The sequence below is a fragment of the Novosphingobium resinovorum genome (assembly GCF_001742225.1).
GTDB classification, from domain to species: Bacteria; Pseudomonadota; Alphaproteobacteria; order Sphingomonadales; family Sphingomonadaceae; genus Novosphingobium; species Novosphingobium resinovorum_A.
This window is the reverse complement of record NZ_CP017075.1, coordinates 57,672-115,342: the sequence shown is the minus strand read 5'-3', so window position 1 is coordinate 115,342 and position 57,671 is coordinate 57,672. Positions and strand designations below refer to the sequence as shown.

Below are 57,671 nucleotides of genomic sequence, written 5' to 3'. Positions count from 1 at the left end.
TTCGCCTCCAGATAGGCCCGCACCACCGCGCGGTTCTGCCGGTTGGCCTCGAACCGCGTGAGGTCCGCATCGTTGGCGAGGATCGCCGCGATGATCCGCCCGCGCCCCTCGCGCCATGCCGCGCCGTCGTCGTCGAAGACCTTGAGGTCGGGCGCGGTATGCGCGGTGGAATAATGCAGCGTCACCCGCGTCAGCATCTCGAACAGCGGGCGGCGGACCATGCGAAACAGCAGTTCCTGGAACTCCATCTCGAAGCGCCCGCTGTCCGCCATCGTCGTGCAGCCGGGAAGCGTCTCCGCCAGCGTCGCCAGCCGGGCCCGCAAGCCCGCGTCGGTGCAGCGCGCGGCGGCAGTCGCCAGTTCGTTGAACAGCAGCGAGGTCATGTCCAGCGCCTCCTCGTAGGACGCCGGGTTCATCCGCATGTAGGCATGCAAGCCCCGCTCCAGCGCCGCCGCATCGGGCCGCGCGCCGTAATAGCCGCCGCCCGGACCGCGCCGAACTTCGAGCAGCCCTTCATGCTCCAGCACTCGCGCGACCTGCTGCAGGGTAACGATCCCCACTTCCAGCGAACGCGCCAGTTCGTGCAGCGAACCGATCCGCTCCCCCTCGGGCACGGCGTAGATCTTCTCGCGCAGCACCCCGGTGGTACGGACGATCAGGCTGGCTTTCTTCCCTGACATGGCCTTCTCGATAATAGGCATATAATATAGAATTCATGCTGCTTATCTTGATATAATCGCACAATTCAAGTCAATTGACCGCTTATTTATACACCGATAGCCTCCACTCCATCAAACGGTGCGTAGTCGCCGATGGAGAGGAGAGCAAAGCCATGGGCTTCCGCCTGCCCGACGTATCCCTGCCCGAATTCGCGCACCTGATCGGCGACAGCGCCGAGGCCGCCGGCACCGGCGAGACGTTCGCCCACGTCTATCCCGCCAGCGGCGAAGTCACCCGCGAGATCCGCCTGGCGAGCGCCGACGACGTCGACCGCGCCGTCGGCGCCGCCCGCGCCGCGCAGCCCGCATGGCGCGCGATGCCGGGCGACAAGCGCCGCGACCTGATGCTGCGCCTCGCTTCGGTGATCGAGGCGCGCGCGGCGGAAATGTCCCCGCTGCTGAGCGCGGAAAACGGCTCGATCCTCCTCGCAGGCCCGCACATGAGTGCGGATGCTGCACAGAAGTTCCGCTACTTCGGCGGCTGGGCGGACAAGCTGGAAGGCCGCACCGTGCCGACATGGGGCGGCCCGGCGCATGACTACGTAGCCTATGAACCTTACGGCACCATCGGCGTGATCGTCCCCTGGAACGGCCCTCTGTTCGCGGCGACGATGGTGATGGCCCCCGCGCTGGCGGCCGGGAACTGCATTGTGCTGAAAGCGCCCGAAACCGCGCCGTGGTCGATCATGAAGCTGGTCGAACTGATCCGGCTGGCGGGCTTTCCGCCGGGCGTCGTCAACCTCGTCACCGGCGGCGCGGACGTGGGCGCGGCGATGGTCGAGCATCCCGGCATCGACAAGATCGAGTTCATCGGCAGCGGCGCAACGGCGAAGACAATCCTCGCCAGCGCCGCGCGATCGCTCAAGCCGGTAGGGCTGGAACTGGGCGGCAAGTCGGCGGTGCTGGTCTTCGCCGACGCGAACCTGCAAGCCGCCGCCAAGCGCGGACTTTCCGGCGCCGTCAGCGCCAATGGACAGGGCTGCGTCAACGGCACCCGCCTGCTGGTCGAGCGCGCGATCTACGAACCCTACGTCGAGATGCTCAAGGCCATGGCCGCCCATGTGAAAGTCGGCGATCCCTTCACCATGGACACGATCATGGGCCCGGTGATCTCCGAGGCCGCGCTGGACCGTATCCATGGCATGGTGACGCGCGGCACCGCAGAGGGCGCGCGCGTGGTCTGCGGCGGTGCGCGCATGGGCGGTGATCACGCGGGCGGCGCATTCTACCCGGTCACCGTGCTGGCCGATGTGGCACACGGCAGCGAGATCGCCCGCACCGAAGTGTTCGGCCCGGTCATCGTCGTCACGCCTTTCGACAGCGAGGAGGAGGCCATCACCCTCGCCAACGACACCGACTACGGCCTCGGCGCCTATGTCCACACCACCGACCTCGCCCGCGCGCACCGTGTCGCCGGGCAGATGATGGCCGGACAGGTGCAGGTCAACGGCTCGGGCGAGGCGATGACGCCCTGCGTGCCGTTCGGCGGCATGAAGCATTCCGGCCACGGCCGCCTCGGCGGGATCGAGGGCCTGCGCGAATTCCAGCAGGTGCGCAACGTGTGGATCAACCTCCAGTGACCCGGCTCGATCCCGCCGCGCGCAGCGCCGCCGGCCTCACCACGCAGGCCGAAGTGACCGGGCGCGAAGCCCCCGCCCCGACCACGCTGCTGGAGGAATCCTGGCGCGACTTCGTCTTCGCCGAGGTCTGGACCCGGCCCGGCCTGCCGCGCCGGGCCCGCTTCCTCGTCGCGATGGCCTCGGCCGCGACTTGCGGGCTGGCCGACGGGCAGGTCGAGGACTTCGTGCGCGGCGCGCTCGCCACCGGCGCGCTGACCCTCGCCGAACTGCGCGAGGCGGGGCTCCACCTCGCGGTCTATTCGGGCTGGGGCAATGGCGGCAGGCTCGACCGGGCCGTCACCCGCGTGGCCGAAGCGCTGGGCCTGCCGCCTGCCGACGTGCCGCCGATCCGCGCCGAACCCTGGGACGCGCAGGAACGTAACGATCAGGGCCACGCCGAATTCGCGAAAGTCATGACCTTCCCGCCCGGCCCGCCGAACTCACCCTATCTGGTCGGCATCAACACCTTCGTCTTCGGCGAGATGTGGCGACGACGCGGCCTCGACGAGCCCTCGCGGCGGTGGATCACGCTCGTCGGAGTCTGCGAATCCGGCGCCGACATCCCGATCCGCAGCCACATCCACGCGGCGATGGCGAGCGGCAACTGCCAGCCCGAGGAAATGCTGGAATTCGTCCTCCAGTACGGCACCCACGCGGGTTGGCCCAAGGCCTCGCGCATCAACGCCGTGGTGATCGAGATGATCGCCAAAGTGGAGAAAGGACTCCCCTGGAATGGCTGAAGTGGGTTTCATCGGCCTCGGCTCGCAAGGCGCGCCGATCGCCATGCGGATGATGACGGGCAATGCCCTGACCGTCTGGGCGCGGCGGCCCGAGGCGCTCGCCACGTTCGCCGAGAAGGGCGCGAAGGTTGCGGCATCGGTGGCAGACCTCGGCACGGCCTGCGATCATATCGGCGTCTGCGTGGTCAACGACGCGGACGTGGTCCAAGTCTGCGACCTGCTGCTGCCCGCCATGCGCCCCGGCAGCGTGCTGGCGATCCACTCGACGATCCTGCCGCAGACTTGCGAAGCGCTCGCCGCGCAAGCCGCGAAGCGCGGGGTACTGCTGCTCGATGCCCCCGTCAGCGGCGGCAGCCCGGCGGCCGAGGCAGGCCGCCTCACCGTGATGTGCGGCGGCAGCGAAGAGGCTTTCGCCAGGGCCCTCCCCGTGCTGCGGACGTTCGGCGCGAAGATCGTGCTGCTCGGCCCGGCCGGCGCAGGACAGCGGGCCAAGATCGTCAACAACGCGCTGCTCGCCGCCCACATGGGCCTCGCCCATAGCGCGCTCGCCATCGCCGAGGGGCTGGGCGTGGACCGCGCGGCGCTCGCCGACCTCATCCAGGCGTCGAGCGGGCGCAGCTTCGGCTTCGAGGTCTACGCCCGCCTGCCCGCCCCGCCCGCCTTCGCGCACGGCGGGAGCCTGCTGTTCAAGGACGTAAGCCTGCTCGGCGCCATCACGCATCCGGGCAACCCGCTCGCGCTGGCGGCGATGCCGTTCCTCGACGCTGCGGGCGTCACCGGAGAGACACCATGATTTTCGAGAACCTCAATCTGACCGGCAAAGTCGCGCTGGTGACCGGCGCCGCTTCCGGCCTCGGCCGCGCGACCGCGCTGAAACTGAGCGCGGAAGGTGCGAAGCTGTGGCTGGTCGACGTCGATGCCGTGGGCCTCGCCGAAACGGCCGCATCGTGCGGGGCCGAGGCGCGCAGCGAAGTCGCCGATCTTTCCGACCCCGCCGCCTGCCACGCCGCCGTCGCGAACGCGGTCGCGGCCTTCGGACGGCTCGACGCGCTGTGCAACGTCGCCGGGCTGATCTACCTCGCCAATACGCCCGAGATGCCGCGCGAGCGGTACGAGCGGACCATCGACGTCAACCTCAACGCGCCGTTCTTCCTCTCGCAGGCGGCGATCCCGCACTTGCTGGAAACGAAGGGCGCGATCGTCAACGTCGCCTCCTGCGCCTCCTATATCGGCGAGGCTTATGCTGCGGCTTATTGCGCGAGCAAGTGGGGCCTCGTCGGCATGACCAAGGCGCTGGCGATGGAGTTCCAGAAGCAGCCGATCCGCATCAACGCCCTCGCCCCCGGCGGCATGATGACCGGCATCGCGGCGAACTACGTGCCGCCGGAGGGCTGCGATTTCGAACTGCTCAAGCGCTTCTCGGGAATGCGCGGGCTCGTCGAGGTAGAGGACGTTGCGGACATGATCGTCCTCCTCGCCTCGGACGCCGGGCGCGGTTTCCATGGCGCGTGCCTCTCCATCGACGCGGGCATCACCGCAGGCTGAAGGACCATACGATGACATTTTCCCTCGATCAGTTCCGCCTGGACAGCAAAGTGGCGGTGGTCACCGGCGCGGGCGGACGCGGCAATTCCATCGGACGCGCCTATGCGCTCGGGCTGGCCGAGGCGGGCGCGGCGATTGTCGTGGCCGACCTCAACGGCGAAGGTGCCGAAGCCGTCGCGCAGGAGATCGTCGCGGCGGGCGGCCGGGCGGTCGGCGTGCGCGTGGACGTGGCGGACGAAGCCTCCACACTGGCGATGGGCGCGGCGGCGAGCGCGGCGTTCGGCGGGATCGACATCCTCGTCAACAATGCCGCGCTGATGGTCGATATCAGCTACGACAATTGCGAGACGGTCAGCCTGGAGGCGTGGAACCGCGCCTTCGCGGTGAACCTCAACGGCGCGTTGCTCTGCGCGCGGGCGGTGATCCCCTCGATGCGGGCGCGCGGCGGCGGGCGGATCGTCAACCAGACCAGCGGCGGGGCGTTTCCGGCGATCGGGCTCTACGGCATCTCCAAGCTGGCGCTGGTGGGGCTGACGACGACACTGGCCAAGCAACTCGGCAAGGACGGCATCACCTGCAACGCCATCGCGCCGGGCAACGTCAAGTCGGACGCGGGCAAGCTGCTGGTGCCGGACGATTCCCCGTTCATCCAGTTCCTCGACATGACCTGCGCGCTGCGTTCGCGCGGGGAGCCGGCCGAACTCGTGGGCACCGCGCTGCTGCTGTGCTCGGAGGCCGGGCGGTGGATCACCGGGCAGACGATCCACATCGACGGCGGCTGGGTGATGCGGCCTTAGACTCACCATTTCCGTCATTGCGAGCGAAGCGAAGCAATCCAGGGCGGTTTACGCTGCCCTGGATTGCTTCGCTTCGCTCGCAATGACGAAGCTGGCTAGCAGCACTTGCCCCCGCCCGCGCCGCCAAAGCGCGCCTGCTCCCGGTTGCGGAAGAACTCCACGCGGGTCATCGGCGTAGCGTCAGGATGCGCGCGTACCATGTGAGCGAGGTAAGCCTCGTAAGGCGGCTGCCCTACCATGAGGCGCAGCATCTGGCGCAGCATTCTCATTCCGCTGGGACCATCTGCACGGGGCTCTCGTTCACCGTCGGCCGATCCCCACGCAGGGCCGCCATGCACGTCCGCACGGTGAAGAACAGCAGCGACACCACCACCGCGAGGAACACCGCGCAAAGCCCCGCATCGACGCGGTCGTTGAAGACGATGGCCTGCATCTGCTCCATCGACTTGGCCGGAGCCAGCACCGTGCCAGCCTCTACAGCCGCGCCGAACTTCGCCGCGTGGGCGAGGAAACCGACTGTCGGATCGCTCGACAGCAGCTTGAGCGAACCGGCGCTGAGCGTGCAGATCAGCAGCCACACGGTCGGGACCACGGTGACCCAGGCATAACGCTGCTGCTTCATGCGGAACAGCACGGTCGTTGCCAGCATCAGCGCCACGGCGGCGAGCATCTGGTTGGAGATGCCGAACACCGGCCACAGCGTGTTCACCCCGCCCAGCGGGTCAGTGACGCCCTGATAGAGGAAGAAGCCCCAGCTCAGCACGCACAGCGCCGTCGCCACCACGCCCGGCAGCCACGAAGTCCCCGCCCGGAACGAGGGCACCGCAAGGCCGATCAGATCCTGCAGCATGAACCGCCCCGCACGGGTGCCCGCATCGACGGCGGTGAGGATGAACAGGGCCTCGAACAGGATCGCGAAGTGATACCAGAACGCCTTCATCGCCGTACCGCCCGCGACATGGCTGAAGATCTCCGCCATCGCCACCGCCAGCGTCGGCGCGCCGCCGGTGCGTGATACGATGGTGTGCTCGCCCACGTCGCGCGCGGTCTGGACCAGAAGGTCGGCGCTCACCGGGAAGCCCATCGCGGTCACCGCATGGGCGGCGCTGGCGGGGTCGGTGCCCAGCACGGCGGCGGGGCTGTTCATCGCGAAGTAGATGCCCGGATCGAGGATCGAGGCGCCGACGAGGGCCATGATCGCCACGAAGGCCTCCATCAGCATCGCGCCGTAGCCGATGAAGGGCGCGTCGGTCTCGCTGCCAATCAACTTGGGCGTGGTGCCGCTGGCGATGAGCGCGTGGAAGCCGGAAACCGCTCCGCAGGCGATGGTGATGAACAGGAACGGGAACAGCGCGCCGGACCATGCCGGACCGCCGCCACCGACGAACTGGGTCAGCGCGGGCATGCGCAGCGGGGGCGCCATGACGACGATGCCCACCGCCAGCGCCGTGATCGCGCCGATCTTGAGGAAGGTCGAAAGATAATCACGCGGCGCCAGCAGCAGCCACACCGGCAGCAGCGAGGCCAGCGCGCCGTAGCCGATCAGAATCCAGCACAAGGTCTGCGGGGTGAAGGTGAACAGCGGCCCCCAAATCTCGGAAGCCGCGACGTTCTGGCCGAACACGATCGCCGCGATCAGGCCGACGAAGCCCAGCACGGAGACTTCGCCGATGCGCCCCGGCCTGATCCAGCGGGTGTAGATGCCCATCGCCAGCGCCAGCGGGATCGTCGCGGCGACGGTGAACATGCCCCAGGGGCTCTCGGCCAGCGCGCGCACCACGATCAGCGCGAGCACCGCCAGGATGATGACCATGATGAGGAAGGCGCCGGCCAGCGCGATGGTCCCCGCAACCGCGCCCATCTCCATGCGCACGAGTTCGCCCAGCGACTTGCCGTCCCGCCGCATCGAGATGAACAGTACCATGAAGTCCTGCACGGCGCCTGCCAGCACGACGCCGAAGATGATCCACAAGGTGCCCGGCAGATAGCCCATCTGCGCCGCGAGCACCGGCCCCACCAGCGGCCCCGCCCCCGCGATCGCCGCGAAGTGGTGTCCGAACAGCACGCGCCGGTCGGTGGCGACGTAGTCCAGCCCGTCGGCGCGGGTGAGCGCCGGGGTCGCGCGGGCGGGGTCCAGCCGCATCACATGCTGCGCAATATACAGCGCATAGTAGCGATAGGCGACGAGGAAGCAGCTCACCGCCGCGACCACGATCCACAGCGCGTTGACCGCCTCTCCGCGCGACACCGCCAGCACGGCAAGGCAGACCGCTCCGACGATCGCGAGGATGATCCAGGGGATGTGCTTCAAGTCTGCCTCTCCGTTCGACCGCTGGCGGTTTGAACCGATGGGGCTTCGACAAGCTCAGCCTGAGCGGGATTTGAAGACCTGCTCTCAATCCCGCTCAGGCTGAGCTTGTCGAAGCCCCCTGCGCCAGAGGGCATAGCTAAAGACACCCAGCGGTCCCGGGTCAAGCCCGGGACGACGATCACCCCACCAGCTTGCGCGTGCGACCGTAGAGGAACGCCACCAGCGCGAAGAACAGCGCGGTGCCGCCAACCAAAGCGGGAACCTCGAAGCCGTCGCCAACAAGCGCAAGCGGCGCATCGCTGCCCGATGCGGCGACGATGCCAGCGAAGGCGACGCCCCACAGGCTCTCGCCCACGATCATGCCCGTGGCGGTCAGCACACCCATGCGCAGCGCGAATTCGGGATCGGCGCGCTTCTCCGCCCAGCCGTCGTAGACCTTGCCGATGACCGATCCGATCACGACCGGCAGGATCGCGCTCATCGGCAGGTAGATGCCGATGCCCACCGCGAGCGGCGGCAGGCGCAGGCGTCCGGCCTTGCCGAGCACTTCGTCGAGCACGATGAACGCCACGCCCGCAGCGGCGCCCCAGCCGATCATCGTCCAGTTGAGGTTGCCGCCCAGCACGCCCTTGGCCAGCGCCGAGATCAGCGCCGCCTGCGGTGCGGGCAAGGCGTTCGCCCCCGCGCCCGGCATCCCGGCGAACCCGAACGCGGTGTTGAGCAGATCGAGCACCGGCGGGATCACCAGCGATCCGAACACCACGCCGATCACCAGCGCGACCTGCTGCTTCCACGGCGTCGCACCGACCAGCTGGCCGGTCTTGAGGTCCTGCAGGTTGTCGTTGGAGATCGTCGCGACGCCGAAGACGATGCCGGTCACGATCAGCGCATAGGCGACCAGCGCCGACGACGTCTCTGCGCCGGAATCGCGCCCGAACAAGCCGACCAGCATCAGCGATGCAGCGACGACGGAGAGAATACCGATACCCGACACCGGCGAGTTCGACGCACCGATCAGGCCCGCCATGTAGCCGCAGACCGCCGCGATCAGCAGGCCGAAGACGACGACGAAGACGACCGCGCCCGCGATCAGCACCAGTTCGCTCCCGGCCAGCGGACCACCGGCGATGACGCTCCACAACAGCACCGCGATCGGCACCATCATTGCCAGCGCTCCGAGCGCGACGGCGGTGATGGGAAGGTCCTGCTCCTCGATGGCCAGCGCTTCACCGGCATGGCGCGCACGGCTCGCGGCCATCGCCGAGCGCACGCCGCCGATCACCGGCCCGGCGATCCGCAGCAAGGTCCACACCGCCGCCACGCCGATCACGCCCGCGCCGAAGAAGCGCACATCGCGCGAGAAGATCGCCCCCGCCCAGGCACCTACATCGCCCGCCATTGGGCTCTGCGCCGTCAGGATCGGCAGCAGCGCCCACCAGCCGATGACGAGGCCCAGGAACATCGCCATGCCGACCGACAGACCGACGAGGTGCCCCACGCCAAGCAACGCGAACGACAGGCCGCCGGAAATCCCCGTCGCGCCCGAACCGGTGCGGAACCATACCGCAGCCTCACCAACGATCAGCCGGGTCTGCGTCAGCACCGCGAAACCCACGGACGCGAGCGCATTCCAGACCAGCACGGAGAGGCCCTTCGCGCTTTCCTCCGCCCCCTCGCGCGACCCTGAGCCAACGCGCAATACTTCGGCGGCGGCATGGCCTTCGGGATAGGGAAGCGGGGTATCGACCACCAGCGCACGGCGCAACGGAACCGAGAACAGCACGCCGAGGATACCGCCCGTGCCGGTGATCGCGGCCGTCGTCCAGTACGGGAAGCCCTGCCACCAGCCGATCATGACGAGGCCGGGCAGCACGAAGATGATCGCTGCCAGCGTGCCCGCCGCGCTCGCCACGGTCTGGACGATGTTGTTCTCCCAGATCGTCGAGTCCTTGAACCCGCGCAGGATTGCCATGGAAATGACCGCCGCCGGGATCGAGGTGGCGAAGGTCAGCCCGACCTTCAGGCCGAGGTAGACGTTCGCGGCCGTGAACAGCAGCGTGATCGCCCCGCCCAGCAGGATGCCGCGCAGCGTCAGCTCCTTTGCCGAAGCCCTCGCCGCCGTCTGTTGCACCTCCATCGTGTCGTTCGCCATCGCGTCCCTGTCTGCCTGCATTTTCAAGCCACGCTTCTTGGCACGGTGGTCAAATGGAAGACAGTGCAAATCATGCCGGCGAAATCCCGCGGCAAATTCACGGGCTTTCAACGGCGAAGTTCACCGAGACGTCACATCGCTCGCGGATAAGGGCCGGCCATGGATACTCTGACGCACGCCGCGTCCGCCGCTCATGTGGCAGGGCAGAAATACGCCGGACCGCCGGTGCGCATGATCGTGCTCGCCGGTCGACACCCGCGCGAGACGGACGCTCTGGCCCGTCGCTTCGGGATGAGCCACAAGTGCCTCGTGCCGCTGGATGGTCGCCCTCTGGTCGCGCACGTACTGCAGACTGCCGCCATCCACCCGGCGGTCGAAAGCCTGGCCATATCCGTCGAGCGCGAGGCGTTCGAGGGACTGTTCGACGTTCTCTCTCAACTACCCGGCCGGGGCATCGCCAAGCTGGTCGAGGCGCGGGAGAACCTCGTCGACAGCGTGTTGGCGGCGGCGCAGGACTGGGACGGTCCGCTGCTGGTGACGACGGCCGACCATGCTCTCCTGACGCCTGCTTCCATCGATGTGATGATCGCCGCGCTCGATTCTTCCGACGCCGCCTTCGCCATGGCGCCGCGTGACGCGGTTCTCACCGCCCATCCGCAGCATGCGCACCCGTTCCTCGAGTTCGCGGATGGCGCCTATGCCAGTTGCAACCTCTACGCCGCCGCCGATCCCGAGGCGCTGCGCGCGGTGGAAGTGTTCCGCGGCGGCGGGCGTTTCGCGGGCAATGCGCTCGGCGTGCTGCGGGCGTTCGGCTTCGTCAACCTGATCATGCTGCGCCTGCGGGCCAGCAGCCTGAGCGATGCGACCGAGCGCGTTTCGCGCCGCATCGGGCAGCGCCTGAAGCCGGTGGTGATGCTCGACGGCTCGCAGGCGCTCGACGTGGATGACGATCACACCCACGCCGCAGCCGAGGCCCTGCTCACCCTGCGCTGCGAGCCGGCCCGCACCTCTTCGGGTCCGGACCGGCTGCATCGCGCGTTGGGTTGATAGTCAGAATTTCAGGCCGATCCGCGCATACCAGAACCCGCCGTTGAGGCCAAAGGGCGCAAAGCCGCCGTATTGCCCCGAACCATCCCAGGCGATCGCGCCGTTCTTGTCGGGGCGCACGTTGAACAGGTTGTTCGCGCCTACCGCCAGGTCGAGCGCCTCGGTGAACTGGTAGCCGACCTCCGCATCGGTCACCCACTTCGCCCCGAACGTCCGGTCCGATGCGGCGACGTTGCTGGACTCGGTGTACTGCCCGAAGCGCGTCGCGCGCAGCAGCGCCTTGACCGGGCCGGACGACCAGTTGCTCGTCAGCACCACTTTACTGCGCGGCAGTGCCACGACAAGGTCGCGCTGTGCCTGCCGCCCGAACAGCGTGACGTTGAGGCTGCTCAGCTCAGCCGGATTGTCGATGACGTGCAGGATCTTCGTGCGACTGTAGCTGTAGGCGGCACTCAGGCGAAACGTGCCGAGCGCGGCCGTGTCCAGCGTATACTCGCCCACCACGTCGATGCCGCGCGTGCGCGTATCGATCGCATTGGTAAAGAACTGCGCGCTGTCGACATCGTCCACGCCGTTCGCCTCCAGGATCGCCTTCACCGCCGAGCCGCCGTTGGAGGCCGTGGCGAGGAACTCGGTCTTCACGATGCGGTCGTCGATGCGGATCTGGTAGGCGTCCACCGTCAGGCGCAGCGGGCCGTTCTCGTAAGTCAGGCCGGCGGTGAAGTTCAGCGACTTCTCCGGCTTGAGCGGCTTGGCACCCAGCGCCTGTGCCGCGACGGAGTTGACCGGAAGGAACTTGGAGGTAGTCGAGACACGCTCATCGCCGATGACGGTGACGGTGTTCTGCGTCGTCGAGAACCCGGTCTGCGCCAGCGACGGCGCGCGGAAGCCGGTGTTGACGCCGCCGCGCACCGCCAGCCCCGGCGCCAGTTCGATACGGGTGCTGGCCTTGGCGCTGAAGGTGTTCCCGGCGCTGTCCGAATAGTGCTCGAACCGCCCGGCGAGACCCACGAACCAGCCCGGCGTCACGTCGGTCGCAAGATCGAGATAGGCGGCGAGGTTGTTCCGCGAAAGGCTCGTCGCGTCAGCGGGCGAGGTTCCGGTAAACGAGACGAGGCCCGGCGACGGCGAGCGGCCCGCATAGAGGTCTCCGAACGCGGAGCCATCGTCGGGGATCACGTAGCCGCCGTCGCGGTAGCTGTCGGGCTCGCCCGCGACGTTCTGGAAGCGCTCCCAGCGGTGCTCGACACCGAAGGCGACGTTGAGCGGCTTGGCGAAACCGACCTCGAACTCGCGGCTGACGTCAATGTTGTTGACCCACAGGTCCTGCTTCTGGCGGCCCATGAAGAAGTCGGCCTTGCTGTCCGGCCCGAGCGAGGGGTTAAGCGTGTTCTCCGCCCCCAGCTTCACCGCATCACGGCCGTAGCTGGTGGACAGGTCGACCGCCCAGCCCGCCAGCTGCGTGCGCAGGCCGAGAGCCGCCTGCCAGTCCCACTCCCAGATGCGCCGATAGGCCTGGAAGCCCGCTGGATAGAGGTCCGGCAGCACTGACGAGCCCTGCGCATTCGCCTGCCCGCCGTAGCCCGTCGGCGACGCCACGTATGCGCCGCGCGCGTCCTTGATGTTGCGATAGCTCAGCGTCGAGAACGAATAGAGCGTCGTGTCATCACCCAGCGGCAGTTCGGCGTTGTAGCTGGTGTTGACGATCTTGTCCCGGTTCGAGCGGCCATAACCGCCGGCGATGACGTGATCGGCATCGGCCTCACGCGGGTCGGGCTGGCCGTTCACGAGCGGGTAGACGTAGGGGATTGCCTCGGCGACGGACTTGGCACGGTCGTGGTACTTGGCCTCCGCCGCGATCCGCACGAAGCCGCCGTCGCCGATCCCTGCGCCGTAGGAACCCGCGACCTGGTAGAGATCGCCGCCGCCCTCGTACTGCTGCCCGCCGGTGAGCGAGATGTCGCCGCCCTGCTTCGTATTGTCGAGGATGATGTTGATGACGCCGGAAATCGCGTCCGAGCCGTACTGGGCCGCAGCGCCGTCACGCAGGACCTCGATACGGCCGACGGCGCTGGTCGGGATGAGGTCGATGTCCACCGGCGTGGAGCCGCCCGAAACGCGCGAAAGGTTGTTGATCAGCGAAGTCGTGTGACGCCGCTTGCCGTTGACGAGGACGAGCACATAGTCACCCGAGAGCCCCCGGATCGCGATCGGACGGACGCTCGCGGACGTACCGCCGCCACCGAGTGCCGGCATCGTCAGCGAGGGGATGATATTGCCGAGGATTTCCTTGAGGCCGGTGCGTCCCGTGGACTTCAGTTCGGCCGGGCCGATGACATCGACGGGAACCGGGCTGTCGGCGACCGAGCGCTGACTGTGCCCGCGCGCGCCGGTAACGATGATGGCGCTACCCTCGGCGGCGTCGGCAGCTTCCGCGGCGGCATCCGCAGTCGCCACCGGGATCGCCACGGAGGGCGCCTCGTCAGCATGCGCCACGCCGAAAGGAACGAACGATACGCTGGCGGCAAGCGCGGCGGACTTGAGAATTTTCACCTGGAATGGCCCCTGAACTTGTGGTCTGTCCGGAGCTTCATGACATGTCTACTGATTTAGTAGAAATTGTGATCTCTTATGGGTTCTCAAGTTTTTCTTGATACAGCGTCGATCAGGCCGAATGCAGTGAACCCGCCGCAGCTGGAGCCGGGGCGGGTTCAATGCAGATAAGCCAATGCTTACCCCACCGGCGCGAAGGCAGCCGCCAGCGAACGCTCGCCCTTGACCTCTCCGAACTGGCGGAAGGTATCGAGCACCACCTGCTGCCGGTCGATCACGCCCTGATCGATCGGCACCGGCAGACGAGCACCGCGCCCCGCGAATTCCTTCGCGATCGGCAGGGGCAGGCCCGTCTCGGCGGCGAGGACCTTGGCGAATTCGTCGACGTGGGTGCTGGCCCACTGCAGCGCCTTGCCCTCGCGCTTGAGGAAGTCGTCGAGCAGCGGGCGCTTGGCCTTGATCGCGCTTTCGGGGGCGATGTCGAAGCCGTACCCTTGCGAGAAGCCGCGCCCGTCGATGGCGATGCGGTTGCCCTCCGCGAGCGCTGCCGCGACGTAGGGCTGCCACGTCGACCAGCCGTCCACCGCTCCGGTCTGCAGGGCGGCGCGCGCGTCGCTGGGGGAAAGGAAGGTGATCGTCACGTCCTTCGCGCCAAGGCCCGCCGCCGCCATCGCCCGCAGCACCAGATAGTGCCCGACGCTACCGCGCCCGGTGGCGATGCGCTTGCCCTTGAGGTCCTTGGGGCCGTGGATGGTCGATGCCTTGGGCACGATCAGCGCCAGCGCGCCCTCGGTGCGTTCCTGCGTGGTCTGCGCGCCGATCGCCTTGATCGGACTGCCCGCCTGATAGGCGAACTGGAACGGCGCGTCGCCCACCAGCCCCACGTCCACCGCCCCGCTGCCGAGCGCTTCGAGCAGGTTCTGGGCGGCCGGGAATTCCGACCACTCGACCTTGTACGGCGCCCCGTCGAGCGCGCCGGAGGCCAGCATCAGCGCCTTGGTGCCGCCCTTCTGGCTGCCCACGCGCAGCAGTCCGGTGTCGGAAGCCCCGCCCCGGCCGCATGCGGCCAGAGCGAGGCTGGTGGTCAGTCCTGCAAGCAGGTTACGTCTGTCGAGCATCAATCAGAGATCCGTCCACAAGGGTTCGTCTGCAATCAGGATACGGTGCAGTTCGCGCGGGAAATCGCCGTAGTTGCGCACCGCGAAGTGCACGCTGGCACGGTTGTCCCAGAACGCCACGGTGCCGGGCCGCCACGAGAAGCGCGCCTGCACGTCGGGCCGCTTGTACTGGCGCAGCACTTCTTCCAGCAATTCGCGGCTCTCGGACAGTTCGACGCCCAGGATCTGCGGCTGCTGCGAGAAGTTGACCCACAGGATCTTCTGCCCCGTCTCGCGGTGGGTGCGCACGATCTTGTGCGCCACAATGGGGTATTCGTGGCCCGAGAGTTCCAGCGCGGGCACGAAGTTGTGCGTCACGTGCTTGCCTTCGAGGCGCTGCTTCAGCTCCTCGGGCAGCGTTTCGTAGGCAAGCGCGGCGTCCACCCAGATCGTGTCGCCGCCCACTTCGGGCAGGTTCACGTCGCGCAGTACCGCGCCCCAGGTCGGGACCAGACGCCAGCTGGTGTCGGAGTGATAGGCCTCGCCCGGCTTGACCTTGTAGCCCAGCTTCTTCTCGTACTCGCGGTCATGCTTGGCGGCGATCGCGTGGACTTCCTTGTTCGCCGCGTCGTGCTGCGTGGTCGGGTGCGTGTAGAGCGGGCCGAAGTTCGCCGCGAAAGCCGCCTGCTGCGCGTCATCGATGGATTGGTCGCGGAAGAACACGACCTTCCACTTGAGCACCGCAGCGCGGATCGCCGCGCGCAATTCGTCGGTCAGCGGTTTGGACAGATCGACGCCCTCGATCTCGGCGCCGATCGTCGGCTGCACGGGACGGATGACGAGGCCCGCGTTGGCGGTATCGAACGTGGAAGCGGAAGTAGCCACTGTCTTATCTCCTCTCTTCTCGTTTCAGGCGGCCGAGCGGGTCAGGCGCGCGGCGGTATTGCGGTTGACGGGCACGTCGAGGCCCAAGTTCTCGCGGAAGGTTTTCCCTGCGTAGTCCTGCTTGTAGATCCCGCGCTGCTGCAGGATCGGCACGACCTGATCGACGAAGACCTCCAGCTGGCCGGGCAGCGATTCGAACAGGTTGAAGCCGTCCGAACCCCGCTTCTCCAGCCACAGCTGGAAGCGATCGGCGAGTTGCTCGGGCGTGCCCACGAAACCGCCCTTGGGCGTCGCCACCCGAAGCGCAATCTGGCCCAGCGTCAGGCCCTGCGCAGCGGCGGCAAGCACCTTTTCCGACGCGCTCTGGTTGCTCTTGCGGCCTTCCTCGGCGACATGCGCCGGGAAGGCGCCATCGGGATCGTACTGGCTGAAGTTGTGGTCGTTGAACGAGCGGCCCAGTGCCCGCAGCGCGTTCTCCAGGCTGACGAGGCCCGCCAGTTCGCCGTGCAGGCGCTCGGCCTCCTCCTCGGTCGAGCCGACCACCGGCCGCGCGCCGGGCAGGATGAACAGTTTCTCCGGATCGCGTCCGAAACCGCGCGCCCGCGCCTTCAGGTCTGCGTAGAACGCCTGACCCTCGGCCAGATCCTCCTGATGGGTGAAGATCGCCTCGGCATGACGCGCGGCGAACGTGCGGCCGTCCTCGGACGAGCCCGCCTGGAAGATCACCGGCTGCCCCTGCGGCGAGCGCGAGATGTTCAGTGGCCCCTTCACCGACAGGAACTCGCCCTTGTGGCCCAGTTCGTGCAGCTTGTCGGCGTTGAGGAACTGGCCGCTGGCTTTGTCGCGCACCAGTGCGTCGTCTTCCCAGCTGTCCCACAGGCCCTTGACGACATCGAGGTATTCGTCGGCGAGGCGATAGCGCTCGGCATGGCCGAGGTGCTCGGCCTTGCCGTAGTTGTCGGCGCTGCCGGCCAGCCACGATGTGACCACGTTCCACCCCGCACGCCCGCCGCTCAGATGATCGAGCGAGGCGAACTGGCGGGCGAGGTTGAACGGCTCGTTGTAGCTGACGGTCGAGGTGGCGACGAGGCCGATCCTGTCAGTCACCGCCGCGACGGCGGAGAGGATCGTCAGCGGCTCGAAGCGGTTGAGGTAGTGCGGCGAGGAGCGCGCGTTGATCGAGACGCTGTCCGCCACGAACAGGTAGTCGAACTTGCCGCGCTCCGCCGCCTGCGCCTGCCGCACGTAGAACGGCAGGCTGGTGCTGGCGTCCACTTGCGCATCGGGGTGGCGCCAGTCGTCCCAGCCGGGGCCGACGCCGTGCAGGATGAAGCCGAGCTTGAGCTGTCTGTCTGCCATGTCAATTCCTCCTATGTCGTGAGGTCAGGCTATGCGGCGGGAGCGGGACGGACCAACGCGATTGGCTGATGTGAAAGTGAGTTGTGCCAATGGGTTTATGCGGCGAGGTCGCGCCTGCCCCTTCGACAAGCTCAGGGTGAGCGGGGTGGGAGTAAACCGCCAGAGCCACCCAAGCTGGGCGTACTGATAGCTATCTCCAAAACCCGCTCAGGCTGAGCTTGTCGAAGCCCCATCGCCCACATTCACGCCAGCCGGTTCACCCCGCCAGCGCGACCTTGCGCTGATCCCGCTCGGCCACCTTCTCGCGCACCAGCGGGATCAGGTCGCGGCCATAGTCGATCGCGTCTGCCAGCGGCTCGAAGCCACGGATCAGGAAGTGGTCGATGCCGATGTCGTAGTATTCCAGCAGCGCGTCGGCGACCTGCTCGGGCGTGCCGACGAGGCCGGTGGAATTGCCCGCAGCGCCGGTCAGCGCAGCAACGCCCGTCCACAGGCGCGAGTCGCGGCGTCCCGAAGCGGCGGTTTCCAGCAGGCGCAGCGAACCCGCATTGGGCGGACGGTGGCCCGACGTCGGCAGACCCGCCGCCTCGCGGTTGGCGCGCACCTGCTCGACGATGGCGTCGGCCTTCTTCCAGGCGGCTTCCTCGGTATCGGCGATCACCGGGCGCAGCGAGAGCGAGAAACCGGGCGAGCGGTTATGCTGCGCGGCGGCGTGACGCACAGTGCGCACCGCCTCGCCGACCTGCTCCAGCGTCTCGCCCCAGAGCGCGTAGACGTCGGCATGACGGCCCGCGACTTCGATCGCCTCGGGCGAGGAGCCGCCGAAGAACACCGGCAGGTTGTCCGGCTTGATCGCCGCGAAGGCGCCGCGCGCCTGGTAGAAGCGGCCCGAATGGTCGAACGGCTGCGCCGAATTCCATTCGCGCTGCAGGATATCGAGGTATTCGTCGGTGCGGGCATAGCGTTCGGCCTTGGTGGTGCCGACATCGCCGTCGCGCGCCATTTCCTCGTCGGCGCCGCCGGTGATGATGTGCACCGCTACGCGCCCGCCGGAAAGCTGATCGAGCGTCGCCAGCTGGCGCGCCGCGAGCGTCGGCTGCGTGAAGCCCGGGCGGTGCGCGACAAGGAAGCCCAGCTTGCTGGTGATCGCCGCCGCATGGGCCGCGACGATCTGGCTTTCGGGCGAGGCCGAGCCGAACGGGATCAGCACGCGGTCGAAGCCGCCCCGCTCCTGCTCGATCGCGGCGGCGTCCACATATTCCCGGTCGAGCACGCGCGAGCGGGTGGCGTTGTGGATTTCCGAGGTGTCGTTGAAGCCGATGTAGCCGATGAACTTGACAGTCATTGCGGTAAACTCCGGTTATGATTTTAGATGACGAAGAAGCCGTGGGTGCCGTCGCGCTGAAGCTGCGCGACAAGGCCGTATTCCCAGTCGAGGTAGGCCTGCATGGCGGCCTTGGGATTGTCGGTGCCCTCGTAAGGGCGCTTGTAGCGGCCCTCGGGTCCGCGCGGCGTGGGGGCGCCGTCGGGGCCAGTTTCGAGCGGGCCAGTTTCAAGGGCGGTGAAGTCGGCTTCCAGCACCAGCACTTCCCAGCCCAGCTGCGCTAGCCACGACGCGGTCATGTCCGCACGCGGGCCGAGGTCGTCGGCAAGGACGATGCGCGCGCCGCGCACGGGGGCGAAGTGGTCGGTCTCCTGCACCAGCTGGCCGCCGGGGGCATTGCGGAAGCCCGGAAGGTGCCCGGCGGCGTAGACGTCCGGCTGGCGCACGTCGAAGCGGTAGAGGGTGCGGTGCGTCTCGGCCTCGATGCCGGCAAGCTGCGCGGCGTCGATGCGGCGCACCCCGGCGCGGTAGGCAACTTCGCGGGCGCGGGCTCGGGCTTCGTCGACATCGCCGCCGAGTTCGACGCTCTCCTGCCGCCCGTGCTCCAGCTGCTGCCCTGCGAGGGTCCAGCCGATGGTGCCGTTGCGCAGCGCGAAGACGCGATTGGGCAGCCCCGCATTGATGAGCGACTGCGCGCCGATCAGGCTGCGGGTGCGGCCCGCGCAGTTGACGATGATCGTGGTGTCCGGGTCGGGCGCGGCGACCGGCGCGCGCAGCACCAGTTCGGCGCCCGGCACGCTGCGGCCGCCGGGGATGCTCATCGTCGCGTATTCGTCGAAGCGGCGCGCGTCGAGGATGGCGATGTCGGCCTTCTCGTCGATCAGCGCCTGCACGTCCTCGGCCGGAAGCGAGGGCGTGCCGCGCCGGTGCTCGACGAGTTCGCCGAAGGCCTTGGAGTAGGAATTGACGTCCTCGAACAGCTCGTAGCCCGCGTCGCGCCAGCCCTGCAGGCCGCCGTCCAGCAGATCGACGCGGGTGAACCCCAGCCCGCGCAGTTCCTCGACCGCGAAGGGGGCAAGCCCTTCGCCGTCATCGTAGACGACGACCTGCACATCCTTGCGCGGCAGGCGCCACTCGGCCTCGGCAGCGATGCGCGCCAGCGGGATCTGCGCGGCGAACAGCGGGTGGCCAGCGGCGAAGGGATGCTCGTCGCGCACGTCGATCAGCGCGATTTCGCTGCGGGCCAGAAGCGCGCTGCGGACCTGATAGGGGGTGACGGTCATGCTTTCCTCGAAATATCCCAGAGGTTGGCCCAAAGATTAGGCAACGTGGTGTTGGCGTAGCCGGAGATGAACGGCCGCTCCTCGCCGCTGGCGCGGTAAGTGGCGCGTTCGACGGCACCGATGTTGGCGCCGTAGACATGGATCGAAATGGAGGTTCGATCGGACTGCCCGTTCTCGACGCGGTGGATATCCCCCTCGCGCGGGTCGATCGCCTCGATCTCGCCGGGGTGGAGCGTGCGGGTCGCCCCGTACTGCACCAGGGCGCCGTCATGATCGCTGTGATGGAAGCTCTGCACCCTCTCGGTGCCGCTCAGTACGCCTACGAGGCCCCAGACACGGTGGTCGTGGATCGGCGTCGCCTGCCCAGGCCCCCAGACGAAGGACACCACACTAAACCGCTCGGCGCTGTCGCAGTGGAGCAGGTATTGCTGGTAGCGTTCGGGGTGCGGCCGGGCGTATTCCTCCGGCAGCCAGTCGTCTTGCGCGACCAGATCCGCCAGCAGGCCCCCGCCATCGCGCAGAATCCGGTCGAGATCGTCCGTATCGTCAAGCAAGCCGGCGAAGTCGGTGACGAACCGGCGCAGCGGCGACAGGTCCGTGGCGGTCGCTATCGGGGCGAACGCATTCACGGGCGCGCTCCGGCATGCAGCGCGACGATCTCCCCGGCAGGCCGTTCCTCGACCAGACCGCCCAGTGCATCGAGCAGGCGCTTGCGCAACGGCGCCGCCACGGTCGCACGCTCGGGGCCGCGCGAAGCAGTGATCCGCTCCTGCGCAACGATTTTTCCGCCGTCGAGCAGGACAATGCGGTCAGCGAGCGCGATGGCTTCGTCGACGTCATGCGTCACCATCAGCACCGCCGGGCGATGACGACGCCACAGCGACAGCACCAGTTCGTGCATCCTGAGGCGGGTCAGGGCGTCGAGTGCGGCGAAGGGTTCGTCGAGCAGCAGCAATTGCGGCTCACGCACCAGCGCACGGGCAAGGGCCACGCGCTGCGCTTCGCCGCCCGAAAGCGTCAGCGGCCAGGCTTCGAGACGGTGGCCGAGGCCGACTTCCTGCAGCGCCTCTTCCGCCAGTTGGCGCGCATTACCGCGCTTGAGGCCGAGGGCGACGTTGCGCCAGACTTTCTTCCACGGCAGCAGGCGGGCGTCCTGGAACACCACGGCGCGCGAACCGGGGATGGTCACGTCCTGCCCTTCTACCGGATCGAGGCCGGCCAGCGTGCGCAGCAGGGTGGTCTTGCCCGAGCCGGAACGACCGAGGAGGATGACGAACTCGCCCGCCGCGATCTGCAGGTTCAGGCCCGAAATGATGGTGTTGTCGCCAAAGCGGCGGGTGAAATCGCGCAGACTGACGACGGGTTCGGACGTCACGGCGGGCGCGGCGGGCGAGGTAAAGTGATTCAGGCGAGCATCCACGGCAGGGTCCTTTCGGGGAGCGGGTTCACGCAGCAGGTTCATTGGGAAACGATGGAGGGGCGCCAGACGAGCGCGCGGCTCTCGACCGCGCGGACCAGTCCGTCGGCGGCAAGGCCCAGCACGGCGTAGACCATCAGGCACACCAGGATGATGTCCGTGCGCATGAAGTCACGCGCGTTGTTGATGAGGTAGCCGAGGCCCGCAGTGGCGTTGATCTGCTCCGCCACGACCAGCACCAGCACCGAGACCGAGAGCGAATAACGCAGGCCCACCAGCAGCGCAGGCAGCGCGCCGGGCAGGATTACATGCCAGACCTGCGCTGCGCGGCTGAGGCCCAGGCTGCGCGCGCCTTCGAGCAGGCGCACGTCGATCCCGCGGATACCGCCGTAAAGGTTGAGGTAGACCGGGAAGATCGAGGCGAAGGCGATCAGCGCAATCTTGGGCGTCTCGCCGATACCGAACCAGACGATGAACAGCGGCGTCAGCGCCAGCGTCGGGATCGTACGCTTGATCTGCATGAGCGGATCGACCGCGACCTCGCCCTGCCGCGACAGCCCGGCGACGAGCGCCAGCACAATCCCGGTGGTCACGCCGATCGCCAGGCCCGCGATGATCCGCAGGAAGGAAACGGCGAGGTTGTCGGTCAGTTCGCCCGACACCGTCATCGCCCAGAGCGTCGCCAGCACCTGCGAAGGCGCCGCGAGGGTCCGCTCGGGAATAAGGCCGGACCCGGAACCGGCCTCGAGCACCGCCAGCAGCAACAGCGGCGAGAGCCAGCGGGCAGAACCCAGCGAGCGGGCCAATCGGGTGAATGGGGACATGGACGAAGTGCCTCGTGTGGTCATGACCCGAAACTGGCACCTGAATGTCTACCAATTCAATGGAGAATGTTGTGCCGACCTATCAGCAACGCTCATAATGGCGCCTCGAAACGCTCATCCGACGCCCGGACGTGCGGAAAACCGGGCCGAAAGCAGAAAAAGGGCATGGGGACAGAATTGCTTGCCTCACCTAAATCTCTACTATTTTGATTGAGAATAAGTCATAACGCATGGATGCATGCAGGCCATCATACGAATCCTGGCCATCACACGAATCTTGAAAGCCCGCCGATGCCCGTGAATCTCCCGACAAACCTTCTGCGCAGCTTCGTTGCGATCGTCGATACCGGCTCGATGCTTCATGCTTCGGAGCGGGTTTTCGTAAGCCAGTCGGCGCTCAGCCTCCAGATCAAGCGACTCGAAGAGCTGCTGCAACAGTCGCTGTTTCACCGTGAGGGACGCCGCCTTGCGCTGACGGCGCACGGCGACCTGATGCTCGACTATGCACGCAAGGTGCTCGCCCTGCATGACGAAGCGGTCGCGGCGGTCACCGCCGGGCATTTCGCCGGGCCGGCGCGGATCGGCATGGTACAGGATTTCGCGGAACTGCTCCTGACCGGCCTCCTCGCCCAGTTCGCGGATTTGCACCCGGAGGCCGAACTTTACTCGCGGGTTGCGGGCACGGCGGAACTCCTCGACCTGCTGCAGCGGCGGCAACTCGACATCGTGCTGGGATTTGCCGCGCCGAATGACGGCAATGCGGTGACCACCGCGCCCATGTCGTGGTTCGGCAAGGAGGAACTGGCCGCGCACGAGACGATCCCCCTAGCCGTGCTGGAGACGCCCTGCCGCTTCCGGGAAGCGGCGATCCGCGCGCTGGAGGATGCCGGGCGCCCGTTCCGCATCACCGTGGAGACGCCCAATCTCACCACCTTGCGCGCGGCGGTGGATGCGGGGCTCGGCCTTACCTGCCGCACCGGGATGTTCCTGCGCGACGCGCCGCTGGGAGACGTCGGCCTGCCCTCGCTGCCGCATGTCTCCTGTGTGCTGCATACCGCGCCCGGGCTCGACGGGCCAACCCACCAGCTTGCCACACTGGCGCGCGAGGTGGTCGCCGGGCTTCCCAACTGATGGCGCTGCTTATTCGATAATCTCAAGCGGCTCTCAAGGCTTCTCGTTGGTCGCGGTGCCGGGCTTTCCATAGCTTTGGATGCGATCAACGATGAGGCTTACCGATGACCGAAACCCTGAACGACCGCTTCGCCGCGCTGCAGGCCGAACGCGAGCGCACCTGGAGCGCCGAGCAGCTGGAACGCAATGCAGCGCAGCGCCGGGTGCTCGTCGAGCGGCACGATCCGTCCGCGCAACCGAAGGCTGGCGACACCGTCGAACCCTTCACGCTGATCGATCAGGACGGGCGCGAACTGACGCGCGACACGATCCTTGCGGATGGCCCGGCGGTGCTCGTGTTCTTCCGCTTCGGTGGGTGCCCCGCCTGCAACATCGCGCTGCCGTGGTACAACGAGACGCTGCTGCCCGAACTGCGCGCCCGCGGCATTCGCCTGATCGCGGTCAGCGCGCAGATCCCGGTCGACCGGGACCTGATCGCGCGCCATGGCCTGGGCTTCACCGTGGCTTCGGACCCCGGTTATGCGCTCGGCCGCCAACTTGGCATTACCTTCCTGCCTGACGAGCAACCCGCCGTCCCGCACGGCCAGCCGTGGATCGGCGCGACACTGGGAACAGGCAGCTACGAGATCGACCAGCCCGCCATCCTTGCCCTCGCGCCCGACGCGACGGTGCTGTTCTTCGAGGCCAGCCCCGACTGGCTGAGCCGCACCGAGAGCGAGACGATCCTCGCCGCCCTGCCCGCTCGCCAGACCGCCACCACCGGCGCCTGACCTTGCTTCAAAGTCCCTCGCCGCCGACCCAGTGCTCGTCGGCGAGGAACCGGGCAAGGCCCCACACCTGACGCCGGATATCGGGCACGGCGACGATCTCCCAGGCCTCCCCCTTGGTGATCGGCCCGACCGCGAGCAGGCGGTCCTGCGCATTGCCAGCGGCATCGCGCACCCGGCCGAGATGGTCGACGTCCACCCCAAGGCCATGGACATCGCCGCGAACATGTCCCGCCTCGAGCAGATGCGTCAGGACCGGCGCCTCCACCCGGCGCAAGTCGCCGTCCGGCCCGGCGCAGTTGAACACGCGGTCCACCGCGATCGCCTCGATGCCGTCCTGACCACGCGGGCGATAGTGCACCACCGCCTGCCCGCCGGCTTCGTCGGCTCCGCACAGTTTGCCAGCCACGTACTGCAGCCGCCCGGCGCTCTCCATCGCTTCCAGCCGCTGCGCGACCGAGGGGGCGAGGCGGTGGCGGTGAATGTCCCAATATGGCCGCAGATGCCGCAGGAAGCGGGCCTGCGCGGCGGTCGAATGGCGGCGCCAGATGTTCTGGGTGTGGGGTCGCAGAGCATCCACCGCGCCGCGCCAGCCGATCTCCTCCGCCCGGCGCCGCACGGCCCGGACGAGGTCCGCGCCGCGCAGATCGGGGTCGGAAATGGGAACCACCACCGGCCCGCTCTCGGCGTGGGCGAGCGGCTTGAGCCCCCGGCGCGAAAGCACCGTGACCTTGCCGCCGAACCCCGAGCTTTCCAGCGACAGCACCACGTCGGCCGCCGTCAACCCGCTGCCCACCACGAGGACGTGGTCGAGTGCGGCGAGGCCCTCGATCGCCGAGCGATCCCAGGGATCGGGACTGTAGAGGTGCCCCGGCAGCCCCTCCAGCACGCCATGAGGCGCGGGCGGGAAGTTGCCCAGGGCCAGCACCACCCCGCGGCAATCGACGACGTCGCCGTCGGCCAGCCGCACATGTGCCGCGCCATCGCCGAAATCGACCGAGCATGCCTCGCCGTCGATGACCTGCGCGTCGGGACCGGCCTTCGCCAGCGCCTCGACCAGCAGTTCGCGCAAGTAGGTCCCGTAAGTCAGGCGCGGCACGAAGCGGTTCGCCTCGTCGGCGTCGGCGAAATCCATCCAGCGGGCGAAGTGCTTCGCATCGTCGGGGAACGCGCTCATGTTGGAGGCGCGCACGTTGAGCAGATGCTCCGGCCGCCGCGTACCGAACGCCACGCCCTTGGCAAGCTGGGCGGAATTACGCTCGATCAGGGCGACCTTGACGCCGTAGCGCAGCAGGTTGATCGCCAGCAGCGTCCCGCTGAACCCTCCTCCCACGATCGCGATGGGCAGGTCGCGGGCGGCATTGTGACTGATCATGAAAAGATAGGTTCCCGGCAAGCTGATGAGGCTGGCTAACAGGAAATGCCCGCCGCGGGGTATTTTTTGTCCTCATAGATTGCGCCGAATCGCTTCGGCCGGTCGCTGCCGTTAACCATTTCTAGTGACCTTCGGTTTATACGTATGGCCCTGATCAAGGTTGGGGCATGCCGGTTAGGTCGCATCTCGTCTTCGTTTGGCTGCTTCTGGCGGCGCTGTTCTGGTCGTCTTCCGCGCGGGCGGAGATCGTCCGGATGCGCTCCGACGTCTGCTATGCCACCGCGCCGGCGGACTATCCGGTCACTGCCGCCTCGGTCGCGCGGCTGAACTTCGACTGCGCCCGCGTGCCTGACCATCCCGCCTACGCCAAGGGCTGGGCATGGCTGAAGCTGCGCGATCCGCGCATGCTGTCCGGCCTGCCTTCGGGCTGGCTCCTGATGACCGACCAGAGCCGGTTCGAGCGCATGACCATGCTGGTGGTCGATGCTGACGGTCGCACCCGCAGCACCACGATCGCGCCCGGCGCCATCGGCAGCCACTGGGCTCTGGGGGGCATGTTGCGCTTCGCGGTCGATCGGCCCGGCGCGCATGTCCGCGACGTCTACATCGGCTACCGCAACCTCGACGACCTTTCGCTGATGCGCAAACTTTCGGCGATGAGCCCGCAGAGCCTGCTGCGGCTCGAAGGCATCTGGCTGGCGCTGATGGGTGTGTTCGCGGGCGCCATCTTCTCCGCGTTCGCTTACAACCTGCTGATCTACACCGGCCAGCGACTGGTCTTCCAGCGCTGGTATCTCGTGTGGTCGCTGCTGGTCCTCGCCTACGGCCTGACCTGGACCAACGTGCTGGCCTTCGCCTTCCCCGAATATGTCGGCCCGTTCGCGGTGACGACCGACTATCTGCTCGTCGCCGGACTGATCGCGGCGGGGAACATGTTCTTCCTGGCCGTCATCGAGGAAGGCGTGCTGCCGCGCTGGCTGGTGCGGTGGGGGAAGATCTGCGCCTGCCTCAACATGGTGGTCGGCGTTCTCGCCGCCTTCGTCCCCGTCGCTGCGCCGGTCGTGCTGGACCGCTGGCTCAACGTGGTCTTCGTCCTCAGCGCCGCCAGCGTCGGCGTCGGCATAGGCATCGCCCTGCGGGCACGCAGCCGTGTCGTGTGGTTCTACCTTGCCGGGTGGACCCCGGTGCTCTCGGTCTTCGCGCTGCGCGTCAGCCGCAACTTCGGGATCACGGTGCAGGACGACGTGGTCGATATGGCCACTTTCGCCGCGCTCGCGTTCGAATCGATCGCCCTGTCGCTCGCCATCGCCGACCGCTTCCGCCTGCTCGGCAAGGAGCGCGACACGGCCGAGCAGGCCCGCAAGGTCGCCCAGGTCGAGAGCGAGACCTTCCGCCGCGCCGCCCAGACCGACTACCTGACCGGCCTCGGCAACCGCGCCGCCTTCCAGTCCGCGCTGCGCACGATGTGCGAGGATGCCGCACGCTCCCCCTTCATGCTACTGCTGATCGACGTCGATCATCTCAAGCACATCAACGACCGCCTCGGCCATGACGGCGGCGACCTGCTGCTCGGCAAGGTCGGACGGGGCCTCGTGGCCGCAGGTGGTCCGTCCGCGCACGTCTCGCGCATAGGCGGTGACGAGTTCGCGATCCTGCTGCCGTGGGACCCCGTGGCGGAACTGCGCATCCGCCGCGCGCTGGACGAACTGCAGGGTGCGACGCTGACGCACGGCGGCCGCAGCTGGGCCTTGTCGCTCAGCATCGGCCTTGCCTGCTTCCCGCAGGATGCCGCCGAACCCGACGTGCTCGCCAAGAACGCCGACCTCGCGCTCTATCAGGCCAAGCAGGAAGGCCGCCGACGCCTGCTCGACTACGCCCCGCACTTGCGTGAGCAGTTGGACAGCCGGCAGCTGTTCGGACTGGAAGCGCGCCAGGGCATCGAACGCGCCGAATTCTCGCTCCATTACCAGCCCATCGTCGATATCGATACCGGCGCGATCGGATCCTACGAAGCGCTCCTGCGCTGGCAGCACCCGGTCCACGGGCTGATGACACCGGCCGTCTTCGGCGACATGCTGAACGAGCGCAAACTGGGCCTTGCGGTGCAGCAGCACGTGCTGGACATGGGCCTCGCCGCCTTGCGGGACCACCCGGAGCAGATCCCCAAGCTCTCGGTCAACCTGATCGCCGCACAGCTCGACAGCCCCCACGCCGCCGCCCGCCTGCTGGCGCGGATACGCGACTATGGCATCGCGCCCGAACGCCTGTGCATCGAGGTGACCGAGGACTTCGTGCTCGGCCGCGCGGTGGACGAGACCGCCAAGGCGCTCGACCTGCTGCACGAGGCAGGCGTGACGGTGGCGCTCGACGACTTCGGCACCGGCTATGCCTCGCTGATCCATCTCAAGCACCTGCCCTTCGACGTGCTCAAGATCGACCGCTCGTTCACCCTCGGCCTGTTCGACGACGACGGCCAGAGCGAGGCGATCATCCGCGCCATCATCGGGCTTGGGCAGGGCCTCGGCAAGCAGGTCGTGGCCGAGGGCGTCGAGACCGAAGAACAACGCCGCAAGCTGGCGGAGATGGGCTGCAGGCTCGGCCAGGGCTACCTCTTCGCCCGCCCGGCCCCGATCGAGACTTTCGCACCGGCCTGCGCGGCCTGACGCTTCAGGGCGAAGGCGCGGCGTCGGATTCGCGGCGGATCAGTTCGAAGGTCATCCGTGAATGGCGCGGCGCCGGACGGCGTCCCTCGCGGACGGTGCGGATGTCCTCGACCAGTTGCAGCACCGCCGCGCGCGACATGTCGGCGATCGGTTGGCGGATCGTCGTCAGTTCCGGCCAGGTCGTGGTCGCCTGCGGGGCATCGTCGAAGCCGACGACGGTGAGGTCGCGCGGCACGTCCAGCCCCATGCGATGCGCCACCGAGACCGCTGCCGCCGCCATGTCGTCGTTGCTGGCGAAGATCGCGGTCGGCCGCTCGGCCAGTGCCAGCAGCTTCTGCGCCGCGTCGAGGCCTGACCGGTAGGTGAACTGCCCCTCGACCACCAGCGCCGGGTCCGACACCAGCCCTGCCTCCCCCAGCGCATCGAGGTAGCCGTAAAGGCGCAGCGCCGATGCGGTCTGGTCGGGATTGCCGGAGACGAACCCGATCCGTTCGTGCCCCTGCGAAAGCAGGTGCCGCGTCATCGCCGCCGCCGCCGCGCGGTCGTCGATGTTGACGGACGAGAGGAACACCGCAGGCCGCCCCGAAGCCACCGCGACGGCGGGAAGCCCGGCCTCCTGCAGCAACTGGTGCATGTCGTCGGCGTCGCAGAGCGGCGGCGGCAGGATCAGCCCGTCCACCCCGCCGTCGATCAGGCGCCGCACGATTTCGGCGCGCTCTTCCGGGTTGTCGCAAAGCTGCACCACAAGCTGAACGTTGGCCCGGCTCGCCTGGTCGAGGCTACCGACAAGGAATTCGTTGAGATAGCCGGCGCTGGGATTGCTGTAGAGCAGGCCGATGCGGATCTCGCTCGCCGCCGCGAGGTTGCGGGCGGCGGCACTCGGCGAATAGTTCAGCGCCTTGATCGCAGCCTCGACCCGCTCGCGCGTTTCCTCGCGCACGTTGGCCTTGCCGTTCATCACGCGCGACACCGTCATCAGCGAGACCCCCGCCTCGCGCGCCACGTCGGCAATGGTGTTCCCTGCGCGCGAACGGCGCGAGGAGCGCGGGCGCATGGGCGATCCGCCGATATCGTCTGCCATGCGCGCCTCTACTCCCTGCCTGCATCCTCGCTGCTAACGCGCCGGCGGGCCGCTTGCAATGTGATCGATTGATGGCACCGGGCGCGCACGGACCATCCTGTGACGGGCATCTCTGTCGCCAGGCCGTCATCCCGGCGAAGGCTGGGACCGCTGGCCGAGTAAGGCCCAACCCTCGACAGGGCGTTTGAACGATAGTTGGCCGTAACAGGCCAGCGGTCCCAGCTTTCGCTGGGATGACGAGGTTGTGCGTGCAGTTAGCGCACGCGGAAATACCCGCTGGCGAGTGCGGGCCATTACGCCGGGGAAATCAACGCAACCGAAGTGAACATCGGGTCGGCGTCGGGAGCGTCCAAGCTGGGACGCAGGGTTTGGTTTTCCGTGAAGCTCTGGCGAGCGGCCGGGTAACTCACGGTGCAGCCCGGCTCGACCTGTATTCCATCGGAAAGTCCCATGTGGCCGTCGTTAGGGTTCGCATCGTTATCGGCCGAAGGCTATCCGGGATGGCCGTCCCAAGTCCTGCCGTGTGTCGCAGGAACGTATGGACGGCGTTTCCGGTAGCGCAGAGACAGTCCGGGTCTTCGATGGACGCGTGGTTTGCGCGATCGCGGCTGAAACCGCATCCCGGCCCACGACGCCGACCCGATACACCGGAGCGACGTGATCATTCGCCGCTCGGGATGCTGGGCCATATAACCCATGTGGTTATATTTGTCAAGATCGCACAAACGCAACCTCGTCATCCCGGACTTGATCCGGGACCGCTGGCCGTGAACAGCCCACCTCGCGTCAGGGCGCCCCAACGAAAGCGATCGCCTCAAGCACTGCCAGCCGGACAACGAATGTTGGAACTACGACAGGCGATCATTGCGATCCGGGCGAAATCCGATCCGCCATGCGCATTAGGCGCCGCGCCCGGCTTGCGCTTTGACGGCCATCACCATTTCCCACGCTCAGCTAAGGACATCGACATGATCACCGGCGCCATCCTCATCGGCCGCGAAGAAGCGCAGACGCAGGCAAGCTATGCCGCCATCAACCCCGCGACCGGCGCGGCGCTGGAACCGCGCTTCACCACCGCAGGCCTGCCGGAAGTCGAGCGCGCCTGTGCGCTGGCCGACGAGGCCGCGGTCGCCTTCGCCGAACTGGACCCGGAAACCCGCGCTGTCTTCCTCGAAACCATCGCCGACGAGATCGTCGGCATCGGCGAGCCGCTCATCGCGCGCGCCATGGCCGAGACGGGCCTTCCCCGCGCCCGTATCGAGGGCGAGCGGGGCCGCACCGCCGGCCAGCTGCGCCTTTTCGCGCAAGTCCTGCGTGAAGGCAGCTGGGCGGGCCTCACCATCGATCCCGCCCTGCCCGAGCGCGCGCCGCTGCCGCGCCCGGACCTGCGCGTGCGCAAGGTCGCGCTTGGCCCGGTCGTGGTGTTCGGCGCCAGCAACTTCCCCCTCGCCTTCTCGGTCGCGGGCGGAGACACCGCCTCCGCCTTCGCGGCGGGTTGTCCGGTTATCGTCAAGGGTCACTCGGCCCATCCCGGCACCGGCGAACTGGTGGCCCGCGCCATCCAGCGCGCGGTGGCGCTGTGCCATCTGCCCGAGGGCGTGTTCTCCTACCTCCCCGCCACGCGTGAGGCAGGCACCGCGCTGGTCGCCGACCACCGCGTCAAGGCGGTCGGCTTCACCGGATCGCGCCCCGGCGGCATGGCGCTGATGCGCACCGCCGCGGCCCGGCCCGAGCCGATCCCGGTCTATGCCGAGATGAGTTCGATCAACCCGGTCGTGCTGTTCCCCGCCGCCCTCGCCGCGCGTGCCGAAGCGCTGGGCGCGGCCTTCGTCGGCTCGCTGACGATGGGCGCCGGGCAGTTCTGCACCAATCCCGGCCTCGTCATCGCCATCGACGGGCCTGATCTCGATACCTTCCTCGCCTCCGCCTCGGCGGCGATGGGCGGCAGCGCGGCGCAGGACATGCTGACGCCGGGCATCCACTCGGCCTATGTCGAGGGCGTGAGCGCGCTGGCGGGCCACGGCGCTGTAACCACCCTCGCACGCGGCGTCGAGCCGACCGGCCCGCATCAGGCGCAGGGCGCCCTGTTCCGCACCACGGCGGCCGATTTCCTCGCCGATCCGGCGCTGGGCGCGGAAGTCTTCGGCTCCTCCTCGCTGGTCATCACCGTCACCGACATGGCCGAGGCGCTCAAGGTCATCGCCGCCCTCGAAGGCCAGCTCACCGCCACCCTGATCCTCGACGCCGAGGACGAGGCGGAGGCCGCGCTGCTGCTGCCGGTGCTGGAGCGCAAGGTCGGACGCATCCTCGTCAACGGCTGGCCCACCGGCGTCGAAGTGTGCCACGCGATGGTCCACGGCGGCCCGTTCCCCTCGACCTCGGACGGACGGACAACCTCGGTCGGCGCCTCGGCGATCGAGCGCTTCCTGCGCCCGGTGTGCTACCAGAACATGCCTTTCGCGCTGCTCCCCGAGGGCCTTCGCGACGGCAATCCGTGGAACGCCCCGCGCCGCATCGACGGCGTACTGAAGCTGGGTTGAGCGTAGTACCTCCGCTTCGTCATTGCGAAGCCTGCAGGACCGTGGCCCGCTATGTCGGCAAATCCGGGTAGAAGTACGTAGTTTTTCTGACATAGTGTGCCCATGCAGCGGCAGCGGATCGTCTTCATCGCCGGCATTCTTGCCGCTCTTGCGACGATCCTGCCGCTTGCAGCCGCCATCGCTTATGCCCGGCACCGTGCTCTGGAGGCCGAACGCGAGCATCTCGCCGAATACAGCGACTGGACGCTGCGGCGTGCGGAGCGCAATTTCGCGCGCGTGACCGACGTATTCCGCGAACTGCAGGCGGTCGATTGGGACGCCTGCGGAGAGGATCATATCGCGCGGATGCGCAAGCTGGCGGTGGACAACCTCGCGGTGGAGGAAGTCGGCTATTTCCAGGACGGCAAGCTCGCCTGCACCAGTTGGGGCAAGGTGACGAAGCTCGTCGCACACGGAACGCCGGATGCGCGACTGGCCGGCGGCTTCGGCCTCTATCTGAACGTTGCGCCGCAAGTCAGCGCCGGCCATCCGGTCATCGTGGTCGATCGCGGCGACTACAACGCGCTGGTGAGCCACGAACGCTTCGTGGACGTGCTGACCGATACGCCGATGACGGTCGGCATCGCCACGCTTCAAGGCCGCATCATCGCCGTCAACGGCACCGCGCCCGGGGACGTGATGCGCAGGGCCGCGTCCTTGGACGGCTTCGCCCGCGTCGGCGCGCGTATCTTCACTTCCGTGCACGACGGGCATTTCCGCGCCTTTGCCATCACCGACGAAGCCTTTGTCCAGTCCCGCATGGCCCGCGAGTTGTGGGCTCTGGTTCCGCTTGCCCTGCTGACCTCGGCGCTGCTGGTCGCGCTGATCGTGTGGACGTCCCGCCGCAGGCTGACGCCCGAGCGCGCGCTGGAAGACGCCATCCGCCGCCGCGAACTGCACGTGCTCTACCAGCCGATCATGGAGATCGCGACCGGCCTTTGCGTCGGTGCCGAGGCGCTGCTGCGCTGGCAGCGCAGCGACGGCACCAGCGTCTCGCCCGAGGTCTTCATCCCGCTCGCCGAGAAGCACCGCCTGATCGAACCGCTGACCGACATGATGATCGGCTGCGTCGTCGCCGACCTTGCCGACATGCTGCGGCGCGAGCGCAGCGTCCACGTTGCCATCAACATCTCCGCCATCGACATGCAGAGCGGGCGTTTCCTGCCGGTCCTGACGCATGCGCTGGCCGAGGCCGGGGTCGCGCCCCGGCAGGTCTGGCTGGAGGCGACCGAGCGCGGCTTCATGGATGCCGCCGCCGCGCGCGAGACTCTGGAGACGGCGCGTGCGCAGGGCCACATGGTGGCGATCGACGATTTCGGCACCGGCTATTCCAGTCTCGCGCAGCTTGCCGCACTGCCGCTCGACGCACTCAAGATCGACAAGTCCTTCGTCGATGCCATCGGCCGGGAGGCAGCGACCAGCGTGGTCGTCCCGCACGTCATCGAGATCGCCCACGGCCTCAACCTGCTGATCGTCGCCGAGGGGGTCGAGACGCCTGAACAGGAAGCCTACTTGCGCGCCGCCGGGGTCGGCTTCGCGCAAGGCTGGCTCTATGCCAGGGCACTCCCGGCTGGGGAATTCCTCGCGTTCCAGGAAGCGATCAACGGCCGGCGGGTCTCACCGTTCCTGACCTCGCTCGCCGGATGAGGTTCGGGAGAATGGCGGGCGTTCACATCTTGCTTTCCTTTTTACGCTAGGCGCTTCGTGCCGACACGCCGCGCGGAGATTCCAGTGCCCCCTCTTCATCGTCCCAAATCCCTGCTCGCCATGGCCATGCCGCTGCTGCTGGACGTGTCGGTGCCCGCCTCGCGGCTGCCGGCGGTCGTCGCGGCGGCCGCCGTACCGCTGGCCGCGCGCAGCGCCATGGCCGCCGAACCGGCATCGCCCGAGGAGCGGGACCGGCTTTATCCGTTCTACATGCCGATGGACGGCCTGCGCGCGCCTGCCGTCACCTATCGCATCAAGTGCGAAGCCTCGCGCAAGGCGGGGCGCGAGGTCTATCAGGGCCGCAGCCCGGACGGCCCGGTCGAAGGCGGCTACGAACTGGTCTACGAGGCGCAGGACGCGCAAGGCGCTCCTTGCGTCTATCCCTTCGCGCCGTCGCTGCCGCAGATCGGCGGCCCGGTAGAGGGCACGCAGTACATCGTGCGCAGCTCCATCCCCGGCAAACGCGCGGTGTTCCGCACCAGCTACGACTGGGCGACGGTGGACCTGCGCTTGTTCGACGTCGGCGCCCAGCGCGTCCACTTCGAGATGCGCGACGTCGAACTGGACTTCCCCGACGCCATCCAGACCAAGGGCGCGCTCCATCTGGAAGTAACGGAAACTCGCCGCCCCGGCCTGTTCACCGCCGTCCTGCGCCGCGTGAAGATCTACGGCGGCAAGAACGCGCTGTTCGTGCCGAATGGCCAGACGATGCTCTACGCCGAAGACAGCGACATCGCCGGCAACGTCGGCACCAACACCGACCAGGAGCACACCACCTACATCAACGGCACCCTCGTCTCGCATTTCCGCGACACGAAGTTCCATGGCCAGCGCGCCTGGGAGAACTCGGCGAGCGGCCACCAGCTGAAGGACAAGGCATACTTGCGCGTCTACGAGAACGTCACAGTCTCCAACGTGCCGCGAGGGGCGCCTTCGAACTGGCCGCCTTCGGCGATGCCGCTGATCGACGCCTCGGCGTTCGGGTTCACGTGGTCAGACGGGCTGCGCATCGAGCGCGTCGAGCCCGCGCAATCCCCGCGCGATGCCCTCGTCGACCTGCGCAGCGACATCCGCTACGGCGAGCAGGGCAATTATCCCTGGCCGGTGATCGGCTCGCCTGCCTGGCATATGCCGCCTTCGCCGCTCGATGCACTGGACCGGGTCTATCTCTCAGTCTTCCTCAACACCTCGGTTAAGAGCTTCCGCACCGAGCCTTACGTCTTCGCGCTCAGACCGACGGGCACCACGCTCGGCACCGACGGCTCGCACGTCGAGGGCAGCGAGGCGCCCCGCGCACAGCAGCGCTACGTCTCGCTGGCCTTCGGCACCGGCGGCAACCTGCAGCGGGTCTACTCGGGCGAGGGCTGGACCTACTCGGACCCCGATCTCCCCGCCGGGTCGGAATGGGTGCTCGACCGCAGCAAGTTCATCCGCCACGCCCTCGGCCTAATCGGTCGGTAGCATTCCCCCAAATCGTCACTGCGAGCGCAGCACTCAAAGCGGCAGGCCGGCGCGCAACGGGTCGAACCGCACGATCTCGCGCAGGCTCACCAGTGTCTCGAAATCCCGCACGTTCTCGTCGGAGGCGAGCACGTCGTCGGCGAAGCGCTGGTAGGCCTCGATCGTCGGCACGCTGACCATCAGCAGGAAGTCGGTGCGCCCGGTCACGTTCCACGCCCCTATCACTTCCGGGCAGCGGTCCAGCCTTGCCGCGAAGGCCTGCTCCATGCGCAGGCCCGACTGGTTGAGTTCCACCAGCACATGGATCGTGATCGCCGGTGCCAGCCGCGCGGGGTCGATCAGCGCGACGTCGGCGACGATCACCCCGGCCGCCCGCAACCGGCGCATGCGGCGTAGCACCGCGCTCTCCGAAAGACCGACCTGCGCGGCGATCGTGCGGGCGGGCGCCAAATTGTTGCGCCTGACGATCGCGATGATTCGCCGGTCGAACGCGTCGATATCGACTGTTTCCGCCACAATTTCTCCCAAGATGACGAATTCCATCATCTCATGCCGAAATTCGCCAGCCTTCGCCAGATGTGGCAGGATATATCGGCGCCATGAACACCCTGTCCGCCTCCGCCGGTTCACCCCCTTCGCCGCTCCTGCGCGCCGCGCCCTATGTCGCGCTTGCCTGCTCGATCCTGGCGTTCTGCGTGGGCACGTCCTACGGTAAGCAGCTGTTTCCGGCGGTCGGCGCGACGGGTGCGATCGCTTACCGCGTGGGCTTTTCCGCGCTGATCCTGCTGCTGCTCTTCCGCCCTTGGCGCGCCCCCCTGACCCGTGCGGACCTGGTTGCGACGATGCGCTACGGCGCGGTGCTGGGACTTATGAACCTCAGCTTCTACCTTGCCATCCGCACGATCCCGCTCGGCCTCGCCATCGCGATCGAGTTCCTCGGGCCGCTGACCGTCTCGCTGCTCTATTCGCGCCGTGCCGGGCAGTTCGCGATGGTCGCCATGGCGGCCGCAGGGCTGGCGCTGCTGCTGCCGCTCCATGCATCGCCCCATGCACTGGACCCTGTCGGCGTCGGCTTCGCGCTGCTGGCGGGGCTGTGCTGGGGGCTCTACATCGTGTTCGGCAAGAAGACGACGCACCTCCCCGGCGGTCAGGCCGTGGCCCTGGGCATGGCGACCGCAGCCGTGGTCGTCGTCCCCATCGGCGTGGTCGAGGCGGGCAGCGCCCTGCTCGCTCCTTCGCTGATCCTCCTCGGGCTGGCCACCGCCGTGCTGTCCAGCGCCGTACCCTATTCGCTGGAGATGATCGCGCTCAAGCAGATCCCGGCCAACCGGTTCGGCGTGCTGATGAGCCTGGAACCCGCCGTCGGCGCCCTCGCCGGAGCCGTCCTGCTGGGCGAGCATCTGCTGCCTGTCCAGTGGCTGGCCGTCGCGCTTGTGGTCGCGGCCTCGGCCGGATCGGTGCTGCTGGGCGATGCCAAGGCAGAGCTGCCGACCGCACAGTAGGGTTTGACCTCGGCTCCATCGACCGCCTAAGCCGCCCTACGACGACGGGCGACGACAACGGGCAAGGATGGTTCGCGGATCATGCAGGCGACTTCGCAAAGACCGAAAATCCTGCTTACGCGGCGCTGGCCGGAGGCGGTAGAGACCCGCCTTGCCGCGTCCTACGACGTCACGCTCAACGCCGCCGACACGCCGCTGACCGAAGCCGAACTGGCCGAGGCGATGCGTACCCATGACGCCTTGTGCCCCACCGTCACCGACCGCGTGACGCGCGCCGTCCTGACCGTGCCGGATCGCCGCGTGCGGATCGTGGGCAACTATGGCGCGGGCTTCGAACACATCGACATCGCCGCCGCGCGCGAGGCGGGGGTTGTCGTCACGAACACGCCCGACGTGCTGACCGAGGCCACCGCCGACATCGCCATGACCCTGCTGCTCATGGCCAGCCGCCGTGCGGGCGAAGGGGAGCGGGAACTGCGCGCCGGGCACTGGACCGGCTGGCGGCCGACGCATCTGGTCGGCCAGTCGCTTTCGGGCAAGCTGCTCGGCCTCGTCGGCTTCGGGCGGATCGCGCGGGCGACCGCGAAGCGCGCCGAGGCCTTCGGCATGCGGATCGCCTACCACAGCCGCCGCCCCGCGCCCGACATGCCCGCCGACGCATACTTCGCGGACCTCGGCGAACTTGCGGAGCGCGCCGACATGCTCTCGCTCCACGCGCCGGGCGGGGCGGAGACGCGGCACATGGTCGATGCGGCCCTGCTCGCGCGGATGCCCGCCCATGCGGTGCTGGTGAACACCGGGCGCGGCACCCTGATCGACGAAGCCGCACTGGCCGAGGCTCTGGCCGAACGCCGGATCGCGGCGGCCGGCCTCGACGTCTACGAGGCGGAGCCGCGCGTCCATCCTGCGCTGGTCGATTTGCCAAACGTGGTGCTCCTGCCGCACCTCGGCAGCGCCACGATCGAGGCGCGCACAGCGATGGGGATGAAAGTCGCCGACAACCTGGGCCGCTTCTTCGCCGGGGAGCCCTTGCTTGACCCCGTCGGCTGAACGCGTCGCCGGAGCAGCAAGGCACTGGCTGGAGGCGCCGCGCCACGGCCCGCTGATCCTCGGCTTGTGCGGTTCGCAAGGGTCGGGCAAATCGACGCTGGCCGAAGCACTGAAGTCCGCTCTGGAAGCGGAAGGGCGGCGGGTGGCGGTGCTCTCGCTCGACGATCTATACCTCGGCCGGGACGCGCGTGCGCGGCTTGCCCGCACCGTGCACCCTCTCTTCGCGACGCGCGGCGTTCCCGGTACGCACGATACGGCGCGCGGTGTCGCCCTGATCGACGCCATCCGCGCGGGAGAGCCCGTCACCCTGCCCCGCTTCGACAAGGCGCGGGACGAACCCGCGCCGCAAGGCGACGGCGTTCCCGCCGATCTCGACCTGCTGATCTTCGAAGGCTGGTGCGTGGGCGCTCGCCCGCAGGACGCCGGTGCGCTGGCCGTGCCGGTCAATGCCCTTGAGCTTGAGGAAGACCCGCAAGGCACGTGGCGCGGTCACGTCAATGCCGCGCTGGCCGGTCCCTACGCCGATCTTTTCGCGCGCATCGACCGCCTTGTGCTGCTCGCCGCGCCGGGCTTCGAGGTCGTGCGCGGCTGGCGCGGCCAGCAGGAGGACGCCCTGCGCGCCCGCGAAGCCGAGGGCACGCAGGTCATGGACGAGGCCGCGCTCGACCGCTTCGTCCAGCACTACGAACGGCTGACCCGGCACATCCTCATCGAAATGCCACAGCGCGCCGATCTGGTGCTGCGTCTGGCGGCCGATCGCAGCCTCGTGTCCGCCTTCCAGGCAGAACGCATCACCGCATGCACAGCCCCCGCGCGACGTCGGGGCGCAGTTGCCAGCGGCCCTGCTTGAGCAGCCAGCTGCGCGCGCCTTCCTTGCTGACGGCGTAACCCTCGATGTCCTCGCGGCGGCCTCCCCCGCCTATGACGGCGCCCGCCTGCTGCGGCTCGATCGCGCAGGACATGAGCCGCCCGGCGCTGTCGTAGACCAGGCTGGCCCCGGTGGCGCCCATGAAACCGCTGGCGTCCCGATCGGTGAAGCTGCGGCAGACGACTTCGAGCACGGTGCCGAACTCGGTCATGCCGCCGGGGCCGGGCCTTGCGAAGCTGCGCAAGCCGACGATGTCGGCGCGAGTCTCGCTGCCCGCGCCTTCGAGGCCCAGCAGCGCCTGCCACGCCGCTGCTTCCTCGCCGTTCATATGCGCGGCGACGCGCGCCGCCTGAATCGCGGCGATGTCGAGCGACAGCAGGTCGCCCGGATTGCCCTGGAACGCGGTCTGCGCGAAGCTCAGCATGGCGAGATCGAAGGCCGCCACATCCTCCGGCGTGTTCTCCGGCAGGGGCCACGCCAGCTGTTCCTCGGCATAATGCAGCCCGTCGCTCGGGAAGATGCGGTGGTGACGGAACGCTTCCATCCACGCGACGCGGATGTTCTCGTCATCCACCGGCACGAGGCGCATGTCGGCCGAGATCACCGCACGCAGGAAAGTGAAGAAGGTGATGCCGAACGGCGGCGCATAGTCCAGCGCGCGGATCAGCATCGACTGGAACATCTGCGCCGTCTTGCCCAGCCGCGCGGCGATCTCCTGCGCCAGCGCGGGCGACAGGGCGCCGCGCGGGAGGATGCCGCTGCCGTTGGTGGCGATGGCAATCAGCCCCTCGATCCGCGCGCCGGCGACTTTCTGGAACGCGCGGTAGACCGCCTGCACCAGCACGTTGCCAAGCTGGTGCGGCTCGTCGCCGATCTCCGGGCTGTCATACAGCAGGTCGCCGATCAGCGGGCGCAGCGTCGCGCCGCCGCCCGCCGTCTCGGAGAACGTGCGGGCCAGCGATCCGAGCACGCCCAGCCGCTCTATGTCGCCGCGCGCCTCGGTGATCTGGGCGGCAACGAGTTCGCCGTAGGAATAGCGCTGGAAGATCGCCACGAGGTCGGCGAAAGCCTCGTGGAAGGCGAGGACGTCGCGGTGGGTGGCGGTCATGAACTCGGGCTTCACCGCGTCCAGCAAGGCGTGCGTCATCTCGTGGACGATGACGTCGTGCGACAGCGCGGTGAACACCCGGCTGCCGGGGGGATAGCCCACCGTGTCGCTGCGCGCCTTGTAGTAGCCGAAGACGACGCAGGCGCGCGCCGGGTCGAACCACGCCTGCGCCTCCTCGGTCTCCCAGGGCGACAAGTGGAAGCGATCGGCGCGGGTCCATTCGCCGGTCGCCGGATCGTGCATGAGGCCAAGCACGATCTCGCGCCCCAGCGCCTTGCGGAAGGTGCCGTAAAGCTGCGAGGCGGTGGCATAGACCATCTGCGCGATGAAACGCGGATCGCTCAGCGAAGGCGGATAGCCCGCATCGGCGATGGTGACGATGCTGTTGGGCTTCATCGCGTCGATGATCGTCCGCACCGAGCGCCACTGCGGCTTGTCCTCCGACCAGACCGGCAACGTGACGGCGAAGCGGCGGCCGCGCAGGGTCTTGCCGTCGCCTGAGAACTCCAGCGGCTCGTAAGGCTCGGACACGGTGACGACCCCGCCGCGATCGGAGCGGGCGGTGGGGTCGATGGCGAATATCCGCATCCGGCGCACCATCGGCATGTCGGTCTCGGCGCCAATACCGGGGGCAGTATCGGCGGCCGGGCAGCGGTCCCTCGCCCGCTTGCGCTCGTCCGCCTCGTCCTCGGCGCTGCGCACTTCGCGCAGGACGCGGGGGGAGACGGTTATGACCACGCCGTCAGTCATGCGGGCAGGCCGAACAGCGCCTGCGCGCTGTAGAGCGCCGAGCCTTCGAGCAGCGGCTTCTGGTCCTCGCCCGCCATCTCGCGGGCAATGGCGGCGAAGACGTCCTGCGCGGTCATCCCGGCGCCCTGCCCGCGCAGGATCTTCGTCGCCGCGCGGGTGAATACGCCCGAGCCAGCCTCCTCCATCGCCGACTGCTCGGGCAGGCAGGCGCAGAAGGTGACATAGGACAAGTCCGCGCCGTAGATCTCGGAAGGGCTGGCCGCCGCTGCCCGGCTTCCGCGCGCGGCTTTGCGCGCCTCGTAAGCCTTGAGCGCGATCGCATCGGGCAGGCTGACGCTGCGTGGGCGACGGTCAGTGCGCCCGCCGAGCATCATCCGGCTCGACCGGCCGGAATGGCAGAAGTCATGGAAGCGGATGACCTTCACGCCGTCAGCCACTTTCATCAGATCGGGCCATTCGTCGTCGATGATCAGCCCGCCGTCACGCCAGTCGAGCGCCACCAGCGCCTCGTCCTTGTCATCGGCGAACTGCTTGTCCTGCAACTCGTCCCCGTCGACGTCGAGGACGCGGGTGCCGTGGGAGGAGATATGGATCATCACGCTGTCCCCGGCGCGCGCTTTGCCGAGAACCCCGCGCAGCGCCTCGCGGATCTGTCCCGCCCCGGCATCGGAAAGCACAGTGGCGGCGTAGCCTTGCTGGCGGAACGTATCGGCCCAGGTGTTCGCATCGTTGACGCAGCCGTAGAGGCGCATGCCTTCAGGGAACGCGTCGTTGCCGATGCACAGCGCGATCTTCTGGCCACCGAGCTGCACCGGCGTCGTCGCCTGAGGCGGAGGTGGTGCGACGGGCACGAACTCGGCAGGCTGCTCGAACAGCCCCGCCGGCATGCCGTAGTAGTTCGCCGCCACGATCGCCCGGCCGACGCGCGGCTCGCCCGCCGGAAAGCGCGGCTTGACCACGCCCGCATCGCCCAGCCCCAGCATCCGCCGCAGCACGTTCTCGAGCGTCGCCACGTCGTTGTCGAACCCGCCGTGCGAGCGCGAGCCCGAGGCCATCGTCGGCTTCGCGGCAGGCGCGGTGGGAGACAGGATCACCGCGTCGCGGAAAGCCCGCTTCACCTCCGGGTCGGTGCGGATGAAGTCTTCCATGCCCAGGATCGGCGTCTCCTTCTTCGGCTCGAACGCGCGGCTGACGAGGTAGAGCAGCGACTTGCGGTAGATATTGGCACAGTTGTCCGCCCGCTCCGCTTCGCGCGTCATCGCGAAGAGGCTCGCCTCCTCGATCTTCTTCTTGCCGATCAGGCTGCCGAGCGTCTGCGCGAACAGGTCGTTGGTGATTGCCGGGGCCAGCAGGTGCATCTGCTTCACCCGCAGCTTGTCGGCGCAAAGCACCGGCAGGAAGTACGCATGGAAGATCGAGCCCGCACTGTGCCCCAGCGCGAAGATCGCACTCGGCTCCTTCCATGCCGCCGCCAGCTTCTCTGCGAAGAGGCGCGCGCCGCCCCCGGTGTCGCTGGAGCGGCGGGCGCTGTCCTTCATGGCGTCCCACAGCAAGGTGCCGACCTTGCCGCCGATCAGCTCCACCGCCGGGTCGGTGGTATAATCGTAGATGTCGCGCGAGAGGGAGCGGCCCTTGCGCCGGTCGCCCTCGACGATCTGCCAGAAGGTCTCCAGCCCGCCGGTCTCCCAGATGAAGAAGACAGGGTAGATGCCGTGCGCCATCCACCAGCGGTGATAGGCCCATGCCGCCGCGAGGCCGCTGCGCTCGTCGGTCAGCCCGCCGTGGGCGTAGAGCATCAGCCTGTAGCCCTGCTTCGCCTTGTCGACGATGGCGCTGACGAGCCGGTCGAGATCCGTCTCGTGCGTCGCCATGATTCCGTCGTCAGAAAGCACGCCCTTGCGCAAGTTCACGACATGGAGCGCCAGTTCGCGCAGCTGCTCGGGCGCGCCGGTGAACGGGCCGGGATCGACGAAGACCGGCCAGGGCGACACCGCCACGGTGTCGCCACCGCGTGTCCTGGCCTCGGGCGCTTCCCCGGCCAAGGGCAGCCAGTCCGGTGCCACGACACTCGCCTTGTCCTCGGCCGCGTTCCACGCCGCGAAGTAATCCCGCAAGGCCGCGATCCGCTCCAGTTGCTCCGCGCCCGGCTCCGCGCCCTCGCGCAGCACCAGCAGTTCGACCGGCTGCCCGGGCTCCAGCCTGCGGTTGGCGCGGATCGATCCGTCGGGAAACAGCAGGTAGTGGAAGCGCTGGCTGAGCGCGGCCGAAGCCTTCAACTGCTCGGTCAGTTCCTTGACCGGGACATTGCCGACCCACTCGATCGCGAGCCAGTCCTTCTGCGCAGCGGCCATGAGCATCCTCCTAGGCATTGGCCTGTAGCGGCCGGGTGAAACGGGACAGCAGCATCGGCATCGTCGCGACGACGCCGGGAAGCAGGGTCAGCAGTGAGCCGGAGCCCTCGTGATCGAGGAAGGTGATGAGTACCGACCCCGCCGCGACCAGCAGCAGCAGCGGCACGCGCAGCACGTTCCACGCCCCGCCGCGCTGCGCGTCTTGCCGGAACTGGTGGAACCACTCGGGCTGCTCCAGCGTGCGTATCCAGTGGCCGAAGCTCTCGTTCATCAGCCGGAAGTTGGGATCGGTCTTGACCAGCCGCCGCGTCAGCAGGCTGTTGAGCACCGGGAAGTTGCTGGTGTTGATGAACTTGCCGTGCGCCAGATGGTGCAGCGTCAGATGCTCCTCCTTGCTCGAGCGCACCCATTCGCCCTGATAATAATCGCCGAGGAAGTTCGCCATGTATTCGTGGATCTGCTCACGGTAGACGTCGTTGAGATCGTTGAGCACGCCCAATTCTCCCGGAGGCATAGGCGCGGTCATGTCGTCGATCGATATGCCGAACGAGCGGATCTGGTCCTGGATGCGGTCGGACGGCACCTGGATCATCTCGCTGGCGATCGCCTCCGCCACCGCCGGATTGCGCGCCGCCCAGCGCCGCACCGAGGCACGGTTGACCGGGTCGTCGATCAGTTCCAGCAGCCGCTCCAGATTGGCGCCGCCGCGCGGCGGATCGGGCTCAGGCTCGAGCGGCGCGGGTTCGGCCAGCGTCTCGGTCCAGGTATACGTGATGAATTCGGAGAACAGCTCGGCCCAGCGGTAGGACTCGCTTTCGTTCATGATCCCGGCGCTGCCCGCCACCTCGGCCTCGCGCTTCTCGCGGTCGCGCGCCTGCCGCAGCCGGACCAGCGGCATCGTCTGAACGAAGAAGTAGACGTTGACCTCGGGCCGCGCGGTCAACTGCTCCAGCAGTGCCAGCGTCTTCACGCGCAGATCGCGGTTGGCGACGATGCTTTCGAAGCCGGTGACGATCCACGACTTGGCGGTGAGCAGCGCCATGCTCTTCTCGCCCAGCTTGCCGCGTTCGAGCGCAAGGTCGAACATCTCCAGCCGGTCGCGCGTGTCGAGCGAGTTCTGCAGCTTGCGGAATTCCCGCGTGGGATAGTTGATGAAGACGGCCTTGATCGGGCGGGTGGACTTGGTGCGGATCTGCTCGGGCGTGTGGCGCGGATGGAGCGCGCGGAAGCCGAAATGCTGCAGGCCGAACAGGTTCTGCGCCGCCAGCACCAGCAGGCGCCAGGTCAGGAACGTCGCCACGCCCATGGCGCCGACCGCCAGCAGCCAGTCGCGCAGCACCACCAGCCCCGGGCTGCGCGGCATGGTGACGAGCGAGATGCCGGTGCGCGCCTGCGCCCAGCGCGCGTAGTCGGCCAGCACGCCGAGGCGAGGGTCGAGCGGATGGTCGAAACGGACCGGATCGTCGGTCCACAGCTGCATGATCGCGGCGGCCATCTGCGAAGGCGCACCGGGCTCGGCGGCGGCATGATCGGCGACGAGCTTGCGGGCGGACAGATCGGCGGGCGCGGGCGTCTTCGCCTTGGGGGCGCTGTCGTAGAAGGGCCGCATTTGCGCGATGTCATCGGCGATTTGCGTGCGCGATTGCTGCAGCACCCAGGCATCGGACAGCGAGCGGTCGGCGCGCAACTGCCCCGCCCCCGCGCAGCACGCAGCGAGTGCGGGGATGACCGCCAGCAAGTAGATCGTCACCAGCTGATGGCGCAGCACGCGGTTGACGCGGCGCATGACGGAAGGCGGCACGAAGCCGGCAGGCGCCGCGCGCATCCGCTCCATCCACGCCGGCAATCTGACGTCGATTTTGCGCAGCGAAAACCAGTCCAGCGCCGCGACTATCCACATCGCCACCAGCAGCACCGGATAAGCGAAGGCCCGCCAGTTCGCGCCAAGGCAGCAGGCCAGCACCACGCTCGCATAGATGCCGAGCGCGGCGTAGAACACAGTCGCGACCTTGCCCCAGCCAACCGGCAGAGTGCCCCAGCTATGGTCGGCATCCTTGCGCGCCAGCAGGATCAGCAGCAGGAACAGCCCCAGCGCGGCATGCAGGAACGCCGCGTCGCCCCGCGCCAGCAGCAGCCCGGCCGCCATCAGCACCACCACCGCCAGCTGCGCCGACATGCCGCGCAGATACCACTGGTCGGCCTCGGCGCTGTGGAACGGCTCGGGATCAGGCCAGAGCTTGCGCAGCAGCGACCGCGGGTCGGTCGAGGCCATCACGCCCAGCCCCGCCGCCAGCACCAGCCCGACGCAGAGCATCGTGACCCCCGCGACGAAAGCCGGATCGAGCGCCGCCCTTTGCAGCTTCGAGCGGTCGTACCATGTCGCCACCAGCCAGTGCGCCGAGCAGGCAACGCCGATCGACATGCGTACCCGCTTGCCGCCGTAGCGCGCATCGAACGGAGCACCTGCCGTGGGCTCCGTCGCCCGGCCTTGCTGCGCAGCATCGGCAAGCCCGCAGCGCTCGTCGACCGATCCCGCGATGCGCGACAGCGTATCGACGGCGTCAAGCTGGCTGCCGAACGTCTCGTTATGCGCGCGCGCCGGATCGGAATGCTGCAGCACTTCCAGGCTGGCGGGATCGATCACCGCATAGCCGAAGCCCTCGGGCACCGGCACCGCCAGTGTCGCGGCGGGCGGCTTTCCCGACATCACGAGGTTCGCGGCTCCCGCGCGGGTCAGCAGGACCACCATGCGCGCGTCGCCGTTGGCCGCCGCAGGCACCTGGTCGATCGTGTAGGCTTGGCCCTTCCCGCAGCCGAAGCCGCCGTCAGCGCGCGTCTCCCCTTGGCGTCCGGTGCAGGGGATCACCTCCCCGGCGCGCAGGCGGCCGAAGTAGCGGCGCTCGCGAATGTCGGCGAGCGGGCGGTCCTTCGTCGGCAACTGGTCGATGATCGTGCTGCCGACCATGCTGCGCAACTGCAGCGCGGCCAGCGGCAATGGCGCCGGGTAAGTCTGCCACGGCGACGACGCCGCCCCTGCGCCCGATTGCTGCGACGAGGCCCAGCCATCCCCCCATACGGCCCTGGTATCCCGCTCGATCGCGCCGAGACTGAAGCCCACTTCGCGGTCGACGTCCTGCGCGATGGCGGCGGCGAGGCCCTGCGCCATCGTGTCGTTGTCACGCCTGAGGTCGCCCCAGAACGCGATCACCGCGCAGGCCGTCACCAGCGTCGCCACCATCAGCGGCACCGCGGCGATGATGCCGACGACGTCCATCCAGCCGAGCGAGGCATTGTGGTCGATCGAGGCCAGCTTGATCAGCGGGATCAGCAGCAGCAGCACGACCACCGAGAATCCGAACGCCGCCTTGGTGAAGGGGCTCAGATTGTTGAGCACCGCCCCTGCGCTCGGCGGATCGCCCAGAGCGCTGAGCAGGCACCGGCGCGGCGCGCAGACATAGGGGCCTTCCTCCCGCTGGATCGTCACCGGCCGTCCAAGGTCGAGCGGCCATTGGTAAACCAGCCGCTCCCGCCCGCCGATCTCGATCTTCGGGGTCTTGCCCGAAGTGTCGGGCGCGGGCACCGCGCCGCCTTCGAGCGCGGCCTTGTCCTTCGCTGCGGGCGGCTCGATGCGCTGGGGCCAGTCCCCGCGCAGCACGAGCAGGACTTCGCCGTCCGGCCCGGTGATCGCCAGTTCGCGCGCCCGCGTCTGCTCGCTGCGCCCCGGAATTACCGGGGCCTGGATCACCGACTGCGCAGAACTCTGCGCACAGAAAGGCTCGCCGTCCTCGGTCGCGAAGGCCGACATCACCGGCTTGCGGTCACGCGCCTGGAAACCGTCGAGGGTCAGGCGCAGCTTCGTCGGCGCGGTCGGCATCGCGCGGCACCGGTCCTGCGCCGCGTAGCGCACCTGGAAGCGGTCGCTCGAACTGTCGAGATTCGAACCGTCGCGCTGTCCATCCTGCGAGGCGCGCCGGGTCACCATGTCGCCAAGGTCCCGGAACAGGCTGGCCATGCGCGCCACTTCGCCGAAGTCCGCCTGTTGCCGCCGCAGCACGAGGTCCGAGCGCGCCTGGATCAGCAGCAGTCCGAAGAACAGCACCACCGCGATCGTTGTCGACAACAGCACAGCGAGCGAGCGGACGCCCGGCAGGGATGCGACGCCGGCCACGTCAGCCGATCCCGCGCCGCGACGAACCTGCAAGGCGAAACCATCCGGCCACCGGCATGCCCCTATCCGAAGACGCCCTTAAGCATTTACCTCAGGGGCGCAGCATTGTCCCAAATCCGCCGTATTTACCGGCGCTTTTCACGAACACTATTTACCGGACGCCGCAAGCCCCCAAATCATGACGATACATGCCATCAAACAGGACCGCTTAACTTCACCGAACACCGTTAACTCTACAAGCCGTTGAATATCATGACGACTATTGGTGAACTTCGGCAATCCGGAAACCATCGTCTTCTTCCATTACAAATATCGTCACTTGACCGCCCTGCGAAACGGGAGCCTCCTTGAAGGGCATAGTCAGGCAAGGTGCTGTCGAGAGGGGGGAGCATGGTGATCGCCAGAGGAATACTCCTGAGCGGATCGCTCGCGGCGTTGGCCGCCTGTCACGGCGGGCCGAAGGACGAGGCGCAGAAAGTCGGCGTACGCGACGACACGCTCGTCCAGGCGGACGAAGACTACTTCCACGAAATGGACGACGGCGTTACCCTCACCCCCGACGAAGTGAAGGGCCGCAACATGTGGCTGGTGTGGAGCGGCGGCAATGACCGCTTCTGGGACACCATGAGCAAGCCGACGCTGGGCGGCTTCGACCTGCTCAAGATCGTCGCCCCGCCGCCCGGCAGCCCCAATGCCCGGCCGACGCGCTGGAAGGTCATGGGCCTTGTCAACGAACCCTGCTTTTCCGCGCCGACGAATCCGGACGGCTACGGCCTCTGGCGAGACACGCGCGATCCGGGCTGCGCACCCGATCCCTTCGCGAATGAAAAGAAGTACCCCGGCATCCGCATCGGGGCGCGCGGGACGACGGTGCCGGTCGGCTCCTACTTCGGCGAGCCCTCGGGCATCCTCGGCCTGCGCCTGTTCCCCAATCCGGACTTCGACGAGAAGGCGAAGGCCCGCTGGGACGCGAAGCGCTATTACAGCGACGCGCGCTACTACAACGATCCCAGGCTGGTGCGCCCCTACCGCGTGGGCATGAGTTGCGGGTTCTGCCACCTCGGCCCCAGCCCGACGCGCCCGCCCGCCGATCCCGAGAAACCCGCCTTCGCCAACCTCAACTCCACGGTCGGCGCGCAGTACATGTGGGTGGACCGACTGTTCATGTGGAAGGCCGACCCGTCGAACTACATGTACCAGCTCGTCTCGACGTACCGGCCTGGCGCGATGGACACCTCGCTGGTTTCCACCGACAACATCAACAACCCGCGCACGATGAACGCGGTCTACCTGCTCGGCGACCGGCTCGGCGCCGCGCGCAAGTTCGGGCGCGAAACGCTGGCGGGCGGCAGCACGAAGAACGTCCAGTTCAACGACATCCTCGATTCCGGCCCGCTCACGCAGTATTTCGAGAAGCCTGCGACGGTCTGGACGCCGCACGTCCTCAAGGACGGCGCCGACGCGGTGGGCGCGCTGGGGGCTCTGAACCGCGTCTATCTCAACATCGGGCTGTTCTCGGAAGAGTGGCTGACGCACTTCAACCCGGTTGTCGGCGGCAAGATCATCAGCCCGATCGAGATCGCCACCGCCCGCCGCAACTCCGCCTACTGGCGCGCGACGGAGGCGGGGACGCCGCTTACCGCGCTGTTCTTCCTCAAGGCCGCGCGGCCCGATCCTCTGGCCAATGCGCCCGGCGGTGCGGGCTACCTCAAGGCGAGCCCGCAAGTGCTCCAGCGCGGCGCGATGGCTTTCGCCAATACCTGCGCGCGCTGCCACTCCAGCAAGCAGCCCGACGCGCCCGCAGGCGCTTCGCTGGTCGATGCCATCGGCCCCGACTACCTGACGCGCTTCAAGGCATGGTGGCGCTGGACCCAGAGCGAGGACTTCAAGGGCAGGATGCGCGCCCTCGTCGCGCGGCCGGACTTCCGGCAGGGCAACTACTTCAGCACCGATGCGCGCATCCCGGTGACGCTGCTGCGCACCAACTTGTGCAGCCCGCTGGCGACCAATGCCCTGCGCGGGAACATCTGGGACAACTTCTCGTCCGAAAGCTACAAGGTCCTGCCCTCGGTCGGCACCGTCGCCTATCAGGACCCCTTCACCGGAGAGGCCCGCGCCTATCGCATGCCCGCCGGAGGACGCGGCTATACGCGCGTGCCCTCGCTGGTCTCGCTGTGGTCGACCGCGCCGTTCCTGCTGGCCAACACGGTCGGCACGTTCAACGGCGATCCGTCCGTGGCGGGACGCATGGCGGCGTTCGACGACGGCATCGCCAAGATGCTCTGGCCGAACCTTCGGGAACGCGACGCGATGCTGCCCGGCGCCTGGGGCATGGTCGACCGCACGACGACGCGCAGCAAACTCTACGTGCCCTCCTCGTTCATCCCCGACGCCCCGGGTCCGCTGGACGAACAGGCGCGCAAGGCCCTGCGCTCGCTGGAGAACGCGGACGGCGACATCGAACTGGGGCCGATCCCCAAGGGAATGCCCGTGAACCTGCTCGCCTCGCTCCAGCCGCTGGCGGAAAGCCGCGATCCGGCCACCATCGCGCGCCATTACCGCGACCTCGTCGTGCTGCTGGCACAGCTCAAGAAGGGCCTGCTGACCCTGCCGCGCGGGGCCGACGACGCGGCCGTGCGCACTCACTTCGCCTCACTGCGGGGACCGTTGATGGCGCTCAACAAGTGCCCCGACTTCGTGGTCAATCGCGGCCACTACTTCGGCACCGAGGAGTTCAACCGCTATCAGCGCACCCGCGACGAGCGCGATTTCGGCCGCGAGCCTGTCCTGTCCGACGAGGACAAGCGGGCACTGGTCGAATACCTCAAGACGCTCTGAGCAGGCGGTGCCGCAGCCCGAACACGACTACATCGTGGTGGGGTCGGGCGCGGCCGGAGGCACTGTCGCGGCGCGGCTTGCCGAAGCGGGAATGCGGGTGCTGGTGATCGAGGCTGGGCCGGACCCTTTCGCGGGAGACGAGCGGGCTCAGGCGGACTACGCGGTGCCCGCCTTCCATCCCTTCGCCTCGGAGAACCCCGAATTCGCGTGGGACTACCGCGTGCGGCATTTCGCCGCTCCTGCAGGCGACCTCGTCAGCTACCCCCGCGCCGGGGCGCTCGGGGGCTGCACGGCGCACAATGCGATGATCTTCCTGGTCCCGCCAGACAGCGACTGGGCGCATCTGGCCACCCTGACCGGCGATCCGGGCTGGTCGCCCGAAGCGATGCGCCGCCATCGCAAGGTGGTCGAGGACTGCCGCCACCGCCCGTTCTGGCGCCTGCTCGCCCGCCTCGGCATCGACCCGACCGGGCATGGCTGGGACGGCTGGCTGCCGGTCGAGAAGGCGGCGCCGATGCGCGCCTTTCGCGATGCGGCGCTGATCCGCTCGCTGCTGCTGGCGACGCTGGTGGACGTGGCACGGGGCCGAAACTGGCTCTCGCGCATCGGCGTGTTCCTGCGCGACTGGGGCGATCCCAACGACGACAGGCGGCAGGACCGCGAACAGGTCTGCTACACCCCGCTCACCACGCGCGGCCACGCCCGCAGCGGCGCGCGCGAGCGGCTGGAGGCCGTGCGCGAGGCTCACCCCGACCGCATCACCATCCTGACGGACTGCCTCGCTACCCGCGTCCTGTTCGACAGGAGCGGGGTCGCAAACGGCGTCGCATGGCTAAAAGGCCGCCACCTTCACCACGCCAGCCCGAAGCCCCGTGCAGAAGGCGAGGAAGGCGCCAGCTTCGCCCGGCGCGAGGTCATCCTCGCAGGCGGCGCCTTCGCCACGCCGCAACTGCTGATGCTATCGGGCATCGGCGACGCCAGCCATCTCGCCAAACACGGCATCGCCTGCCGCAAGCACCTGCCGCAAGTCGGATGCAACCTGCAGGACCGCTACGAGATCGGCCTCGTCCACCGCATGGCGAAACCATGGCGCTCGCTGCAGGGCGCGACCTTCGCCCCCGGTGACCCGCTGCACCGCATGTGGCGGAAGCGGCGGCGGGGGATGTACATCTCGAACGGCGCGGCGCTTGCCGCGCTGCGCCGCTCCAGCACTGCGCGGGACCACGCGCCCGACCTGTTCCTGATGGGGCTCATGGCGCGCTTTAAAGGGTACTATCCCGGCTATTCCGCCGAGCTTTGGCCGGGGCTCGACGGCTTCAGCTGGACCGTGCTCAAGGGCCAGACCGGCAACCGCGCAGGGACCGTGCGCCTTGCCTCCGCCGACCCGCGCGATCCGCCGCGTATCGACTTCGCCCACTTCGCGCAGAACGGGGAGGCCGACCTCACCGGCCTCGTCGAAGGACTGGAGATGGCCCGCGCCCTCGCCCGCCCGCTGATCGCGCGCGGGGTGATCGCCGAGGAGGAACTGCCCGGCCCTCACCTCACCGGCGCGCCCTTGCGCGACTGGGTTCGCGCCAACGCATGGGGACACCACGCCTGCGGCAGCGCGGCGATCGGGCCGGTGCTCGATCCCTCGGGCCGGGTCCACGGGATCGAGCGGCTGCGCGTGGTCGACGCCTCGATCTTCCCGCGCATCCCCGGCCTGTTCATCGCCGCGCCGATCTACCTCGCGGCCGAGAAACTGGCCGCCGACATCCTGCGCCTGAATAGGGAGAGCTGACCCGATGCTGCGCTTTCTGCACCGCCTGCTCGAAGCGGGCCTCCACTTCGAGCGGCGCTTCGATCCCGTCTTCCGCCCCGCACTCGACGCGGTGGTGCGCATGCCGCTGACGCGGTTCTTCAACTGGACCATCAACCTCACCCGCAGCCGCGACGTGCCCCCGCTGGCGCAGGAGCGCATCGATCCCGACGAGGACGTCAGCCTCGACACCATCATCGCCGAGATGCAGCATCACCTCGACCTCGACTTCACTCCCGGCACTTACGAACGCGCGGGCAATACCAAGACGCACGGCCTCGTCCGGGCGACTTTCACGGTATTGCCGGGCCTGCCCGAGCACGTGCGCCGGGGCGTCTTCGCGGCGGAGCGCAGCTTTCCCGCATGGGTCCGCTTCTCAAACCCCGGCCCCCATGTCGAGCCCGACATCGACGACGTCGGCTTCGGCTCGATGAGCGTGAAGCTATGCGACGTGCCCGGCCCCAAGCTGATGGACGACGAGAATTCCACGCAGGACTTCACCTCGGTCACCGTCATCACCTTCCCCACGCCCGACACGCGCACCAACGCGCACCTGCAATACTGGAGCCGCCGCGAGATGGGGGTCTGGTACTTCCTGAACCTCAGGCGCCCGCACGTGCGCGACTTCATCATGCAGGCGCTGTGGAACCGTACGCTCGCCAATCCGCTGGCCAACACGTACTTCTCCTGCACGCCCTACCTGCTGGGAGAAGGGCAGGCGATGCAGTACAGTTTCCACCCCCTCACCCCCGTCACGACGCGCATTCCTCGCCTGCCGCTGCGCCCCGGCGACGACTACCTGCGCGACAACCTCGCCGCTTCGCTGCGCGAGGGCGAGGCCTGTTTCGAGATGCGCCTGAGGCTGCAGCGCGACCCGTTCCTTCAGCCGATCGAGCAGGGCGCGGTCCTGTGGGACCCGGCGCGCACGCCCTATATTCCGGTGGCGCGGATCTCGATCCCGGCCCAGGAATTCCGCTCGCCTGCACAGTTCGCCTTCGCCCGGCAACTAACGTGGAACCCCTGGCACTGCGTCCCGGAGCACCGCCCCCTCGGCAACCAGAACCGCGCACGGCAGCGGCTCTACTTCGAGATGTCGCGCTACCGGCAGGGCAAGAACGGCGAAAGCCACGCCGAGCCGACCGGGCACGAACAGTTCGACTAGGGCCTGATCGTGTTTGACTGAAACACCGTCCGTCATCCCCGCGAAGGCGGGGACCCATCTGATGACGGTGCAATTTGCCACTTCAGGAGTTGGGTTCCCGCCTTCGCGGGAATGACGATGATTGAATTGAAGTCGGTCACACGCCAGCTTTTCGCCACCCGCAAGCACAGCGAAGCAATGACGAATTAGGGCGCGTCCTCGAGTATCCGCGCCAGCCCGCCGATCCCCGGCAGGAAGAAGTACGCCCCGCCCAACACCGTCACGAAGCGCGGCAGTCCGGCGACGAGGCGCGGATTGCCATCCCCGTCGTGCCACGCGAAGGCGTCCGTCACCTGCCCGCTGCGGACCGGACAGCGGTTGCCCAGCAGCGGGTCCTGCTCGCCCGAAAGCCCGCCGAAGTAGGGGCTGGCGATCCAGCTGCCCTGCACGAATTCGAACTGCCGCGCGAGGCTGGCGTTGAGGCAGATGAAGTGCAGCCCGCACTCTTGCGCCACCGCCTCTCCGGCGATCACCGCAAGCGGCTCCGGCGCCGCGCCATAGGGCCGCCCCCGCCGCAGGAGCCGGTGAAACCGCGCCGAGGCCACCGCGTCATGGATGGCCGTGCCCTTGAACCCGAGCGAGGAAACCACATCGCGCAGGAACCCGCGCCGTCCTTGCGGATCGTCGCCGCTGCGCGGATTGGCGCGGCGGACGTGTGCGCCGACCGGGCATGCAATCCCGTCCGGGTCGCCCGCGAAAGTAAAGCCGTTGAGCCCGTGCGCGGCCAGTTCCGGCAGCGGCTGCCCGTCGATACCGCGCCCCACCATCCGCTCGGCCAGCGCGACTGCCCCGTCCCTGCCGGCAATCCGCGCGGTCCAGTCCCAGAAGCCGCCCACGTCCTGCATCAACTGGCGATAGACGAGGTACGTCCCGTTACGCCCGATCCCCCGCTGCACCGGATGATCCGCCACGAACCCGTACTCGTTGCCATGCCCCAGCAGGAATTCGCCGAGCGCGATCCGATCGCGATAGTCGCGGTCCTTCGCCCCGCCGGGTCTCAGCGTGCCCTCCCAGTCGACCTCCGGTTGCGAGACACCGTCCACGAAGCCGAACGGCTCGCGCCCGACCGGTCCACTCGCGTCGTTGACACGCAGGAGCGTGCAGGCGTCCGGCGGCATCGCGCCGAGTATCGCATCCTGCCACGCGGCAATGTCCCCCTCCCCCGCCAACAGCATCAGCAGCACATGCGGCTCCGCCTCGCCGCTGCCCCAGCGCCAGTATTCGGGCGCACTTTCCTCCACGTCCCCCAGCCGCCGCGAGCGCGAGGGATCGCCCGCCATCCCGTCGAGGAACTCGGGCGCGAAGCCGGGCACATCGTCCACCGGCAGGCCCAATGCCCGCAGTCCCGCCGCCGTGAAGGCCAGCTGGCAGACCCGCTCCAGTCGCCGCGCCTCCGCCTCGGCCAGCGTCGTCACCGCCAGCGAGCGCAGCCACGCCCGCGCCGCGCCCGGCTGCGCAACCTGCAGCAGCACATAGCGCGCGCCGCCGAGCGACCCGAACCCGCGCCCGACGAGCGCCTGCACGTCGGTGCCCAGCCCTTTCATCTCTCGGCGCCCGTTCATATCTCGGCGATCCAGCGGCGCAGCGCACGCCCGCGCGGCCTCGCCTCGAACCCCGCGCGAATGCGGGCATTACGCGCCATGTCGTAGTTGGACAGCCCTGGGAATGCCTTGAACCATACCTGCGTCGGGATCTGGTGGTGGAACAGGTAGCGCTTGAAATCCTCCTCGCGCCTCGCTCCGCCGCGGATCAGCCAGTCGGTGCGCGGATAGCCGAGGCCGTTGGAGAACGACAGGTTCAGCCCGAAGGCCACCTTGTTGATGAAGTCGTCGTTGTACGCCTCGCGGCTGCCATCGTAATTGCTGGCGAAATAGACGCGGCGCCTGTCGTCGAGGAACGTCCAGCTCGCGAAGTGGATCGTGTTGACCCGCGCGAGCCGCCCCTTGCGATAGATGTGCCGCGCGCCCCAGCCGATTACCCACAGGATCACCACCGCCAGCCACCGCCGGAATCGCCCCGGCTTGAGCGAGCCGATGGCGCTGTACTGGTTGGTGATGTCGTGGTCCTCCTGCGCCGAGAGCATGCGGTTGCGCTCCCGGTCAGGCACCGGGGCGAGCACCGGGTCGGTCTTCTCCCGGCGGCGCAGCAGCAGCACGAACGGCAGCAGACCCAGCACGATCAGCGGCAGCAGCACCAGGGCGAGCACCGGGAGCAGCAGGAAGTGGGCGATGTCGCCGAGCCTGTGCAGCAGCGGCATCTTCTGCAGCGGCGTCAGCGGCACCGCCTGCCCCGCTTGCGCAAGGATCGGCCAGAGCGTTTCCGGATCTTCCGTCCGGTGCGCCAGCCGCGCCGCGCGCAGCGCGCGATGCAGCGCCGCCTCCTCGGCAATCTGCCGGGTGCCCCGCCCGCGCCAGTTGATGTAATTGGCCGCCGTCCGGCAGCGATGGGCGCGCATCCACGCGATGAGGTCGGTGCGCGGTTCGAAGTCGATGCAGAACCCGAATATCTTGCGCAGCCCCGGCCCCGCCACCACCGCCAGCGCCTCGAGGAACTCCGCATCCCCGCCATCGTAGTCGGCGATGAACGCCAATCGCACCGGCTCGGTCACCGGCAGGCTCTCGGCCAGCGCGATGCGGTCCCGCAGCGAGGGATCGTCGAGCACGACGAACCGCGCGACATGGATGCGCTTGAGCCGCCCGAACGGCACCAGCCAGTTCTCGGGCTCTGCCTGGCCGGGAGACGAGGTCATCGACGCCAGCGTCCGCTCCAGTTCGACGCGTACGCCGAAGCGGAGGGGCGAGGCGATGAAGATGTGTCCCTGCCGGATCACGGCGGCCCGATCAGCCGCCGAACTCGAGCGCGAAGTCGATCAGCCGCGTCTTGTCCCAGTAGACCTTGCCCAGATAGAGCCCCGGCTCGATCATCCGGATCTCGTCGCGCACGTGCGATGCCAGCAGCGAGGTGTCGGAATAGTCGAGCACGATGCACTCCTTTCCGTCCAGCCAGCTCGGCTCCTTGTAGACTTTGGCGACGATCGCCTTGAGCCCGAACGGCAGGATGGTGTTGCGCAGGAAACCATGCTCGCCGTCGAAGACCTTGCCCTGCCAGGCGAAGATATTGATGAGCTTGGCGATCTCGTCCGAAACCGAGGTGCCCGGCGCGATGATCGCCGTCCCTCTGGCCTCGCCATCGGGAATCGGCCCCGCCTCATGCGCGGAAAACAGCGCATCGAGCGCAGCCTGGTCCATCTTCAGCCACTGCGATACCGACTGTCCCATGGCGATCCTCCCAAATCAGCCTGCCAGGTCTGTGCGTATCAGAAATCAATAAAATACAAATTTTTGTATGTTTAGTTAGTTACCGAGGACATTACTCATATATCAGCGTTGATTCATTCCGCCACAATACGGTCAACACACCGAACGAAGGCCGTCAATCGGAGTGTACTATTCCACACACTCTGTCACTACTGACATTGGTTGTTAAGCGGCCGGTGTCGATCCGGTGTTCACGAAAGGCTGGGCGATACCGTCCAATGGAATCGCCATGTCGGCCAGTTCGCGCTCGGCCCAGAACAACCTGCCCGTATATTCGGCCGGATTTTCGCAGGCGGAAAAATAGACGATCATTCGGGCGGGAACCGTCATCGACACTGCCACGCTGTCGTCCAATCCGGCTTCCCGCACGCGGATGGCGACCAGCTCGGTCGCGACAAGACCTGGGTGGAGGCCGATGATGAAGATATTTTTCCGCGCCAGTTCGGGCGCAAGGCAGTTCCCGAGCCGATCGAGCGCCCGCTTGCTCGAATAATAGCCGGGCACGGCGAGGCTGAATTCGCCGACAGCGTCCAGTTTGCGCGGCTCCTCCGGCATCCGGAAGACTTCGCCGCTGCCGGTGGAGAGATTGATGATCCGGCCACCGCCGCGCTTTTCCATGATCGGGACGACCAGTTGGATCAGCGTGAACGGCGCATGGACGTTGACATCGAACTGATAGAGCCAATCCTCGCGGCTCAGGTCCAGGAAGCGGGTGCTCCAGATCGGCCCGTTGGTGGCAGCGGCATTGTTGACCAATATGTCCACGCCGCCAAAGCGGTCCACCGCCGCCGCCACCAGCTTCTTGAGATCGGCTTCGCTGGCGAGATCGGTCTGTACGGGCAGCGCCGCTCCGCCGAAGGCCTCTATTTCCTGCATGGTCTCGCCAAGGCTGCCGGGCAGCGTGTCGCTGGTATCGACCGTCCGCGCGGCCAGCACCACCCTGGCTCCCCGCCGCGCGAAGTCCAGTGCGGACTGCCGCCCTACCCCGCGGCTAGCACCCGTGATGATCGCAACCTTGCCGGTCAGATCCATCTCTGTTTGGCGTTCCATTCCAGTTCCTCATCCTGCTCGACTGCCGCAAAGCTACGCAGGCCGCACAGGCGCCTCAACGCGAGGCGTTCCCAATCATCGAAATGAGGACATTTTCTTTCGCTTTGCTAAGATGTTCGGCTCCCTCTGTGCCGATGACCGTCGCGAATGCTCGACGGCAACACGCCTGTCTCCCGCGCAAACGCATGCGCAAAGCTGCTCGAACTCGAATAGCCCAGCGCCGCCCCGACAGCGCCGACCGGAACCCCCGCCTCCAGCATCCTGCCGGCCCGCTCGGCCATGGCGGCGGCGATGAACCTGCCCAGCGTCCGACCGGTCTCCTGATGGAAAGCCCGGCCCAGATGGCGGGACGTCAACCCGCATATCGCGGCGAGTTCGATGATATTCGGCAGCGGGCCTTCGGCATGGATCCGTTCGAGCACCAGGCGCATCCGCCAGGGCGCCAGTCCCCCGGAAAGGCGGCGCGTCCCAGCCCGCCTTCCCTCGATCGCGCGCGCGATCTCGACCGCTATTTCACGCGCGATGCCCTCCAGCGCGATCCGCAGCCCGATCTCTCCATTGCTCATCTCGCGGTACATACGCAACAGTAGCCATTCCAGCGGACCGCCGCTCAGGTCGATGGAGCCGAGATGTGCCCGTTCCTCAAAACTGGGCGGCCTCGCGCAGACGGATTCAACGAGGTCCGCCTCGAGGAAACAGCGCATGGCGCGCGCCTCGCCGTCCGCGACGCTTACCGAGTGGATCGTCTGGTCCGGCGGGACCAACCGGACCCGCCGCCCCCCATAGGGAGCCATCTGAGCGAGCGCGACGTTCCGGCGATCCACCTCGACCGGGCCATCGAGCATCAGCGTGAGGAAATAGCACCGTCTATCGGTATGCCAGGTGGCATCCAAGGTACGCGACCATTTCAAGCGTCGAAGTTCCGACCATCCGCCATCGAAATCGACGACGATCTCCGCGTTGAAGCTGTCGAACGCGATGGGCGTGTCGTCGGCGCCGAACAACCACCCGGAATAATGTTCCGGCGGATATTGCTCCGCGGTCCTTGTAGCCATCGACCTCTCCCAACGATGAGCCAGTGCCCTTCATCGATGCCGCGATTTCGCATGATCGCCAAGAAGGACATAATCGTCATTGGCTGTCCATGCCGGTGCATTCGATCCGGGCCGGTACATTCGATCTGGCGGCCTCCGGGTCCATTGCGCGGCCGCCCGCTTTCCAGATGCTCACCGGA

43 protein-coding genes (2 of these 43 cut by a window edge) are annotated in these 57,671 nt (G+C 67.9%); 18 read left to right on the top strand and 25 right to left on the bottom strand.

What is annotated here, in order from left to right; genetic code table 11:
- Positions 1 to 680, bottom strand: partial view of an Rrf2 family transcriptional regulator gene (locus BES08_RS00405; RefSeq protein ID WP_069709093.1) — the 5' portion only. The gene continues 25 nt to the left of window position 1, outside the view; 680 of the gene's 705 nt are visible here — the first part of the coding sequence; its start codon is at positions 678 to 680; the stop codon falls past the left edge of the window.
- Between the two features lie 152 nt (positions 681 to 832).
- Between BES08_RS00405 and BES08_RS00400 the strand changes: the two genes are divergently transcribed.
- Genes BES08_RS00400 through BES08_RS00380 form a run of 5 tightly spaced genes read left to right on the top strand, consistent with a single transcriptional unit; the run spans position 833 to position 5,420 of the window.
- Positions 833 to 2,299 carry an aldehyde dehydrogenase family protein gene (locus BES08_RS00400; RefSeq protein ID WP_069707380.1) on the top strand — a complete coding sequence of 489 codons (1,467 nt, stop codon included), beginning with the start codon at positions 833 to 835 and terminating at the stop codon, positions 2,297 to 2,299.
- Complete coding sequence (locus BES08_RS00395) at positions 2,296 to 3,078, top strand: carboxymuconolactone decarboxylase family protein (RefSeq protein ID WP_069707379.1); 783 nt, start codon at positions 2,296 to 2,298, stop codon at positions 3,076 to 3,078. Before BES08_RS00400 ends, BES08_RS00395 begins: the two co-directional genes overlap by 4 nt.
- The gene (locus BES08_RS00390; RefSeq protein WP_069707378.1) at positions 3,071 to 3,871 is read left to right on the top strand and encodes an NAD(P)-dependent oxidoreductase; all 801 of its coding nucleotides are present in this window, start codon (positions 3,071 to 3,073) and stop codon (positions 3,869 to 3,871) included. The genes BES08_RS00395 and BES08_RS00390 overlap by 8 nt, the downstream gene beginning before the upstream one ends.
- On the top strand, positions 3,868 to 4,623 hold the full coding sequence (locus tag BES08_RS00385) for an SDR family NAD(P)-dependent oxidoreductase (RefSeq protein ID WP_069707377.1): 756 nt from the start codon (positions 3,868 to 3,870) through the stop codon (positions 4,621 to 4,623). Before BES08_RS00390 ends, BES08_RS00385 begins: the two co-directional genes overlap by 4 nt.
- 11 nt (positions 4,624 to 4,634) lie before the next feature.
- Positions 4,635 to 5,420 carry an SDR family oxidoreductase gene (locus BES08_RS00380; protein ID WP_069707376.1) on the top strand — a complete coding sequence of 262 codons (786 nt, stop codon included), beginning with the start codon at positions 4,635 to 4,637 and terminating at the stop codon, positions 5,418 to 5,420.
- Positions 5,421 to 5,515: 95 nt separating this feature from the next.
- Here BES08_RS00380 and BES08_RS31590 read toward each other — a convergent pair whose 3' ends face one another.
- From BES08_RS31590 to BES08_RS00370, 3 genes are all read right to left on the bottom strand, one after another.
- A complete protein-coding gene (locus BES08_RS31590) occupies positions 5,516 to 5,683 on the bottom strand; it encodes a YbdD/YjiX family protein (protein WP_008832299.1) in 168 nt (55 codons plus the stop codon).
- A gap of 2 nt (positions 5,684 to 5,685) precedes the next feature.
- The gene (locus BES08_RS00375; protein ID WP_069707375.1) at positions 5,686 to 7,731 is read right to left on the bottom strand and encodes a carbon starvation CstA family protein; all 2,046 of its coding nucleotides are present in this window, start codon (positions 7,729 to 7,731) and stop codon (positions 5,686 to 5,688) included.
- 178 nt (positions 7,732 to 7,909) lie between these two features.
- Positions 7,910 to 9,868 (bottom strand): OPT family oligopeptide transporter, encoded by a 1,959-nt coding sequence (locus BES08_RS00370; RefSeq protein ID WP_069709092.1) that lies wholly within the window; start codon positions 9,866 to 9,868, stop codon positions 7,910 to 7,912.
- Between the two features lie 174 nt (positions 9,869 to 10,042).
- Between BES08_RS00370 and BES08_RS00365 the strand changes: the two genes are divergently transcribed.
- Positions 10,043 to 10,930, top strand: coding sequence for a nucleotidyltransferase family protein (locus BES08_RS00365; protein WP_069707374.1), 888 nt, complete (start codon positions 10,043 to 10,045; stop codon positions 10,928 to 10,930).
- Positions 10,931 to 10,933: 3 nt separating this feature from the next.
- Here BES08_RS00365 and BES08_RS00360 read toward each other — a convergent pair whose 3' ends face one another.
- From BES08_RS00360 to BES08_RS00320, 9 genes are all read right to left on the bottom strand, one after another.
- Positions 10,934 to 13,483: a TonB-dependent receptor plug domain-containing protein gene (locus BES08_RS00360; protein WP_069707373.1), complete on the bottom strand. Its 2,550-nt coding sequence runs from the start codon at positions 13,481 to 13,483 to the stop codon at positions 10,934 to 10,936.
- Positions 13,484 to 13,662: 179 nt separating this feature from the next.
- Positions 13,663 to 14,601, bottom strand: a complete 939-nt coding sequence (locus tag BES08_RS00355; RefSeq protein ID WP_069707372.1) for an ABC transporter substrate-binding protein — start codon at positions 14,599 to 14,601, stop codon at positions 13,663 to 13,665.
- A gap of 3 nt (positions 14,602 to 14,604) precedes the next feature.
- Entirely contained in the window at positions 14,605 to 15,465 is an 861-nt protein-coding gene (locus BES08_RS00350; protein WP_069707371.1) for a TauD/TfdA dioxygenase family protein, read from the bottom strand.
- 24 nt (positions 15,466 to 15,489) lie between these two features.
- Positions 15,490 to 16,824, bottom strand: coding sequence for an LLM class flavin-dependent oxidoreductase (locus BES08_RS00345; protein WP_069707370.1), 1,335 nt, complete (start codon positions 16,822 to 16,824; stop codon positions 15,490 to 15,492).
- Between the two features lie 256 nt (positions 16,825 to 17,080).
- Positions 17,081 to 18,169 (bottom strand): LLM class flavin-dependent oxidoreductase, encoded by a 1,089-nt coding sequence (locus BES08_RS00340; RefSeq protein WP_069707369.1) that lies wholly within the window; start codon positions 18,167 to 18,169, stop codon positions 17,081 to 17,083.
- 23 nt (positions 18,170 to 18,192) lie between these two features.
- Positions 18,193 to 19,431: a rhodanese-like domain-containing protein gene (locus BES08_RS00335; RefSeq protein WP_069707368.1), complete on the bottom strand. Its 1,239-nt coding sequence runs from the start codon at positions 19,429 to 19,431 to the stop codon at positions 18,193 to 18,195.
- Entirely contained in the window at positions 19,428 to 20,060 is a 633-nt protein-coding gene (locus BES08_RS00330; RefSeq protein ID WP_069707367.1) for a cysteine dioxygenase family protein, read from the bottom strand. The genes BES08_RS00335 and BES08_RS00330 overlap by 4 nt, the downstream gene beginning before the upstream one ends.
- Positions 20,057 to 20,851 carry an ABC transporter ATP-binding protein gene (locus tag BES08_RS00325; protein WP_008829005.1) on the bottom strand — a complete coding sequence of 265 codons (795 nt, stop codon included), beginning with the start codon at positions 20,849 to 20,851 and terminating at the stop codon, positions 20,057 to 20,059. The genes BES08_RS00330 and BES08_RS00325 overlap by 4 nt, the downstream gene beginning before the upstream one ends.
- Before the next feature lie 38 nt (positions 20,852 to 20,889).
- Positions 20,890 to 21,672 carry an ABC transporter permease gene (locus BES08_RS00320; RefSeq protein ID WP_069707366.1) on the bottom strand — a complete coding sequence of 261 codons (783 nt, stop codon included), beginning with the start codon at positions 21,670 to 21,672 and terminating at the stop codon, positions 20,890 to 20,892.
- Between the two features lie 291 nt (positions 21,673 to 21,963).
- Between BES08_RS00320 and BES08_RS00315 the strand changes: the two genes are divergently transcribed.
- Both BES08_RS00315 and BES08_RS00310 read left to right on the top strand, forming a co-directional pair.
- Positions 21,964 to 22,803: a LysR substrate-binding domain-containing protein gene (locus BES08_RS00315; RefSeq protein ID WP_069709091.1), complete on the top strand. Its 840-nt coding sequence runs from the start codon at positions 21,964 to 21,966 to the stop codon at positions 22,801 to 22,803.
- Between the two features lie 104 nt (positions 22,804 to 22,907).
- Entirely contained in the window at positions 22,908 to 23,573 is a 666-nt protein-coding gene (locus tag BES08_RS00310) for a peroxiredoxin-like family protein (RefSeq protein ID WP_008829002.1), read from the top strand.
- Positions 23,574 to 23,580: 7 nt separating this feature from the next.
- Here BES08_RS00310 and BES08_RS00305 read toward each other — a convergent pair whose 3' ends face one another.
- Positions 23,581 to 24,945 carry an FAD/NAD(P)-binding protein gene (locus BES08_RS00305; RefSeq protein ID WP_069709090.1) on the bottom strand — a complete coding sequence of 455 codons (1,365 nt, stop codon included), beginning with the start codon at positions 24,943 to 24,945 and terminating at the stop codon, positions 23,581 to 23,583.
- Positions 24,946 to 25,112: 167 nt separating this feature from the next.
- Here BES08_RS00305 and BES08_RS00300 point away from each other — a divergent pair, with 167 nt between their 5' ends.
- Positions 25,113 to 27,608 (top strand): putative bifunctional diguanylate cyclase/phosphodiesterase, encoded by a 2,496-nt coding sequence (locus BES08_RS00300; protein ID WP_069707365.1) that lies wholly within the window; start codon positions 25,113 to 25,115, stop codon positions 27,606 to 27,608.
- A 4-nt stretch (positions 27,609 to 27,612) separates the two neighbouring features.
- Here BES08_RS00300 and BES08_RS00295 read toward each other — a convergent pair whose 3' ends face one another.
- Positions 27,613 to 28,689: a LacI family DNA-binding transcriptional regulator gene (locus BES08_RS00295; protein WP_008828999.1), complete on the bottom strand. Its 1,077-nt coding sequence runs from the start codon at positions 28,687 to 28,689 to the stop codon at positions 27,613 to 27,615.
- 968 nt (positions 28,690 to 29,657) lie between these two features.
- Between BES08_RS00295 and BES08_RS00290 the strand changes: the two genes are divergently transcribed.
- From BES08_RS00290 to BES08_RS00280, 3 genes are all read left to right on the top strand, one after another.
- Positions 29,658 to 31,229: an aldehyde dehydrogenase (NADP(+)) gene (locus tag BES08_RS00290; RefSeq protein ID WP_069707364.1), complete on the top strand. Its 1,572-nt coding sequence runs from the start codon at positions 29,658 to 29,660 to the stop codon at positions 31,227 to 31,229.
- A gap of 102 nt (positions 31,230 to 31,331) precedes the next feature.
- Entirely contained in the window at positions 31,332 to 32,915 is a 1,584-nt protein-coding gene (locus tag BES08_RS00285) for an EAL domain-containing protein (protein ID WP_069707363.1), read from the top strand.
- Between the two features lie 84 nt (positions 32,916 to 32,999).
- Positions 33,000 to 34,436 carry a hypothetical protein gene (locus BES08_RS00280; RefSeq protein WP_156799744.1) on the top strand — a complete coding sequence of 479 codons (1,437 nt, stop codon included), beginning with the start codon at positions 33,000 to 33,002 and terminating at the stop codon, positions 34,434 to 34,436.
- Between the two features lie 33 nt (positions 34,437 to 34,469).
- Here the strand turns inward: BES08_RS00280 and BES08_RS00275 are convergent, their stop codons facing one another.
- On the bottom strand, positions 34,470 to 34,982 hold the full coding sequence (locus BES08_RS00275) for an Lrp/AsnC family transcriptional regulator (RefSeq protein ID WP_069707361.1): 513 nt from the start codon (positions 34,980 to 34,982) through the stop codon (positions 34,470 to 34,472).
- Between the two features lie 53 nt (positions 34,983 to 35,035).
- Here BES08_RS00275 and BES08_RS00270 point away from each other — a divergent pair, with 53 nt between their 5' ends.
- The 3 genes from BES08_RS00270 (at position 35,036) to BES08_RS00260 (ending at position 37,838) form a co-directional block, all read left to right on the top strand.
- Entirely contained in the window at positions 35,036 to 35,938 is a 903-nt protein-coding gene (locus BES08_RS00270; protein WP_069707360.1) for an EamA family transporter, read from the top strand.
- Positions 35,939 to 36,019: 81 nt separating this feature from the next.
- Positions 36,020 to 36,988, top strand: a complete 969-nt coding sequence (locus BES08_RS00265) for a 2-hydroxyacid dehydrogenase (protein WP_069707359.1) — start codon at positions 36,020 to 36,022, stop codon at positions 36,986 to 36,988.
- Positions 36,972 to 37,838: a kinase gene (locus tag BES08_RS00260; RefSeq protein ID WP_069707358.1), complete on the top strand. Its 867-nt coding sequence runs from the start codon at positions 36,972 to 36,974 to the stop codon at positions 37,836 to 37,838. Before BES08_RS00265 ends, BES08_RS00260 begins: the two co-directional genes overlap by 17 nt.
- On the opposite strand, the gene BES08_RS00255 is transcribed toward BES08_RS00260, so the two are convergent.
- Genes BES08_RS00255 through BES08_RS00245 form a run of 3 tightly spaced genes read right to left on the bottom strand, consistent with a single transcriptional unit; the run spans position 37,780 to position 46,233 of the window.
- Entirely contained in the window at positions 37,780 to 39,714 is a 1,935-nt protein-coding gene (locus BES08_RS00255; RefSeq protein WP_069707357.1) for a gluzincin family metallopeptidase, read from the bottom strand. The genes BES08_RS00260 and BES08_RS00255 overlap by 59 nt on opposite strands.
- Complete coding sequence (locus BES08_RS00250; RefSeq protein ID WP_197524409.1) at positions 39,711 to 42,065, bottom strand: caspase family protein; 2,355 nt, start codon at positions 42,063 to 42,065, stop codon at positions 39,711 to 39,713. The genes BES08_RS00255 and BES08_RS00250 overlap by 4 nt, the downstream gene beginning before the upstream one ends.
- A 10-nt stretch (positions 42,066 to 42,075) precedes the next feature.
- Entirely contained in the window at positions 42,076 to 46,233 is a 4,158-nt protein-coding gene (locus tag BES08_RS00245) for a hypothetical protein (protein WP_069707355.1), read from the bottom strand.
- Positions 46,234 to 46,623: 390 nt separating this feature from the next.
- On the opposite strand from BES08_RS00245, the gene BES08_RS00240 reads away from it, so the two are divergent.
- Genes BES08_RS00240 through BES08_RS00230 form a run of 3 tightly spaced genes read left to right on the top strand, consistent with a single transcriptional unit; the run spans position 46,624 to position 52,031 of the window.
- Positions 46,624 to 49,071 (top strand): hypothetical protein, encoded by a 2,448-nt coding sequence (locus BES08_RS00240; protein ID WP_069707354.1) that lies wholly within the window; start codon positions 46,624 to 46,626, stop codon positions 49,069 to 49,071.
- A 7-nt stretch (positions 49,072 to 49,078) separates the two neighbouring features.
- Positions 49,079 to 50,851, top strand: coding sequence for a GMC family oxidoreductase (locus tag BES08_RS00235; protein ID WP_197524408.1), 1,773 nt, complete (start codon positions 49,079 to 49,081; stop codon positions 50,849 to 50,851).
- 4 nt (positions 50,852 to 50,855) lie between these two features.
- Complete coding sequence (locus BES08_RS00230) at positions 50,856 to 52,031, top strand: catalase family protein (RefSeq protein WP_069707353.1); 1,176 nt, start codon at positions 50,856 to 50,858, stop codon at positions 52,029 to 52,031.
- Between the two features lie 185 nt (positions 52,032 to 52,216).
- Here the strand turns inward: BES08_RS00230 and BES08_RS00225 are convergent, their stop codons facing one another.
- From BES08_RS00225 to BES08_RS00200, 6 genes are all read right to left on the bottom strand, one after another.
- Positions 52,217 to 53,632 (bottom strand): Dyp-type peroxidase, encoded by a 1,416-nt coding sequence (locus BES08_RS00225; RefSeq protein ID WP_156799741.1) that lies wholly within the window; start codon positions 53,630 to 53,632, stop codon positions 52,217 to 52,219.
- Positions 53,629 to 54,900: a hypothetical protein gene (locus BES08_RS00220; protein WP_069707351.1), complete on the bottom strand. Its 1,272-nt coding sequence runs from the start codon at positions 54,898 to 54,900 to the stop codon at positions 53,629 to 53,631. Before BES08_RS00220 ends, BES08_RS00225 begins: the two co-directional genes overlap by 4 nt.
- A gap of 10 nt (positions 54,901 to 54,910) precedes the next feature.
- Positions 54,911 to 55,348: a hypothetical protein gene (locus BES08_RS00215; protein WP_008828576.1), complete on the bottom strand. Its 438-nt coding sequence runs from the start codon at positions 55,346 to 55,348 to the stop codon at positions 54,911 to 54,913.
- A gap of 204 nt (positions 55,349 to 55,552) precedes the next feature.
- Positions 55,553 to 56,437, bottom strand: a complete 885-nt coding sequence (locus BES08_RS00210; protein WP_069707350.1) for an SDR family NAD(P)-dependent oxidoreductase — start codon at positions 56,435 to 56,437, stop codon at positions 55,553 to 55,555.
- Between the two features lie 107 nt (positions 56,438 to 56,544).
- Positions 56,545 to 57,441, bottom strand: a complete 897-nt coding sequence (locus BES08_RS00205) for a helix-turn-helix domain-containing protein (protein ID WP_069707349.1) — start codon at positions 57,439 to 57,441, stop codon at positions 56,545 to 56,547.
- Positions 57,442 to 57,568: 127 nt separating this feature from the next.
- Positions 57,569 to 57,671, bottom strand: the 3' portion of a protein-coding gene (locus tag BES08_RS00200) for a hypothetical protein (protein ID WP_069707348.1). Its footprint extends 83 nt past the window's final position; only the last 103 of its 186 coding nucleotides appear in the window; its start codon lies beyond the right edge, outside the window — the gene reads right to left on this strand; its stop codon occupies positions 57,569 to 57,571.

Coding starts and splice junctions, on each gene's coding strand:
- BES08_RS00400 (WP_069707380.1), top strand. CDS start 833: ATGGGCTTCCGCCTGCCCGACGTATCCCTGCCCGAATTCGCGCACCTG.
- BES08_RS00390 (WP_069707378.1), top strand. CDS start 3,071: ATGGCTGAAGTGGGTTTCATCGGCCTCGGCTCGCAAGGCGCGCCGATC.
- BES08_RS00385 (WP_069707377.1), top strand. CDS start 3,868: ATGATTTTCGAGAACCTCAATCTGACCGGCAAAGTCGCGCTGGTGACC.
- BES08_RS00380 (WP_069707376.1), top strand. CDS start 4,635: ATGACATTTTCCCTCGATCAGTTCCGCCTGGACAGCAAAGTGGCGGTG.
- BES08_RS31590 (WP_008832299.1), bottom strand. CDS start 5,683: ATGCTGCGCCAGATGCTGCGCCTCATGGTAGGGCAGCCGCCTTACGAG.
- BES08_RS00370 (WP_069709092.1), bottom strand. CDS start 9,868: ATGGAGGTGCAACAGACGGCGGCGAGGGCTTCGGCAAAGGAGCTGACG.
- BES08_RS00365 (WP_069707374.1), top strand. CDS start 10,043: ATGGATACTCTGACGCACGCCGCGTCCGCCGCTCATGTGGCAGGGCAG.
- BES08_RS00355 (WP_069707372.1), bottom strand. CDS start 14,601: ATGCTCGACAGACGTAACCTGCTTGCAGGACTGACCACCAGCCTCGCT.
- BES08_RS00345 (WP_069707370.1), bottom strand. CDS start 16,824: ATGGCAGACAGACAGCTCAAGCTCGGCTTCATCCTGCACGGCGTCGGC.
- BES08_RS00340 (WP_069707369.1), bottom strand. CDS start 18,169: ATGACTGTCAAGTTCATCGGCTACATCGGCTTCAACGACACCTCGGAA.
- BES08_RS00335 (WP_069707368.1), bottom strand. CDS start 19,431: ATGACCGTCACCCCCTATCAGGTCCGCAGCGCGCTTCTGGCCCGCAGC.
- BES08_RS00320 (WP_069707366.1), bottom strand. CDS start 21,672: ATGTCCCCATTCACCCGATTGGCCCGCTCGCTGGGTTCTGCCCGCTGG.
- BES08_RS00315 (WP_069709091.1), top strand. CDS start 21,964: ATGCCCGTGAATCTCCCGACAAACCTTCTGCGCAGCTTCGTTGCGATC.
- BES08_RS00310 (WP_008829002.1), top strand. CDS start 22,908: ATGACCGAAACCCTGAACGACCGCTTCGCCGCGCTGCAGGCCGAACGC.
- BES08_RS00305 (WP_069709090.1), bottom strand. CDS start 24,945: ATGATCAGTCACAATGCCGCCCGCGACCTGCCCATCGCGATCGTGGGA.
- BES08_RS00300 (WP_069707365.1), top strand. CDS start 25,113: ATGCCGGTTAGGTCGCATCTCGTCTTCGTTTGGCTGCTTCTGGCGGCG.
- BES08_RS00295 (WP_008828999.1), bottom strand. CDS start 28,689: ATGGCAGACGATATCGGCGGATCGCCCATGCGCCCGCGCTCCTCGCGC.
- BES08_RS00290 (WP_069707364.1), top strand. CDS start 29,658: ATGATCACCGGCGCCATCCTCATCGGCCGCGAAGAAGCGCAGACGCAG.
- BES08_RS00285 (WP_069707363.1), top strand. CDS start 31,332: ATGCAGCGGCAGCGGATCGTCTTCATCGCCGGCATTCTTGCCGCTCTT.
- BES08_RS00275 (WP_069707361.1), bottom strand. CDS start 34,982: ATGATGGAATTCGTCATCTTGGGAGAAATTGTGGCGGAAACAGTCGAT.
- BES08_RS00270 (WP_069707360.1), top strand. CDS start 35,036: ATGAACACCCTGTCCGCCTCCGCCGGTTCACCCCCTTCGCCGCTCCTG.
- BES08_RS00265 (WP_069707359.1), top strand. CDS start 36,020: ATGCAGGCGACTTCGCAAAGACCGAAAATCCTGCTTACGCGGCGCTGG.
- BES08_RS00255 (WP_069707357.1), bottom strand. CDS start 39,714: ATGACTGACGGCGTGGTCATAACCGTCTCCCCCCGCGTCCTGCGCGAA.
- BES08_RS00250 (WP_197524409.1), bottom strand. CDS start 42,065: ATGGCCGCTGCGCAGAAGGACTGGCTCGCGATCGAGTGGGTCGGCAAT.
- BES08_RS00240 (WP_069707354.1), top strand. CDS start 46,624: ATGGTGATCGCCAGAGGAATACTCCTGAGCGGATCGCTCGCGGCGTTG.
- BES08_RS00230 (WP_069707353.1), top strand. CDS start 50,856: ATGCTGCGCTTTCTGCACCGCCTGCTCGAAGCGGGCCTCCACTTCGAG.
- BES08_RS00225 (WP_156799741.1), bottom strand. CDS start 53,632: ATGAACGGGCGCCGAGAGATGAAAGGGCTGGGCACCGACGTGCAGGCG.
- BES08_RS00215 (WP_008828576.1), bottom strand. CDS start 55,348: ATGGGACAGTCGGTATCGCAGTGGCTGAAGATGGACCAGGCTGCGCTC.
- BES08_RS00210 (WP_069707350.1), bottom strand. CDS start 56,437: ATGGAACGCCAAACAGAGATGGATCTGACCGGCAAGGTTGCGATCATC.